33 protein-coding genes and 2 tRNA genes are annotated in these 50,097 nt (G+C 66.4%); 12 read left to right on the forward strand and 23 right to left on the reverse strand.

Going from position 1 to position 50,097, the window contains the following annotated elements:
* Positions 1-329: 329 nt before the first annotated feature.
* The 9 genes from FB461_RS10950 to serS all read right to left on the reverse strand — a co-directional run bounded on the left by FB461_RS10950 (position 330) and on the right by serS (position 10,290).
* Positions 330-421 (reverse strand) — tRNA-Ser (locus tag FB461_RS10950).
* A gap of 97 nt (positions 422-518) precedes the next feature.
* The gene (locus FB461_RS10955) at positions 519-1,820 is read right to left on the reverse strand and encodes a threonine/serine exporter family protein (RefSeq protein WP_142122027.1); all 1,302 of its coding nucleotides are present in this window, start codon (positions 1,818-1,820) and stop codon (positions 519-521) included.
* A 60-nt stretch (positions 1,821-1,880) separates the two neighbouring features.
* Entirely contained in the window at positions 1,881-2,498 is a 618-nt protein-coding gene (locus tag FB461_RS10960) for a GyrI-like domain-containing protein (RefSeq protein ID WP_142122029.1), read from the reverse strand.
* A 185-nt stretch (positions 2,499-2,683) separates the two neighbouring features.
* Positions 2,684-2,771, reverse strand: a tRNA-Ser gene (locus FB461_RS10965).
* Between the two features lie 43 nt (positions 2,772-2,814).
* Positions 2,815-3,426 carry a GTP-binding protein gene (locus FB461_RS10970; RefSeq protein WP_142122031.1) on the reverse strand — a complete coding sequence of 204 codons (612 nt, stop codon included), beginning with the start codon at positions 3,424-3,426 and terminating at the stop codon, positions 2,815-2,817.
* Positions 3,407-3,823 (reverse strand): DUF742 domain-containing protein, encoded by a 417-nt coding sequence (locus FB461_RS10975; RefSeq protein ID WP_142122033.1) that lies wholly within the window; start codon positions 3,821-3,823, stop codon positions 3,407-3,409. Before FB461_RS10975 ends, FB461_RS10970 begins: the two co-directional genes overlap by 20 nt.
* An 8-nt stretch (positions 3,824-3,831) precedes the next feature.
* Positions 3,832-4,284: a roadblock/LC7 domain-containing protein gene (locus FB461_RS10980; RefSeq protein ID WP_142122035.1), complete on the reverse strand. Its 453-nt coding sequence runs from the start codon at positions 4,282-4,284 to the stop codon at positions 3,832-3,834.
* 45 nt (positions 4,285-4,329) lie between these two features.
* On the reverse strand, positions 4,330-8,712 hold the full coding sequence (locus FB461_RS10985; RefSeq protein WP_142122037.1) for an ATP-binding protein: 4,383 nt from the start codon (positions 8,710-8,712) through the stop codon (positions 4,330-4,332).
* 306 nt (positions 8,713-9,018) lie between these two features.
* A complete protein-coding gene (gene serS, locus FB461_RS10990) occupies positions 9,019-10,290 on the reverse strand; it encodes a serine--tRNA ligase (RefSeq protein WP_142122039.1) in 1,272 nt (423 codons plus the stop codon).
* Positions 10,291-10,327: 37 nt separating this feature from the next.
* Between serS and FB461_RS10995 the strand changes: the two genes are divergently transcribed.
* Positions 10,328-11,416: a diacylglycerol/lipid kinase family protein gene (locus FB461_RS10995; RefSeq protein ID WP_142122041.1), complete on the forward strand. Its 1,089-nt coding sequence runs from the start codon at positions 10,328-10,330 to the stop codon at positions 11,414-11,416.
* Positions 11,413-13,491, forward strand: coding sequence for a hypothetical protein (locus FB461_RS11000; RefSeq protein WP_142122042.1), 2,079 nt, complete (start codon positions 11,413-11,415; stop codon positions 13,489-13,491). The genes FB461_RS10995 and FB461_RS11000 overlap by 4 nt, the downstream gene beginning before the upstream one ends.
* 167 nt (positions 13,492-13,658) lie before the next feature.
* On the opposite strand, the gene FB461_RS11005 is transcribed toward FB461_RS11000, so the two are convergent.
* From FB461_RS11005 to FB461_RS11030, 6 genes are all read right to left on the reverse strand, one after another.
* Positions 13,659-14,414: a glycosyltransferase family 2 protein gene (locus tag FB461_RS11005; RefSeq protein ID WP_246046220.1), complete on the reverse strand. Its 756-nt coding sequence runs from the start codon at positions 14,412-14,414 to the stop codon at positions 13,659-13,661.
* Between the two features lie 86 nt (positions 14,415-14,500).
* Positions 14,501-15,328 carry a DUF5926 family protein gene (locus FB461_RS11010; protein ID WP_142122044.1) on the reverse strand — a complete coding sequence of 276 codons (828 nt, stop codon included), beginning with the start codon at positions 15,326-15,328 and terminating at the stop codon, positions 14,501-14,503.
* Between the two features lie 208 nt (positions 15,329-15,536).
* Positions 15,537-17,237, reverse strand: a complete 1,701-nt coding sequence (locus FB461_RS11015; protein ID WP_142122046.1) for a hypothetical protein — start codon at positions 17,235-17,237, stop codon at positions 15,537-15,539.
* Positions 17,238-17,492: 255 nt separating this feature from the next.
* A complete protein-coding gene (locus FB461_RS11020) occupies positions 17,493-18,602 on the reverse strand; it encodes a fibronectin type III domain-containing protein (RefSeq protein WP_142122048.1) in 1,110 nt (369 codons plus the stop codon).
* Positions 18,603-18,616: 14 nt separating this feature from the next.
* Positions 18,617-20,788, reverse strand: a complete 2,172-nt coding sequence (locus FB461_RS11025) for a fibronectin type III domain-containing protein (protein WP_142122050.1) — start codon at positions 20,786-20,788, stop codon at positions 18,617-18,619.
* Between the two features lie 24 nt (positions 20,789-20,812).
* Positions 20,813-24,502 carry an LPXTG cell wall anchor domain-containing protein gene (locus FB461_RS11030; protein ID WP_142122052.1) on the reverse strand — a complete coding sequence of 1,230 codons (3,690 nt, stop codon included), beginning with the start codon at positions 24,500-24,502 and terminating at the stop codon, positions 20,813-20,815.
* A gap of 156 nt (positions 24,503-24,658) precedes the next feature.
* On the opposite strand from FB461_RS11030, the gene pgm reads away from it, so the two are divergent.
* Complete coding sequence (pgm, locus tag FB461_RS11035; protein ID WP_142122054.1) at positions 24,659-26,329, forward strand: phosphoglucomutase (alpha-D-glucose-1,6-bisphosphate-dependent); 1,671 nt, start codon at positions 24,659-24,661, stop codon at positions 26,327-26,329.
* A 377-nt stretch (positions 26,330-26,706) separates the two neighbouring features.
* On the opposite strand, the gene FB461_RS11040 is transcribed toward pgm, so the two are convergent.
* Together FB461_RS11040 and FB461_RS11045 are read right to left on the reverse strand one after the other, a co-directional pair.
* Entirely contained in the window at positions 26,707-28,059 is a 1,353-nt protein-coding gene (locus FB461_RS11040; protein WP_142122056.1) for an FAD-binding oxidoreductase, read from the reverse strand.
* A 429-nt stretch (positions 28,060-28,488) separates the two neighbouring features.
* Entirely contained in the window at positions 28,489-28,791 is a 303-nt protein-coding gene (locus tag FB461_RS11045; RefSeq protein ID WP_170222733.1) for a GNAT family N-acetyltransferase, read from the reverse strand.
* A 53-nt stretch (positions 28,792-28,844) separates the two neighbouring features.
* Between FB461_RS11045 and FB461_RS11050 the strand changes: the two genes are divergently transcribed.
* The 3 genes from FB461_RS11050 to FB461_RS11060 all read left to right on the forward strand — a co-directional run bounded on the left by FB461_RS11050 (position 28,845) and on the right by FB461_RS11060 (position 33,450).
* Entirely contained in the window at positions 28,845-30,152 is a 1,308-nt protein-coding gene (locus FB461_RS11050; RefSeq protein WP_246046221.1) for an MFS transporter, read from the forward strand.
* A gap of 257 nt (positions 30,153-30,409) precedes the next feature.
* On the forward strand, positions 30,410-32,185 hold the full coding sequence (locus tag FB461_RS11055; protein WP_211349909.1) for a pyruvate dehydrogenase: 1,776 nt from the start codon (positions 30,410-30,412) through the stop codon (positions 32,183-32,185).
* Positions 32,182-33,450, forward strand: a complete 1,269-nt coding sequence (locus tag FB461_RS11060; protein WP_246046222.1) for an MFS transporter — start codon at positions 32,182-32,184, stop codon at positions 33,448-33,450. Before FB461_RS11055 ends, FB461_RS11060 begins: the two co-directional genes overlap by 4 nt.
* A gap of 153 nt (positions 33,451-33,603) precedes the next feature.
* On the opposite strand, the gene FB461_RS11065 is transcribed toward FB461_RS11060, so the two are convergent.
* From FB461_RS11065 to FB461_RS11080, 4 genes are all read right to left on the reverse strand, one after another.
* Positions 33,604-34,776 (reverse strand): VIT1/CCC1 transporter family protein, encoded by a 1,173-nt coding sequence (locus FB461_RS11065; RefSeq protein WP_246046223.1) that lies wholly within the window; start codon positions 34,774-34,776, stop codon positions 33,604-33,606.
* A 12-nt stretch (positions 34,777-34,788) separates the two neighbouring features.
* Positions 34,789-35,163: an A1S_2505 family phage non-structural protein gene (locus FB461_RS11070; protein WP_142122061.1), complete on the reverse strand. Its 375-nt coding sequence runs from the start codon at positions 35,161-35,163 to the stop codon at positions 34,789-34,791.
* Between the two features lie 220 nt (positions 35,164-35,383).
* The gene (cydC, locus tag FB461_RS11075) at positions 35,384-37,150 is read right to left on the reverse strand and encodes a thiol reductant ABC exporter subunit CydC (protein ID WP_170222734.1); all 1,767 of its coding nucleotides are present in this window, start codon (positions 37,148-37,150) and stop codon (positions 35,384-35,386) included.
* Positions 37,147-38,853, reverse strand: coding sequence for an ABC transporter ATP-binding protein/permease (locus FB461_RS11080; protein WP_142122065.1), 1,707 nt, complete (start codon positions 38,851-38,853; stop codon positions 37,147-37,149). The genes cydC and FB461_RS11080 overlap by 4 nt, the downstream gene beginning before the upstream one ends.
* Positions 38,854-39,029: 176 nt before the next feature.
* On the opposite strand from FB461_RS11080, the gene FB461_RS11085 reads away from it, so the two are divergent.
* Both FB461_RS11085 and FB461_RS11090 read left to right on the forward strand, forming a co-directional pair.
* Positions 39,030-40,241 carry an isochorismate synthase gene (locus FB461_RS11085; protein ID WP_211349910.1) on the forward strand — a complete coding sequence of 404 codons (1,212 nt, stop codon included), beginning with the start codon at positions 39,030-39,032 and terminating at the stop codon, positions 40,239-40,241.
* Positions 40,242-40,343: 102 nt separating this feature from the next.
* Positions 40,344-40,541 carry a hypothetical protein gene (locus FB461_RS11090; protein WP_142122069.1) on the forward strand — a complete coding sequence of 66 codons (198 nt, stop codon included), beginning with the start codon at positions 40,344-40,346 and terminating at the stop codon, positions 40,539-40,541.
* A 90-nt stretch (positions 40,542-40,631) separates the two neighbouring features.
* On the opposite strand, the gene FB461_RS11095 is transcribed toward FB461_RS11090, so the two are convergent.
* On the reverse strand, positions 40,632-43,214 hold the full coding sequence (locus tag FB461_RS11095) for an immunoglobulin-like domain-containing protein (RefSeq protein ID WP_170222735.1): 2,583 nt from the start codon (positions 43,212-43,214) through the stop codon (positions 40,632-40,634).
* 189 nt (positions 43,215-43,403) lie between these two features.
* Complete coding sequence (locus FB461_RS11100; protein WP_142122073.1) at positions 43,404-43,799, reverse strand: NUDIX hydrolase; 396 nt, start codon at positions 43,797-43,799, stop codon at positions 43,404-43,406.
* A 106-nt stretch (positions 43,800-43,905) separates the two neighbouring features.
* On the opposite strand from FB461_RS11100, the gene FB461_RS11105 reads away from it, so the two are divergent.
* From FB461_RS11105 to FB461_RS11120, 4 genes are all read left to right on the forward strand, one after another.
* Positions 43,906-44,445 (forward strand): low molecular weight protein-tyrosine-phosphatase, encoded by a 540-nt coding sequence (locus tag FB461_RS11105; RefSeq protein WP_246046224.1) that lies wholly within the window; start codon positions 43,906-43,908, stop codon positions 44,443-44,445.
* The gene (locus FB461_RS11110; RefSeq protein WP_142122111.1) at positions 44,442-45,620 is read left to right on the forward strand and encodes a pyridoxal phosphate-dependent aminotransferase; all 1,179 of its coding nucleotides are present in this window, start codon (positions 44,442-44,444) and stop codon (positions 45,618-45,620) included. The genes FB461_RS11105 and FB461_RS11110 overlap by 4 nt, the downstream gene beginning before the upstream one ends.
* Before the next feature lie 71 nt (positions 45,621-45,691).
* Positions 45,692-46,747, forward strand: coding sequence for a LacI family DNA-binding transcriptional regulator (locus tag FB461_RS11115; RefSeq protein ID WP_142122075.1), 1,056 nt, complete (start codon positions 45,692-45,694; stop codon positions 46,745-46,747).
* A gap of 204 nt (positions 46,748-46,951) precedes the next feature.
* The coding region (locus FB461_RS11120; protein WP_211349911.1) for a hypothetical protein at positions 46,952-50,097 on the forward strand (3,146 nt) is incomplete at its 3' end.

Consider the following 50,097-nt stretch of genomic DNA (forward strand, 5'->3'; position numbering starts at 1 on the left):
TGGGGCGGGAGGACGAGCCCTCCCACGGGGCAACTCCCGAGCCGTAGCCCGAATCTGCAGGTTGTCGATTGCGGCGGAGGACTCGTCCACGAAACCGGCTGCAAGAGCGCGGCCGAATGCAGAGGCCCGCGCGAGCTGGGGAGCCGCGGTTCGCGGGACTCGCTCCTCCCGAATCCCCCTCCACACACAAAAATCCTGCCAACACGCTTCGCGCGTCGACAGGATTTTGGCGGAGACGGAGGGAACCGTCACTCGCTACGCTCGCTCCTCCCGAATCCCCCTCCACACACAAAAATCCTGCCAACACGCTTCGCGCGTCGACAGGATTTTGGCGGAGACGGAGGGATTCGAACCCTCGAACGGGTTGCCCCGTTACCACCTTAGCAGGGTGGCGCACTAGACCGGACTATGCGACGTCTCCTTTGGTTCGCCAGCGAACCGCCCCTAGCGTATAGGGAAAACGGCCAAGCGACCAAACCGGAAGGCGGGTCGATTCCGCGGCTAACGCGAAGGTTCCACTAGTGGCGCGGCGCAACCACGCGCCGCCACTCCCTATCTGTGACGATGCGCGCAAGCATGAGCCCGATGGCGAGCGCGAGCACGATGAATCCGGCCTGCACTCCCCACGCCATCGCCTCAAGCGTCTGGCCGTCATTGAGGTAGTAGATCGCGCGATAGACCGCCGCTCCCGGAACCATGATCACCACAGCGGGGACACACAGCGTCAGGCGCGGCACGCGGATGCGAGGGGCGATGATGTTGGCCAGTATGCCCACCATCAGGCCACCGATCCCGGCCGCCGCCTGAGCGATCATGCCGGAATCGAAGAACTCCAGCCGAGCGGTGTTCGCGATGGCACCGATCAGTCCCGCCCACAGAGCCAGGTTGATCGGCGAGTTGAAGAGGATGGCGAATCCGAAGGCCGCGAGCGCCGAGGCGAGGATGCGCAGAGCGAACAGCAGCGACCACGGCATCTGCGGGAGAACGCTCTCTGAGGGCGCCAACCCGAACAGCGCCGAGACCACCCATACGCTGATCGCGGCGCACGTCAGCAGCATCACCGCATAGGCAAGCCGCGATATGCCTGCGGTGAAATCCAGTCGTGAAAGATCGAGGGCAGCCGTGATCAGCGGAAATCCTGGGACGAGGAAGAGCACAGCCGAGACGTAGCCGCTCGCATGCACGGAATCAAGGACGCCGGCCGCGAAGAGTCCCCGCGCGACAAGCAGGTAACTCGTCGCGGCCACGAGGCCCGCCCCGAGCGTGACCGCGAACTGATTGAAGTCGCGGTGCAACGCCGAGCGGCGGAAGATCTGACCGAGCATCGCGGCCAGGAACACGATCGCGCACTCGATCGGCCCGCCCTTGTTGAGAAAAGCGAAAGCCGCGCAGGCAAGTCCCGAGAACAGGCCGCCGACCAGTGTGGAATAGAGCACCGGTCTGCTCTCCACCTCGTCGAGGAACTCCTCGACCTGCTCGACGCTCGTACCGGGTTCGAGATCGTGTGTGTAGTTCTCGAGCGTGACGATGCGGTCCGAGTTCACGCCTATCGCCCGTCCCTGAACCACCTCAGTGCGGAATATGGGCCCCTTCCACGCGGTCGCGGTGATGTCGGTGACCGAGACCTGAGCCTCGATCGAATCAAGGCCCAACGAGGCAGCAACGCGCTGCATCGATGACCGGACCCGATAGCTTCCGCAACCCGACGCGAGGAGCAGTCGGCCCGTGCGCATCACGGTGTTCGCCTGGCGGATGAGCTGGACGGGCTCCAGCAGGTGCTCGCTCGTTGGGTCCGCTGGCGAGGGCTCGGGATTGGTCATGACTCGATTGTCGCCCATGCGCGGGACACTGGGCCCGGCCGACAGTCCCGAAGGTCAGACCTACGCTATTTTCTCGACCGGCTGACGCAGGATCGTCCGCAGTTTCTGTGGAGCAACTCGGCGGGGGTCGCTCAAATAAATCTCGTGATGCTTGCCCGTCATGCGCATGCCTGCCGCCGGAATGAACTCGTCGTGCATCCTCGCCAGGATCTGCGATTCATCGTCGTACGATCCGATGTGCAACGTCTGCACGCAGTTGCCCTCGTCGAGTACTTCGAGCCTAATCAGGTCGAGTTTGGCGGGCCTGTCCTTGGTCGCGAATCTGGCGACGGTGGCATCGAACATGCCCGCCGTTATCCAATCAGGAACCATGATCATAGCGGTCCAGGACCACGTGGACTTGTCACGATTGGCGGTGAACGAAGCCATGTCCTCGGCCCACCACAGCGCCTCCAGTGGCATCACCACGTAGTCGCGATCAAGTTCCTGCTTGCTGGCGAATTTCAGTTTGTAGGCGACCGGATAGAGCGCCGCAAGGGCATCCGCGTACTCGGTCGAAGTGTTCGGGTCACCGCGGCCGTCGATCGCCAGGTACTGCAAGGCCGGCACCTCGATGATCCTGAACCCGTTCGATGGCGCCTGGTAGCAGTCGAGAGTCTTCTTGAAGTCGGTCTTCATCGCTCGCTCCTCCCAAATCCCGCTCCGTCAGATAAATGTGACGAGCCCGCCCCTGACGGGACGGGCTCATCACATTTGCGGTGGGTGTGGGAGCCGTCACTCGCTGACGCTCGCTCCTCCCAAATCCCGCTCCGTCAGATAAATGTGACGAGCCCGCCCCTGACGGGACGGGCTCATCACATTTGCGGTGGGTGTGGGATTTGAACCCACGGTACGGGGTCGCCGTACACCAGTTTTCAAGACTGGCTCATTCGGCCGCTCTGACAACCCACCTCGGGGAGATCACCCCGCAAAGCATCCTAACGCAAGAGCCCGCTCAGCCCTGACGCAGGCGGGCCATCGCGTGCTGAACGAGCGCGATGAGCGTCTGCTTCGTGGCCGCGCGGGAGCGCGCATCGGTGTACATCATCGGAACATCTGCGGGGACCTGCAGGGCCTCGCGAACATCCTCGATGCGGTGCTTCGCGATGCCGTCAAAACAGTTGACTCCGACGACGAATGGGATGCGACGGCTCTCGAAGTAGTCGACTGCGGGGAAGCACTGGTCGAGTCGGTCGGTGTCGACAAGCACGACGCCGCCGATCGCACCCCGGACGAGGTCGTCCCACATGAACAGGAAGCGGTCCTGGCCGGGTGTGCCGAAGAGGTACAGCCATAGCGAACCGGGCAGCTCAATGCGGCCGAAGTCCATGGCGACCGTGGTCGTCGTCTTTCGGTCCGAGACTCCACCGGCGTCATCGACGCCGACCGAGTGCTCGGTCATCGCGGCTTCCGTGTTCAGCGGTTCGATATCAGATATCGATCCGATGAAAGTCGTCTTACCTACTGCGAAACCACCGGCAACCACGATCTTGACGACTGTGGGCGCGGCTGCCTGCTGGGCAGGTGCGGTCGTTGCGGGCGCGTTGTTAGAGGGCGGAAATGCCATTGAGAACACTCTCCAGTACGCTCAGGGACAAGGCTGGGCTGTTCGCGCCACCGTGACCAGTGTGAACATCAACAGGTGTTGTGGAGTGGATGGTTAGTAGGCTCGCATCGCTTAGATCCGATACCAGGATCCGCACCACACCGAGCGGCAACTTCAGAAGTGCCGAGAACTCTGCAATAGAGACATAGTTCTCGGCGGCACTGGCCAGAATCGTCCGCTTTTCAGGAGGCAGACCCCGGGTCTGCGCTGCCTCCGGGCGCGCCGATACCAGGGTCTCAAGCGGCAAATCTGACGATGCAGAACGCACTCGTCCGCCCGTCACGGCATATGGACGCACTGTCCGCGTGACGGCATCGCTCCCCACTCCCGGGGGCCCTTGGTTCGGATTCTCAGTCATGACTTACCTCATCCAGCGGTGGGGTTGCGCGTCTCACCATCAACGGGAAGGTGCCCGCGCATCTCCGTGATCAATTGCGGTGTCAGGGTTTGCTCCGTGCGCGTGACGAGGAGCGCCATCTCGTAACCGATCAGACCGACGTCTGCGGTCTCCTCGGCCACGACGGCAAGGACCGATCCGTTCGAAACGCTCATTAGGAACAAGAATCCCTTGTCCATCTCGACGATCGATTGCCGGACCGCCCCAGCGCCGAGTTGGCGGGCGGCTCCTCTCGTCAGGCTCGACATGCCCGAGACGATTGCGGCGAGCTGGTCGCCACTGGTCCGGTCAAGGTTCTCCGACATCGCCATGAGTAGGCCATCGGCTGAGACGACGAGCGTGTGTCGAGTACCCGGCACAGTCCGTACGAAGTTGTCGAGCAACCATCCGAAGTTGGTTGCTTCGCTGCTTAGTGCACTCATGGTGCCTCCTTGATGGGAGTTCTGCGCGTGGTGCGCAGGAAGGGACTAACTAGCATCATGTGAATCACCTTCCGAAGAAGGATCGCTATCGCTGACCTTCACGCCGACCTCTCTGCCTCGTGAAGTGCCGCTTTGGAACGCCGCCAACCTTGTCCTCAGCACGGACGCATCTCGCGTGATCCGCTGCTTGGTCGGGTCGTCGGCAACCGGTTCGGTGACCGGCTCCGTCTTTTGTCGTTTGACGAGGCCCCCTGCGGCGTCCGGCGTAACCTGCTGCGGCCGGTACGTCGATAGCTGACTCAGTTCGGCGAGGGCCTGATCCTGCAGGTCCGCGCGCGATGCCAGCATTGCTGCCAGTTCGGGCGACATCGAACGAGGAGTATCGGACGCGCTGAAGTCGACCGCATTCGGCGACCACCCCTGCGGTTCGTTACCCGGGGCAGGCGTGAAGGACGCCTGCCCGTATCCAGCGCTGTCGTCAGGTGCCGCAGCCGCCCCGTGGGCGACACCCGACTCCACCGCCTCACTGGACGCCTCTTCTGGCGTCGGAGCGAAGGTCTCAGGGAATGCTGGCGCTGTCTGCGTGGTGGCGGGCGCTACCCAACTCGTCGGACCGGTCGGCGCGGCCAGCGATTCGGCAACGGGCGCCGCTGCGGGCACGAATGGCTCGTGCTGCGAAACCTCCGGCGTCTTCTTCTTGCCGCCGAACACCCGGGAGAAGAGGCCCTTCTTCTTCTTCGCTGGCGCGGGCGTCGTGTCCTCCGAAACCGTGAAGCTCTCCGCCGGCGCATACGCAGACTCCGCAGGCGCGCTTGCCTCAACCGGCGCATACGCGGACTCCGCGGGCGCGCTCGCGTCAACCGACGCATATGCGGACTCCGCGGGCGCGGATTCCGTCGCTACCCACGGCTCCGCCTCGTCGGCCGCCACATCGTCGGCGGGGGCGGCGAACACCGGTTCGGTTGCGCCGAAACCAATCTCGGAATCGGCCGCGTAGTCACTCGCTAGAGATGCCTGCGGTTCATGCGTGCTGTCAGTAGTGCCGAATTCGGGCAGTCCTGGCCGAGCGACCATGATCGTGTCATCGGAGAGGAAATCGTCGTCCTCCTCGAGTTGCAGTTGCGGGATGTCCTGGAAGGAATCCTGCGCCGCCCCTGGCTGCCAGACCTCGTCGGATTCGGCCTCTTGCACCGTCGCGGCCTCATCGAGCGTCGGCTCCTCTGGGGCCAGCTCCTCTGGTGCCTGCTCAGCGACTTCATCTCCGCTGGCGAGACCGTCAAGATACGTCGGGTCCTCGATGAGCGACTCGTCCACGACCGGAAGCGGGCCCGTGAGCGCGGCGGAGACCCCCTCCGGGCCGCCGTACTCGCGCATCATGCGCTCAAGGTCGTCGGGCGCCGCGTGACGCGGTAGCACAAGCCGCGTATCGCCGTCGACCGCCTCGTCACCCGTCTGGGCAAGTGGAGCGGCCTCTGCGCCAGCATTCACCCACGAATCCGTCGTTGCGGCATCCGTGTAGCCCGGCGCGGTCCACTCGCTCTGATCGGCCACCGACTCACCAAGCGGCTCCTGCGTCGCCTCCCCTACCGTGCCATCCGCGTCGTCGCCGAACACCGGCGGCGTCCACGCGTCGTCAACCGCAGGCGTGGCCGGCAACTCGTCCTGCCCACCAAAGCTCGGCGGCGTCCAGGATTCGGTCTCGCCCACTGCGTCCGGAGTGGCGTCCACGTCGCCGAACACCGGCGGCGTCCACGCGTCGTCAACCGCGGGCGTTGCCGGCAACTCGTCCTGCGCCCCAAAACTCGGCGGCGTCCACGTGTCCTCGCCGGACTCTGGTAGCTCGACTTGCGGCGGCGTCCACGGCTCGGGCTCGGCAGCAGTCTCCGGCTCGCCGGAAGGACGGAAACTCGCGAACATGGACGAACGTTGCACCACGTCGTCCGCGGCGTCGGCAGCTGAATCCAGACCGGCCTCATCGCCCGAGCCCAGGTCAGCGACGGAGGGCTCGTCCAAGGCGGACGACTCGCTGCGCTCAGTCGAATCGTCGGTCGTGGCCGCGGCCAGATCCTCGGTGGTCCGGAATCGCGAGAAGATCGCCGACCGGCGCTCGGTGTCGACCGGCACCGCTTCGGCCTCGGGCTCGACGGCCTCCGGCGCCACCGCACTCGAGGCGGATCGGACGGGCAGTCCGCCACCGCCGCGCGACGGCAGGCCGCCACCAGTCTCGGGCGTGACCGCCTGCAGCGGCTGCCAGGCCTCGTCGTCAGCGGATCCGGCCTGCGGAAGGCCTTCGACATTGGGCTGCGCGAGTTCAGGCAGGACGATGAGATCCTCATCGAGCTCCGAGGCGCTGGCGGAATCGGCGCCGTCCGTGCGGCGGCGCGGCATCCCCGTTGCCGTGGTGCCATCTGTCAGCGCGGCGAGATCGACCTCTTCCACAGGGCTCGGCGGAACCCCCTCGTCCGATGTCGCGATCTCGTCCGCCGTGCGGCGAACCGGCGCAACCGGCGCAACTGCCTGGTCGTCAAGCTCGCTATCTGTGAGCTCGGCGAACAGACTGCGCGGGAACGCGATGACGACGAGCGTGCCGCCACCGGGTGCGTTCTGGAAGTCCACCGACGCATCCAGCTTCTCGGCCAGGCGCCCGACCACGAACAGGCCGAGACGCTGCGCACCGACCGCATCGGACGCAGACCGCGACTGCACCTTCAGGCGCGCCTCACCGATCTCGTCCTCGGTCATGCCGAGACCGAAGTCGCGAATCGCCACCGACACGTAGTGCCGGTCGGCGTTCGTCGTGACCTCGACCTGCTGCGAGGGATCGGAGAACATCGTCGCGTTCTCGAGCAGCTCGGCCATGAGGTGAGCCGCGTACAGGGCGTAGTGACCGAGCATGTCCGGATCGTCGAGCAACGTCAGGGAGATTCGGTCATAGGCCTCGATCTCGGACGATGCCGTGCGCACCACGTCGGACAGCGCCATCGACTGGCGGACGCGACGACCGGAGTCGATACCCGCCAGCACGAGCAGCGACTCGGAGTTGCGTCGCATTCGGGTTGCGAGGTGGTCGAGCCGGAAGAGGTTCGACAGCACGGTCGGGTCCTCTTCGGTTCGTTCCAACTCATCGAGGAACGACAACTGACGGTTCAGCAGGGCGTGGTCGCGGCGGGCCACGTTGACGAACATCTCGGCAATGGATCCGCGAAGGGCGGCCTGCTCCTGCGCCACTTCCACGGTCGTCTCGTTCACGTCGTTGAACGCGGTTGCAAGCTGACCGATCTCGTCCCCGGACTCGACCGGGATCGGCTCGATCACCAGGTCGGGCGTGGTACCGGGCACAGCCACCTGCTCCACCAGGGTGGGGAGCTTGTCACGAACGTCCTTGGCCGCCTCGGTCAAGCGCGAGAGCGGGTTCACGATCCGGCGGGCGATCAGGAGCGCGATAGCCAGCGAGATGATGACAGCGGCGATAGCGATGGCAACGGTCAGGATTGCCTGTGTCCGCGCCGTGTTCGCCATGTTGCCGACCTCGGCGATCAGCTTGTCACGGACCTGCACCTGGAACTGAGCGAGTTTCGTGTCGAAATCGGCAGTCGCGCTGCCCCACACGTTCGCCTGCTGGCTCGTCAGCGCCTCGGGGTTACCGGCACGGATACGGTCGCGGGCCGCAACCTGGTCGCTTGCCATCTCGGGCAGGGCGAAATCGGTGATACCGAGGTTCGTCAGCGAGGACTGCGTCCGCGACTCAACCACCTGGTAGTCCTGAATGGAGAGGGTCGCGTTGCGCACGGCCGGGTCGTCCGCCGTGATGGACTCGCGCTGCTGGATGACGGGCGTCGTCTGGCGCAGTTCGGTCAGGTATGCGGAACGCAGGTCGAATGCGTTGGCGTACAGGGCGAGGTAGCCCGCGACGTTGCGGTCGGAGATGGAGTCCGTGACGGTCTGGTAGAACTCTTCCTGGCTCTCGATGGCCCTGCTGTAGGTGGCAACGACGGTTGGCGTGGGGTTGCTCTCCTCGGCGGCGGCGAGGAACTCGTCCACGAGCGCGCGGTCGAGCCCTTCGAGCCCCGTCTTGGAGCGCTGCCAAGCGGCGCGGACGGCCACGGGGAATCGGTCGAAGTTAACGGCCGAGGTCTCGGAAAGGTATTGAGTGCGCAGTCCGTCCGTCGTCGCGCGAGCTCCATTGAAGTCCGCGTCGGACACCTTGACGCCCGAAGCGCGCTGCAACGTGACCGTGTACTCGTTCTGCAGAGCAGCCATCAACTCGTCGTGTGCCGGCGTCGTCCGAGCCAGCAACTCGTACTGTCGCCCATCGAGCGCCGCAGTCACCGACTGCACTGCGATGAGCGCAGCAGCCGCGATCAGAACAATGATGGGGACTGCCAGGGTTGCAAGGATCTTTCCTCGCACACTCAGTCGGCGAAGCATCGCACCCTCCAGTCACATAGCCGTCAATGCCGTGAAAGGTTCCGCGCCACGCCCGAAACCTCCTGTTGGTACTTTCGGCGCGGGAGACCCGCATCATAAATACCAAGAGCGACTTTAGCTGGTTCCCATTCGCCCTCGAGGCATGTTCGCCTGCGAGCCTGACAGGCACCGTTGCCATCGACGCTCCACGACTGTCGTCGCAGGCAAGCCTACCTGTGAACGTTCAAGTCGTGAAACCCCCGATTTCGAACCGTATTTCTTACCGCTCGCGAACGCATTTACCACGCCCGCGCGATACCAGGACATTCACGCCTTTGGAATGAGTACCTCGAGGCCCCCGAGATAGGGGCGCAACCCCTCGGGTACGGTGACCGAGCCATCGGCCTGCTGGTGGTTCTCGAGAATCGCAACGATCCAACGGGTCGTCGCGAGGGTTCCGTTGAGCGTCGCGACTGCGCGGGTCGCGCCCGACTCGGTGCGCTCGCGCACCGACAGTCGACGCGCCTGATACGTCGTGCAGTTAGAGGTCGAGGTGAGTTCCAGATATCGCTGCTGCGACGGCAACCACGCCTCGCAATCGAATTTCCGGGCGGCGGAGGAACCCAGGTCACCGGCCGCGGTGTCGATCACGCGGTACGGCAGATCGACGAGCGCCAGCATCTCCTCCTCCAGCGCGAGCAGGCGCTGGTGCTCCGCGGCGGCATCCTCCACCGTCGTGTAGCTGAACATCTCGACCTTGTGGAACTGGTGGACGCGGATGATGCCGCGCACGTCCTTGCCGTGGGATCCGGCCTCGCGTCGATAGCAGGCCGACCAACCGGCATAGCGCAGCGGCCCGTCGGACAGGTCGATGATCTCGTCCGAGTGGTAGCCCGCGAGGGCGACTTCGCTCGTCCCCACCAGGTAAAGGTCATCGGTGCCGAGATGGTAGATCTCGTCCGAGTGACGGCCCAGGAAGCCCGTGCCAGCCATGACCTCCGGCTTGACCAGCGTCGGCGTGATCACCGGGGTGAATCCGGCGCGCAACGCGCAGTCGACCGCAGCGTTGAGCAGCGCCAGTTCGAGGCGGGCGCCGATACCGGTCAGGTAGTAGAAGCGGGACCCGGACACCTTGGCGCCGCGGGCGGTGTCGATCGCGCGGAGGCCCTCGCCGATGGCCAGGTGATCGGCCGGCTGGAAGCCCTCGGCGGTGAAGTCGCGTGCCTGGCCGACTTCGCGCACGACGATGTAATCGTCCTCGCCCCCGGGGGGCGCACCCTCAACCACGTTCTGGATCTGCCGCAGCAACTCGTCGAATTCGTTGCCCGCCTGGGTCGCGTCCGCCTGGAAAGCCTTGACGCGCTCCGCGAGTTCCTTGGTCTTAGCCAGGAGGGCGGGACGCTCGTCCGCGCTGGCGGTGGCGACCTGCTTGCCCATCGACTTCTGTTCGGCCCGCGCGCCCTCGAATGCGGCGAGCGACGAACGGCGACGCGCATCGGCATCGATGATGCGATCGACGAGTTCGGGGTCCTCCCCTCGCAGACGCTGCGATTCGCGGACAAGTTCGGGTTCATCACGGAGCAGGTTGAGGTCAATCACGCTGCCAGACTATCTGGTTACGGACTACCGTGGAGGCATGCAAGCATCGGAATGGGTGGCTCTCTGCGCACTTGTCGTCGCCGTCGCAGCCGTCGCGGCGGCCGTTTACGCGTGCACGCTGGCACGCCGCCTGAGCGCCGAGCGCCGCATCGTAGCCAAAGACGGTGAGCGTCAGGATTCCTACGCGATCATCATCAATCCGTCCAAGCCCGGCACGGTGGGGTTGCGCCAGCAGGTCCTGGAATACTTTCAGCGCCACGGCCTTCCCGAGCCCGTCTTCTACGAGACCACGCCCGATGATCCGGGGAAGGGGCAGGCCGCGCAGGCGATAGCCGACGGGGCGAACATCATCGTGGCGGCGGGAGGCGACGGTACGGTACGAGCCGTCGCGGCGATCGTCGCCGGCAAGGACATCACCATGGGGCTCATACCCATGGGAACAGGCAACCTGCTGGCGCGAAACATCGATATCGATGTGAACAACCTTCCCGCCGTGCTGGCGACCCTCACCTCGCAGGCGACCCGGGAGATCGACCTGGGCTACCTCCAGATCACCAAGGCTCCGCCTGGCGAGCCCGGAACCTCCGAGCCCGAGGCGTTCCTGGTCATCGGCGGAATCGGCTTCGACGCCGCCATGGTCGCGGACACGAGCCCCGTCCTGAAGAAGCGCGTCGGCTGGATAGCCTACTTCCTGGGCGGCATGAGGCACCTGCACGCAGGGCGCACGCGCGTGCGCATCTCGCTCGACGATTCCCCGCAGCGGACGATCACGCTACGCACGCTGCTCATCGGCAACTGCGGTCGACTTCCAGGAGGCCTTTCGCTGCTGCCCGATGCCGTGATCGATGACGGAAGGCTCGATATCGCGGCCGTCGACACGCGCGCCGGGATCGCGGGCTGGGTGCAACTCTTCGGCGAGGTGGTGCTTCAGGGCCTCGGCGTCCGCAACGACTCGGCGAAGAAGATCGGCCGGATCGATCACACGACCGCAAAGCGGTTGCACGTCGAGGTCGTGGAGGGTGCCCAGCCGGTCCAGGTGGATGGCGATACGCTCGGCCGGGCGAGCACGCTGGAAGCTTGGGTGGTGCGCCGGGCGCTGACGATCCGCGCCCCCTTGGCGTCGTGACAGTCCGCATCCGCGCGCTTGCTTCCGGGTTGGCCGCCCTCGTCATGGCCGCGGCCGCCGTTCTTGCTCCCGCTTGCGCCGAGGCGGTTTCGCCGACGAGGTCTGCGTCGCCAACCGTCGAGGTCATCGTCGCCGTGACGGGACTCTCGTGGGAAGAGGTCGCCGCGCACCCGGATGCGTATCCCACCATCGCCGGGTTCGCCCCGACAGCACTCGTCGCGCAGGCGGTCGCCACGAACGGCACCAGCACCAGTTGTCCCGCCGACGGGTTCCTCACACTCGCCACGGGTACACGGGTCGCCGATCGCCTCCAGGGCTCGTGCCGCCGCGTGGACGAGTCGATCGTCGCCCCCGACGGCCGCATCGCCGGCTGGGATGAGCTGGTGGCGGAGTTCGCCGATCAGCCCTACGCGCCGCGCGCGGGACTGCTCGCGGCCACACTGCGCGGCGCAGGCCTGAGTGTTGCCGCGGTCGGGGGCGGCGGAGCCCTCGTCCTCGCCGACGAAGCGGGGCGCCCGCCACCGCAGACCACCATGCCCAAGGACGACGCGGAACTGCGCGCGGCCGTCGCGGCGGGCGTGCGGGATGCCAGCCTCACCGTCGTCGATGTCGCGCGCGGCGGCGCGGCAGCGGGCGGGCGGGAACTCGATGCGCGCTTCGCCGCGGTCCTGGCGGGCGTGGCAGCGGGCGGCCCAGCGCGGGTGACGCTCGTGTCCGTGGGCGGCGCGGACGATTCGCCCGCCTCGATGCAGTTCTTTGCGCGCGCGGCCGGGGCTGGAGTTGGGGGCGATCTCGCCACATCGACGTCGACGCGGCAGCCCGGACTGATCCTGACCACTGATGTGCAGCCAACGGTCCTGGCGGGATTCGACCTCGTTGCCGATGGCGCGTTGGGAGCCCCGGTACGGCCCGCCGTTTCCGCGCAAGACCCCGCTGGGCGGGTCGAGGCGCTGCTCGCGCTGGCGCAGCGGTCCCAGGCCGGGGACGCTGCCGCCGTGCCCTACGTGTACCTGGTGGCGGGACTGGGCGTGGCGATGCTGGGGCTCGCCGCGGCTCGATGGCGCCGTTCCGGCGCACGGCTGGCACTGCGCACGGGCGGGCTGGCGATCGCGCTGGTACCCATGGCCACATACCTCGCCTCAGCCAGCGCATGGTGGCGGACGAGTTCCCCGCTCGCCGCCATCGCCGCCCTTGCTAGTTTGATCGTCGTCGCCGTCGCCACGCTCCTGATGTGGCTGACCCGGCGTACTGCGGAGCCGTGGGCAGGGCGAGTCATCGCCGTGGCGGCGCTCACCTGGCTCGTGATCGTCGTCGACGTGCTACGCGGGACACCGTGGATGACGGCGTCGCCGCTCGGGACGCAACCGTTGCAGGCGGGACGGTTCTACGGGGTCAACAACACTGCTTTCTCGTTCTTCGCCGTCGCCACTTTGACGCTGATCGTGATGCTCGGCCCGCGGCTGGTTCGACGGAACCGGGTTGTCGGCATCGCCTGCGCCGCGGCCTTCGGGCTCGCGAGTTGCGCCATCGACGCCCTGCCGGGTGTGGGGGCCGATTTCGGGGGTGCGCTGGCCCTCATTCCTGGCGTCGCGCTCACAGTGACCTACGTCGCGGGCCTGCGCATGACGATCCGCCGGGTGCTGGTTGTCATCGGGCTCGGTGTCGCTGCCGCACTCGGCATCGGGTGGCTTGACTCGCTTCGCGGAGCCGGCGAGCGGACGCATCTGGGTGACTTCGTGGCGCATCTGGGTACCGCAGACACGCTGACCGTGATCGGGCGCAAACTGGGCGGCGCTACGCGGCCGCTACTGGATAATCCGCTGCTCGGACTGGTTGCGGTTGTGCTGATCGCCGTGGCCATCTGGGTTATGCGGCGGTGGCGCGCGCACGCCGCAGTCGGGGAGGCCGGAATCGCCGTGGTTATCACGTGCGTGATCGCGACGCTGCTGAACGATTCGGGATTGTCCATCGCGGGGTGGATGGGGCTCTTCGGCGGAGCGCTCGTCCTCATGCGGCACGGCGCCCTGCCCAGCGCCGTGCCCGGCGCCCGCGATGTAGCGATGCGAGCGGGCTAATTGCGGTGGCGCGGCGGGTAAGCGTGGCGCGGGCGAGCGCGGCGCGGGCGAGCGCGGCGCGGCGGGGACTAACTACGGCGGGAACCAACGCCGGGGGTGCGGGCAAGTGCACTGGGACTAACTCCGACGAGAAGCAACGCCGGGGGGTGCGGTCAAGCGCACTGGGGCTAACTGCGGCGTAGCTTGCCGAGACCCGCGCGGACGCGGCGAGCGTTGATCGCCAGCACGACGTCACGGTACTGCGCGGCGCGATGCGCCTGCCCCGCGAAGGAGTTGTCCGATGCGCGATGGCGCAGATCACACGGCACTTCCAGAATGCGGTAGCCCTGTCGCCCCAAGTCGATGGAGAGGCCGACCTCGACGCCCCAGCCGTGCGCGAGAGGGGCGGCCGACTCGTAGGCTTCACGCGTCAGGCAACGGATTCCCGACAGGGGTTGAACAGGGGTCCAACCCGTGAGGCTCGCGATAGCGCGGCGCGCGGTACGAACGACGATGCCTCGACCCCCGGCGCCTGGCTGGGGTGGCAGGAGTGCGATGGACATGTCGGCCTCGCCCTCCAGAATCGGCGGGACGAGCGGGGCCGCGTTCACGGCGGTCTCAGCCAGATCGCCGTCGAGGAACAGCAGTAGCCGAGCCGGATATCCGTCGGGATCGCGCATGGCGACCACAGCCGCCCCCGTTTCCAGCGCCGCAGACTTGCCGCGATTACGCGAGTGCCGCACGACCACGGCGCCCGCTGCACGCGCCACATCCTGGGTGTTGTCCTCCGAGCCGTCATCGACGACGAGAACCAGGTCTACGTAGGGAATCGCGCGCGCGGAACGGACTGTCGCGGCGATGCGTCGTGCCTCGTCCTTGGCGGGTATCACGACGGCCACGCGCTGGCGCTTAGCCAGTCGCGAAGGGCGCCCTGTCTCACTCACGGTATCTATAGTAGTCGTAACGACTCGGTCTTGTATTCGTCACGGTCCGTCTAAGGGCCGCCGAGTGACCGAGGTTCGCCGATCGACTATCGCAGGGTCTTCTGACGTGCGACGATACCTGCCCGTGCGCGGCGCTCGTTCGCATCCAGCGGTTCGGTGAGCGCCATCGCCGCCTCGAACTTAGGCAGGAAGGCCGCGGCCTCGTCCTCGATTTCCTCCGCCTCCGTACCGCGCGGAAGTTCCCATACGGGGATCGAGATACCCTCGGCACGGAACGCGCCGATGAACTTTCCGTCCGCGATCTGGGCATCGCGCTTGGCGTGCAGGCGGGCGATGCCGTTCAGCATCGTGTCCTCGTCCTCCGCGAAGGACCAACGCAGGAACTCGCGCGCTCCCATGCGGCACCAGAACGCGTGCGGCACCTTGTTCAGTTTCACGGTATCCACGATGGCCTCGGCGGCCTCCTTGAGGGACGCATCGAGTTCGCTGGAACGGTCCGCGGACGGATCGAGCCAGAATTCGAAGTCGGCGTGAACCTCCGCCTCAATGTCCTTGGTGAGATCGAGGATGTCCTGCAATCGCGGCCCAGGTTCGGGAATGACCTGTCGGATAACAGGGGTGCCGGGCTCAAGATCGATCGCGGTGAGGATCGTGTCGGCGAGGTCGCGGCTCGGGTCCCCCGACCCAGCGTGCGTCTGCAGCGCCACGAGGATGGTGCCGTCCGTTCGGTGCAGCGCCGGCCAGGACTCCGGCAGGGAGGTCACGAACGTGATCTCGCGGGCGCCGTATTCCTTGGTCAGCGACGCTTTCGCTGTCGCCGCCGGGACGATCTCGCGCATAGCCACGAGGTCGGCCTCACCGGGAATGCCCTCGAATGGGCGCAGGACGAAGGAACCGGAATTGTCAGCAGGCATGCGAGTAATCATATAGGGGCGGCGGGAAGGGCGTGGCGGCTGTGTAGACAGGCGCCTGCGTAGACGGGCACCTGCGATTCGACCCGCGGTCGCCAGCCGCGCTAAGAACCGGCTGCCGGCGGCATGACCCCAGGCCGCGCCGAAACGTGACGAACGGCGGGATCGTATTGGCCGAGGGCGTGACCGCAACGGTCAGAACGATTCACGTCTAGTGCCAGGGGTCGCCGGGGAGGGTGGCTGGGGAATAGATGGTGTAGCCATCCAGAGGCGAGGTTTCGGTCTGCGTGGGATTGTAAATTCGACAGAAGTTGACCCATTCCCAGGCGGCGCCTCCAGCCCATCGGTAGGCGCCATGGGTGACGTAGGCTGCACCTCGATATCCGAGAGCACGGTAACCCTCGACTTGCGCGCGAAGGTCGGTTTCGTGGGCGCTGTCGAGGCGGCGGAGGATGTCGTGGACGGACGCGGTCACGGTCCAGCCTTGTTCGCTGCACGACCACTTGTAGGGGCTGACGGGGTATGCGGCGTCCATCTGGTCGCTGATCGTGCCAGGGATGGAGTGGAAGCCGGGCGTGGTCTGATTCGAGTAGCGCGGCAGCGTGTCGACGCCGTATTTGGTTAGTCCGATGGCACGGGATGCGGCGTGGGCCAGAGTGGGTCCGCCGTGGCCGAGCACGGTCCCGTAGCCGGGCGCACTCGAGTGAGGGAACTGGTTCCACGTGGGTGTTTTGATCTCGCGCCAAGGCGGGCCGTGAGCGTCGATCTCGGCCGGGGTGATCCAGCCCTTCTCGACCGCGAACTGGTTGAGCGCTTCGACGGTTTCGGGCATGTAGGCGATCTCGGGGTTCGCGTCGTTGTAGGTATCGACCGTGGGCGGCGGACTCCATTCGACGGGGATGTTCGGGTCGTAGCCGCGAGAGAGTTCGTTGGGTGTGGGTTTGCGCCAGCAGGTGATGGTAACCCCACACCGGTCATCGAGCCAGTAGTGGTCGGCGACCGTTGAGATTGCCTCAACGGTCACTGCACCGTAATCGGTGCACCCGGGGATGGGTTTGCCGTTGACCTCGTAGTAGATCCCACCCGAGGTGTAGCCGTACCCGGTGGTATCTAGGCAGTTGCGTTGTCCTGGCTGCCAGTCGATCGGCTGGGCGGGCGTGCCCGAGCCGCTTCCGCCACCTCCGATGTCGCCTGGGTTTGAGCCGCCGGTACTGACGCCCGGTTTGATCGTGGCGGTGGCCACGGTCGCGGCGGCCAGTCGCACGGTGACCGGCACATAGAGGCGCCAGGTCGTGGCCGTCGACGAGGCCGGCACCGTAGCCGTGAGCGTGACGCGAGCAGCTGCACGAGTCGTGAGTGTGGTTTGCGTGCGCCAGGTGGATCCGGCCTTGCGTTGCACCAGGACCTTGCGGCCGCGAGCGGGCGTAAGCTGCGCGGAGATCTTGACCTTGGACCCGGGCTTCGCGGTCACGGTCAGCCTCTTAGTCGGCTTGGCTTTGCGACCGTCGATGTAAACGTTCTTCACGGTGGTCTTGACCTTCTTGGCCTTGACGCGCTTGATCACCCCGAGGGCGTTGACCACGGTCTTGGCGGGATTCGCGGTGACGATGCGTGTCACTCCGCGGTAGGCGCCGGCGGACCAGCGGGCCTTGACGAACTTGGTCTTCGCGCCGGTCTTGACCTTCACGTTGATCGCGTGGCCACGGCGCGCAGTCTTGACCGTGACCTTGACGGTGGTGCGCACCGTCGCCGCTGAACGAGACGTGATGGACGTCGCAACCTTCAGGTCAGGGCTCGCGGCCGCGCTGCTCGTCGTGGCGGTAGCGGTCGCGGTAGCCACGACAGTTGTGAGTGCCAATATCGCCATGGCAGCCGTCCAGCGAGATTGCCCGAATCGGCTCAGTTGGGTCATGCCTCGACCTGCAGCACAATACGTTCCACGGTTCCGATCTGTACGGCGCAACCCAGCACTTCAGTCATCTCCCGCACGCGCATCCGATGGCACGTCAACTCGAACTTGTAAGGCTCCACGGACTCAGCATCCCAAGTAGTTCGCGGTAGCGCCACATTTGCGTTTCGAGAATCGGCCGCGACGCTTCGACGTGACGATGCGATTCCTGCCAGGGCAAGGTCCCCGCGACAATCGGTTTATTGCCATTGTTGCGCCTCACTTGCTTCGCACGACCCTGATCGTTCTGGCGGTTTCGTTGATAGTCACGCGGATCCTGGTGGCGGTGCGGATCGTAACTGTGGCTTTGCCGGACTTACTGGCCCTGATCAAACGGATGAGACGCCATTTCGCGCCGCGCGGGACTTGGATGCGGATCTTGGTGCCCGCCGCAACCTTTGTGACGGTGATCTTCTTGGTTTTCTTGGTCTTCTTGATCGTCACCTTGGGCTTGGTCTTGGCGGTGTCCCCGCTGACGGCGGCGATGCCAGGCGGGAAGCCTGCCGAGTTGGCTGAGACGGATACTCGATACCGGGTGCCGGGTTTGAGGCCGGCGATGATGATTGCCGTGCCGGTCGTAGAGTAGGAGACGCGGTGGCCCGCGAGAGACACGTGATAGGACGTCGCAGCCGGGGTGGGCGCCCAGTTGACTGTGAGAGTGGTGGCCGTGCGTCTGGTGACTCGCAAGGCTGCGGGCGGTGTGGTGGCGGTTTTGATTGTCGCCGCGACGGTTCCACCCGAGTGGGGGTTCTGCGCGGTTACGGTGAGGTCGTAGGAGCTGCGCGCGGTGAGTTGGGTGAATGCCGCCGAGGGCGACGTCACGATCTGCGACTGGTTCCCGGCGGTCACGAGATAGCGCGTTGCGCCCTTGGCGGGCGACCAGGTGGCGGTGATCGAGGTTGCGGTCGCGGAGGCGCGGAGGTTCACGGGCGCCGCTGGAGCGGTGGTGATTCGGGTGATGGGGGTGGCCGTCCCGTGCAGGGCAAGGTTGGCAACGATTTGGATGAGGTAAGGGCTCGCCGGAGCGAGGCTGCGCGGCGATGTCCAGGTGTTGCCGATCACTGGTGCGCTGGTGATTGTCTGGGTTTCATCGCCGGTCGTGACCCGCACGGTGTAGCCGTAGTTTCCCATCACTGGCCATGACACCGTGAACGAAGCATCGTCTGCGGTCACTACCGTGACGGGATAGGCCGGGTCCCCTGTCACCCACCCATCGTTGCCGATTGATATGGCCGTGACCGCAGGTGCGGCTATGCCTGTCGATGGGCCGACTACTGGTGCGAGGATCGCCGCCATGAGGATGGCCAGGATCGTCCATGTGCGTCGCATGGCGGTTCTCCGATCTATTTGCTGCGCACGACCTTGCGCGTGCTGGGGCTAGCGGGAACGATCACGCGCACCTTGTTGCGCGTTGTGACCGTCAAGTTGGCGGTTCCCTTATTGGTAGCTGTTACCGTCTTTGCGCGACGCCACTTCTTGCCCTTGAGCACCTCCACGCAGATCTTGGTTCCCGGCGCGGCGTTCGTGATCGAGATTTTCCTGGCCTTTTTGGTCTTCTTGATCCCGACCGTGGGCGTGGCCTTCGCGGTGGTCGACGTCGTGACCGGCGTCTGCCACGGCGAAGACGACGACCCGACCAGCGTGCGGACACTGACGGTGTATGCGGAGGCAGCTGTCAGGCCGGTGATGGTGGTCGACGTCGACGGCGTCGTCACGGTCTTGCCGCTTTTGCCTGTCACGCGGATCTCGTAGCGTGATCCTGCCGGACCGCGCGTCCAGGACAGGGTGAGGGTCGTGGGTGTGCGCTTGGTGATCTTGACCGCTGGCGGCGTGTTCGGTGTCGTGGCGAATGTAGCCGTCGCCTGCGATATCGCTTCACCGGGCGCGGTAGCGGCGATGGTGGCTGTATAGGTGCGGCCCGGTGTCAGGCCGGTCAAGGTGGCCGTGGTCGAGGTGGAGGTCCACGTTGAGGTCATGCCGTCAACGCGGATGAGGTAGGTGACGGCGCCGGGTACTGCGCCCCAGGTCAGGGTTGCTGTGGTGGCGGTGGTGTTCGTTGCCCGCGTAGCAGTGGGAGGTGCGAGCGGGGTTCGGATGGCGGATGTGGCGATCGCGCCGGGGTTGTCGCCGATCGATTGAACGGAAACCGGGTACGAGGTCTTTGGCGTCAGTCCTGTGATTTGCGTTGAGGTGGCGGTCACGGTGCGTTCGAGGGTGCCGACGGTTACCCGATAGGACGTCGCACCGGGCGTTGGGTTCCAGGACACGGCTGCGCTCGTGGACGTCGAGGTCACGCGTAGCCCTGTGGGTGCAACCGGTCCGGTGGTGAACGTGGTGGTCGCTGGCGATGCGAAACCGTCCGCGCGAGTAAGGCGCGCGTTGTATGTCGTCGACGGGGTGAGCCCGGTGAAGGTTTGGGTCGAGGCTTGGGCCAGAGTCATGATACGGCTCGATGGCCCGTCCGGTGAGGTGAGGGCCACGGTGGCGGTGTCCTGCCCATCGATCCATGGGAGCAATGGTGACGATGCGATGGTGGCCGTGGTCGCGGTGATGTTGGACGCATTCAGGGTTCCGATGTCTTTCGGCGCGACCAGGCCAGTTGTTGTGGTGGCCGGCACGGACCTGGTGGCGATGATTTGGCGGGCCATGTGGCTGCCCTCGAGGACTCGCAGGTCGAGGGAAGGCATCCGGTTGTAGGTCAGCGTGAGTTCCACATCACCTGGCTGCGTGGCGTAGACCTTGACCGCCTCGATGACACCGGCATTGATCGAGATCTCCCGAGTGGTGTATCCCGGTTGGGGTCGGAACGAAGCTCCAGTGATTGTGGCGTCGATGGTCAGGGCTTCGTGCGAATCCATCTCGGCGTAGTCGATCCCACTGCCTTTGTCTCGCACGGCAATATCGGTCAGCGTGAACGACCGCGTGGCCGGGTCGAAGTCACCGATAGTTGGGGTGATGGTGACTTTGCCCGTCTCACTGCCGATGAGGGTGCTGACCTGGTTGATCATATTGGTGGCCAGTTGGTCATAGTTCGACGTCGTGCACGCTCCGGTGGTCGCGCCTGTGATCTTGTCGATCGCGCGCCGCACGGCATAGAACTGGCTGGATGAGTCCGCGAAGATGCCCCACCGGTTCACGATGAACGCGATCTGCTTCTTTTGCGCAGCGGTCAGGCTCTGACCGTTCATGACCAGGTCATCATCAGACTCGATGACGCGGTCATCCCAGCGGACCTGCCATGCGGCAAGGAATGTCGGATTCCATGCTGAAGGCGCGAGTCCTTGACCCGATCCTGCGTCGTAGAGCCACTCGTTCGTCTCAGGGTAGGTAGGAGGTATCGCGTAGGCTTTCGCGCGCGAGATCTTCCCCGTCGTACCCGAGCACGAGAAATCGGCGTAAGCGTTATAGCTGAGCGTGTCGGCTTGCGCGGCGGGCGCCATCGCAATCGTCACGGCTAGCGCTGAGACGACGGCAGTGGACAGCGTCGTGATGGAGGCGCGTCGATGGAGTCCCATTGTGAAATCCTTTCGAGTGGCTATTTATGCAGTTGCGCGAGTTTCGCGGCGCAGAATCACGATGACCCCGCCGACGATGATCAGGGCCATGCCGAGCAGGCCGAGGAGTGTGACGGTTGCGCCGGTTTCTGGTAGGTCGGGTTCGGTTTCGTCGACGATGTCCGGAGTGTCGGTGATGCGGGTTGTCTCTGCCCTGACCCGATGCCCGCCTACGGCGATGGGCGCCGTGCGGCCGGGAACATAGAGGGCCTCGACCCAATACACCGTGGTCTCAGAAGCGACCGAGATCTTCGGTGAGACAACATCGCCCGACGCGCTGGCATCAATCCCGTCGACCTGGCGCAGCAGGGTGTCGCCCTGGTAGCCGTGCTCGACCCGGACGGCGTCTTTCTCACCGGTTTGGTCCCACACCTCCCAGGCGATGGTCGAGCCGCCCGGCAGGTCAGCGGGGACGTCGAGGTGGACGGTGTCCGTGAATTTCTCTCCGAGTTTCGCGGTCTTGGTCGCGGTCGAGCTGACGTCGACGATCGTCGTGGTCTCGTCGGGCAGGCGCGGCTGGCCGGTGATGAACGGCGGAGCGTCGGTATCGATGATCCCTTCCGGGGTCGGGATGTAGAGCCGTTCCCGGAAATACTCGTGGCCCGTGGTGTCCCCGACGGTGATGGTGGGCGAGGTGTAGTCCCCCGGGCCGGTCACGGCCACCGGTCCAAGAGAGCCGAGTAGCTCATCGTTGGCTGGGTCGTCCGAGTCCGATTGCCGGTAGTAGTCGAAATAGAGCACCGATCCGGCCGGAACCGGACCGGTCACGGTGGCCACGTCGTAGGTCGTGGTTCCGATCTGGGCGTAGGGGTTAGCCGTCGTGGTCACCGAGACGATCCCGGTGACCTCGGTGGAGATTCCGTAGTCCGACTGCCAGGACTCGTGGAACGCTCCGCCAGGGATCGATTCGGTCCAGGTGAAGTACTCGCAATCACCAGGAGCGATGATGTGCGGCGACACGCGGGTGCCCACGTTACCGGCCGCATCCGACGTCACCGTCGAAGTCACCGTTCCCGCAGCGCGTGCCCACGACGGAATCGAGGACGACAGTGCGGGCTCAACACTCGAGCAATAGCCCGTGTGTGTCACCGTGACCGTGGTGTTCGCCGGCAGACCCGTGACGGTGAACTGATCGGTCAGTAGCGCACCTTCGGTCGCGACCTGGTGGGAGGCCATGGTCGTCACAGCGGGTTGGAACTTGATCAACGCCAATTCCGAGACGATCCCGTAGTCCGACTCGAGCCCAATCCCCGCGGTACCAGCATCCGCGTCGATGAGGATTTCCGTCCACGGGTAGTATCCCGGCGAGGTGGCCTCGAAACCGTCAGCCGCGGCGCCACCGCGCCCCGCGGCGTTGAGTTGCACCTGGACTTGCTCGGAATGAACAACCTCGGGACGACCCGCATTCGTGAGGGTGCGGATCGCGGGCTGGGCACCCACGGGCTCGTAGGCTCGCAGCAGGACCATCACGGTCGAGTGCGGCTTGCCGCCCTCGACCTCGACCCGATCCGCGACCGTGTCGCCCACACTGCCTGCGGCCGCGATCGCCGGGGACGCGGTCGTTGTCACGACCGGGTTCCACTGGATCGCTACCGTCTCGACCTCATAGACCGTGGTGTCGCAGTACCCGTCGTAGCCAAGAATCCGGTCGTTTGGCGGCGTTCCGTCAGCCCAGTGGCCAGTGGCGGCGTAGCAGTAGGTGTAGACCCACCACCCGCCAGCCAGTGCCGGGTCTGCCGGTAGCGTGTGCGGGTGCTGATCGGCCACGTCGAATGGCAACGGGTTCATGCTTGCAATGGGCGCGAGCTGCACCGACGAGACCTGGTCGACAGTGCCGGGCTGGGCGGTGATGTCACCGTTCCAGACCGGTTCCTCACTCAGGTGCCACAGCGTCGAGGTGATCGCCAACGGGTAGTCGGCGAAGTCCGCGTTCTGGCGGGTGATGGTGAACGTGTCCGAGACCGTCGCTCCCGGCTCCAGAGCCGTGGCAGACGCGACCGTACGCACCAAAGGTGAGCCAGGTGAGACGGCGCGGACCAGGACGGTTTCTTTCCAGATGCCGTAATTCGATCTGAACCCGCCCGGGAGTTGGCCAGAGATCGCATCCGCGCTGACGACCCAGGTGTACGAGGTGTCGACTGCGCGTTGAGTCACGGTCCGGTTGACTGTGGCTGTCACATTGCCGGCCGCGTTCGCGACCGGTGTCGAGACGATCTCGGCACCCACTTGGGTGGCGCCCGCTGGGATCGTGGGCTGCCCGTTTTCCCCCGGCAGCGCCGCCCCGTCGGGGTGCTGGTAGAGCCGGGCGCGCAGCGTCACCGTGGTGCCGGGCGCGAAGCCGGAGCCGGTGATCTGGTCGGTCACAACGACCTGATTCGCGGCGTTCGGTGTCGATGTCGAGGCCCCCGTCACGATCAGCGGGTTCGCCCAGGACCGTGTCTCGGCCGGGATTCCGTAGTCGGTGATCGAGGCACCCAGCAGTCCACCGAGCGCGGCGTCGTTGGCGACAACCCAGGTGTAGGCGCCGGGTATACGCGAACTGGTGACTGATGGATACCAGGTCGCGTTGCCGCTCGAATTGAGCGTCACGGTGGTGGTTTGCGCGGGTGCGGCAGCGGTCCCCGGAATCGAGGACGCCGACGACACCGACACCGGCGAGGGCCATGTGGTGCCGTGATAGCGCAGGAAGGCCGTGAGCTTCACCTTCTGCCCAGCAAACCGCGAAGCAGCGTCAATCGTCACCGCATCGGTGTGCGTGAGCACCGATCCGTTGTCAACGATTGCGGAGGCCGTGGTGGTGATCGATGGAACCGCGGGCGAGACGGCGAGCGATGCCGTTGTCGATACATCGACCCGGTTCACGGTCGCCATGTCCTGCACCGAACCCGCTGCCCCGAACGTGTTGTCGTCACCCGACCACTGGGTCAGATAGGCAGATGGCAACCCGGTGACAGAGATCTCAGCTTTGACCGTGCCCGGCCCGCTCAGCGTGATACCAGGGAAGGAGCTGGCAGACGCAGTGGAGGTGAAGGACTTAGTCTTCGAGCCGTTCCCGAACGTCGCAGGCCCCGACAGTGTGACCGTCACCCGAAAATCGGGCACGAACGTGCCCTTGGCACCCTTGACCCCTACGCCCGAGAGTGTGACGGTGTTCCCATCCGCGTTGCGCGACAGCGTGCCAGTGGCCGTATACGGACCGTAGTAGGCATCGGCCTTGACCCACATGCCCGCGGCGATGGCCTTGATCGCTGGGCGAGTGTTCGCCTCGTACTTCGACGCGTTCGATCCTGAGACATCCTGCTTGGAGTGCACCAGATATGACAACGCCGCATGCGTAGCGTCCTTGGAATAACTGCCATAGTTCATTCCCGACCAGCGCTCCAACGCGAACGAGATCCGCGGTGAATGCAGCACCTGCGACTTGCCCGCCGACGTCGGCACCGTAGCCCCGCCCTGGACGCACCAGGCATACGTCGTGCCCATCGCCGCGCTGGCGCGGTATGAACCAAGCCACGACATCCATGACTTGCCCTCCCAGATCTCCTCGCCGTATTGGCGAGAAAAGGCCTTGTCGCTCACCGCGACAGCCGATTGCGCGGCGCATGAGAACAGAAGGGCCAGGGCCAGAATCGTGCTCACCAGGCCGCTCGCTAGACGCCGGTTGGATCGGTACATGAAGGAACTCCTTGATCACTCGTCGGGTTTCACACGATCCCGTAGCCGACCAGGACGTGTCGCGCCGAATGGCGGGATGTGGATAACTCAAAGAACTTGTCCACAAAACCGGGAATCGAAGTTTCATCAGTAGGCAAGGCGTGGCAGGATCGATTCATGGACCCACGTGCTGGCACCCTTGCCCAACCAAGCGACCTCATCAATGTCGATGAACTGATCAGCGCCTACTTTGACCTGCGGCCGAATCCAGATGACCCTGCACAGAAGGTGACCTTCGGGACGTCCGGGCACCGCGGCTCATCACTCGATTCAGCATTCAACGAGGCTCACATTCTGGCCATCACCGCGGCGATCATCGAGTACCGCAAGGGCCAGCGATTCGATGGCCCGCTGTTCATCGGGCGCGACACCCACGCCCTATCGTTACCCGCGACCAACACCGCCCTCGAGGTGCTAGCAGCGGCAGGGGTGGAGGTTCGCGTCGATGCCCGCGACTCGTACACGCCCACGCCGGCCGTGTCCCACGCGATCCTGCGCGCGAACGGCGTCGGCAGCGCGAGCGGGCTACGCACGCAGGGTGCCGGGCTGGCCGATGGGATCGTAGTCACGCCATCGCACAACCCGCCGCGTGACGGCGGCTTCAAGTACAACCCGCCCCATGGCGGCCCGGCAGACAGCGACGCCACGAGCTGGATCGCGGATCGCGCCAACCGATGGCTCCGCGAGGGAGTCGAGGGCATCCCGCGATTGGGTCTTGAGGCCGCGAAGAACGCTGAAACGACGCGACCCTATGACTACTTGGCGGCGTACGTCGACGACCTTCCATCGGTCCTGAACCTCGACGCGATCAGGTCGGCGGGCGTTCGTATCGGCGCGGACCCGCTCGGTGGGGCCTCCGTCGAGTACTGGGGAGCAATCGCGGAACGCCACAAACTCGATCTGACCGTCGTGAATCCGGAAGTCGACCCGCGTTGGTCATTCATGACCCTCGACTGGGATGGCAAGATCCGCATGGACTGTTCCTCCCCGCACGCCATGGCCTCGCTCGTCGCCCGCATGTCGGCACCCAACGCAGCATTCGATATCGCCACCGGGAACGATGCCGATTCCGACCGACACGGGATCGTCACGGCCGACGGGCTATTGAACCCTAACCACTTCCTCGCCACCGCGATCTCTTACCTGTACGGCACGGCACGACCCGGCTGGCCGGCCGGTGCCGCGATTGGCAAGACGCTCGTGTCGTCCTCCCTCATCGATCGCGTGGCGGCAGGCCTGGATCGCCGCCTGATCGAGGTACCAGTCGGCTTCAAGTGGTTCGTGCCTGGGCTCCTGGATGGATCGATCGGCTTCGGCGGTGAAGAGTCCGCGGGGGCATCCTTCCTCCGCCTCAACGGCGACGTGTGGACCACAGACAAGGACGGCATCATCCTCGCGCTGCTCGCCTCTGAGATTCTCGCTACCACCGGTGAAACGCCGAGTGCACGCCACCGTGACCTGGTCGAGCAATACGGCCAATCCTGGTACGCCCGAGTTGATGCGCCGGCCACACTGGAAGAGAAGGCGAGACTCGCCGCGCTCACCCCCAGCCAGGTCACCTCGACCCAACTCGCAGGTGAACCGATCACGGCAGCCCTCACCGAGGCTCCGGGCAACGGCGCGAAAATCGGCGGACTCAAGGTGACCACAAAGAACGCGTGGTTCGCGGCGCGGCCCTCCGGTACGGAGAACGTCTACAAGATCTACGCCGAGTCCTTCGTGTCCGAAGATCACCTGAAGCAGGTTCAGGACGAGGCGCGCGTCGTGGTCTCCGCGGCCCTCGCGTAGGCGAATTCTCGTGGCGAGTCAGCTCGCGAATCCGCCACGGCCCTAGATCAGTTCAGGACGAGGCCGCCCGGTCGCGCGTAGCGTGATCGGGCGGCCTCTCCGTATCACCAGCAAGACGCTCGTCTCTGGGAAGAATTCGCCGTCAGAACACCGGTTGGGGTTGCCGAACACCCGTTCTTCCCGGTGTCGAACAGCCATAACGGGTGTCGGGCCGAACGGTTGCGGGCTAGGAACGGCGGGCCAGGGCCGGTTGCGGGCTAGGTAGCGACAGGGGCCGAACGGTTGCGGGCTAGGAACGGCGGGCCAGGGGCGGTTGCGGGCTAGGTAGCGACAGGGCGCCGCAGCGACAGCGCCGCCACGGCCGAACGCCAACAGAGTCAGCGCTGCGGGTCGCGGTTGGATCGGATCAAGGCGTCGGGGTTGAACTCATCACGTACGGCGAACCACTTCGAGATTGCCTCATCGTCATACGCGTCGCGATAGTCCTGGCCACGCGTCAAGAAGGACGCCACAGTCCTCGGCTTGCCCTCGACTTCAACGATCTCGCCGAGTCGGGCATACGCCCGGTCCACACGCTCGTCGCCCGGCACGGCGGGTCCGACGCCGAGCACCAGGTGCGGATCGGTCAGGGGACCCGCGATCGCGGAAACGCCCGGCTCCTCGGCCAATCGCCCGCCGAGCAACCGCACTTGCACGTTGCGAAGCACCTGGCCGTCGGCCGATTCGAACAATTCCACCAGTTGATCGATCATCGCCCGGTCTACGGTTGCGAGCCGGGAGAAGTCACCGGATGCCGACGGCTTGGTGGGCTCGTTCACCACCTGGTGCACACCGGATACGGCAAGGTGTCCAAGGGCGTCGTCCACAATCGGGTGGATGTCGCCACGAATCGCGTCGAGCGTCCGCATGTGCTCACTCTCGCTGTCGAAGCCGAACACATCGATCGACACAAGGCGGACGCCCTGCAGCATAGGGGCGATGTCATCGCGCTTGGGAACCTGTGTCAGATTCACCGACATGTTCAGCGCCGAGTCGGCATCCGCGCCGTTCGACAGCACGGCATCGAGTACGTCTCCGGCCTCGTCCAAACCGAAGAGCAGCTTGCCGCCATAGACGTCCGCTGCTGGGAAAAGGTCGATCTCGACGGCGGTGACGATTCCGAACGAGCCGCCAGCACCTCGCAGCGCCCACATGAGCTCGCCATCGGTGATGCGATGCGCAACTCCATCGGCGGATATCAGCTCGACAGCGCGCAACGCCCACGCCCCCAAACCCGTGGCGCGACTGAACAACGAGACACCGCCCGCGAGCAGGTATCCGACGACACCCACGGAGGGGTTCGAGCCGAATGCGGCGACCAGTCCCGTGCCATCAAGTGCCGCGGCGACCTCTCCCCAGCGCACCCCCGCCCCGATCCGCGCAGTGCGAGCCTCGACGTCGATCGTGAGTTCGTCGAAGCCGCTGGGTCGCAGCACGATCATGCCGTCGAGTCGATGGTTGGCGCCGTGGCCGGTGAGTTGGGTCGTTACCGACACGCCGTGGTGGCGGGCGATTGCCAGGACGGCGCGGACCTCGTCCGCCGTGCCCGCTGTCACCACGGCCAACGGCGACTGGTGAACCGCAATGTTCCAGGGCTGAGAAGCTCGGAGCCAGTTCACGGAGTCCGGGGTTATCGCCTGGTAGCCCAGGGACTGGACGAGTTCGGCTACCACCGGTTGCGGCTGATTCATCGCTTCACCTTCATCGCACTAGACAGCGCGTTCAGCCTACCGCCGAACGGCCTCCGGCCGAATTCCACGCCGCTAAATGGCTGGCAAAGTGCGCGAATCGGACTTTTCGGCGCGTGGCGCACCACCCGAGATGGCCCCGCCTGCCCGAGGGGTGGGCCGAGCGGGCAGCCAGTCCGCTGACCGCAGCGCACATTGCGAGCGCGCCAAGCGGGGTCATCGCACCCGCGCAGTAACGCGCGAATCGAGGCGTGGTCCGAGCGGGCAGCCAGCCCGCCGACGTCAACCCGCCAGGCGAGGGCGTCGAGCGCGCCCGGGCGAGGGCGCTGAGCCCGCCGCGAGCGCGTCCGGGCGAGGGCGCTGAGCCCGCCGCGAGCGCGCCGGGCGAGCGCCCCGAGCGAGGCGCCCGCACCCGCGCGGCAACGCGCGAATCTAGTCGACGATCAGTTCGGCGTACTGCGGGTTTCGGTCGACGAAGGTATCGATATAGGAGCAGCGAGGTACGACCTGCTGCCCCTGTTCTATGGCGTAGTCGAGGGCAGCACGCGCGAGGCGTGCGGCGAATCCGCGTCCTGCGAAGGCAGGCGAGACGACGGTGCTCAGGATGGTCATCGTGATCGCGTCCGCGTCGTAGTCGAGGTGGCCCACCTCGCCTTCACCATCCAACGTGGCGGTGAACCGTTGACGGTCTTTGTCGTGGGTCACGCTCAATTCGGCAGGGGCTGCAGTGCTCATCCTCACATTCAACACGGGATCGCCGGAATTGTCTCGCATGGGACAATGGCGTGGTGTCGAATCCCATGGACGGGGGGCACGAAACGCCCGCGCCGGCCGATGAGAATTCGGGTCGGCGCCGCCGCTCGAACCCGTATCTGAGTATCCTCAGCCGCCCTGGCGCAGCCAGCTTCAGCGCTGCTGCGGCGATCGCGCGTCTGCCGATGTCGATGATCGGCCTCGCCATCGTGCTCATCATCGAGCGCTCCTACGGCTCGTACGCGGCTGGCGGTCGCGTCTCGGCCGCGTATCTGATCGCGGCGGCGGCCGCGGTGCCGCAGATCGCGCGGCTCATCGATCGGCGCGGCCAATCCCGCGTCATGCGGCCGCTGGTCGTTGCGAACGGCATCTTCGTGATCGGTCTGGGATTTGCCATCATCGCGGGCCTGCCCGAGCCAGTCCTGTGGCTGCTCGCGGCAGGCGTGGGTGCCACGGTCGGCGCGTTCGGCGCTCTCGTACGTGCGCGCTGGACTTTCACTCTCGGCGATTCGCGCGCGCTCCACACCGCATTTTCGCTCGAGTCGGCGCTGGACGAGTTCATCTTCGTCATCGGGCCGACGCTCGCCACAGTGCTCGTGGTCCAGGTGTGGCCACTGGCGGGCCTGCTGGTCCCTGCCGTGGCCGCCGTCGGCGGTGGCCTGTGGTTCTGCTCGCAACGCGCCACGGAGCCGCCGGTGGCCTCGTCCCGAGCAAGCGGCGGCGGTCGCGCGGGCTCGGTCCTGCGCAACCCTGCACTGATCGCCCTGTCGGCCATCTTCTTGTTCATCGGCGTCGTGTTCGGCAGCGTCGAGGTCACAACCGTGGCGTTCGCCAAGGAAGTCGGCAGCGAGTCGATGGCGGGGGTCGTCCTGGGGATCTTCGCGCTGGGTTCCATGCTCGCTGGCCTCGCGTACGGCGCGCGACACTGGCGCTCGGCGCTGACGACCAGGTTGCTGGCCACGCTGGTCATCCTGACCGCCGGCATGTCGGCGCTCCTGCTCGCAACCTCGCTGTGGCACGTCGCACTGATCCTCCTGCTCGCGGGCGTCTCCATCGCCCCGACCTTGATCACGGGCACGTCGATCGTGCACACCGTAGTCGGCCAGGGCCAGCTCACCGAGGGCCTGGCGTGGACCTCCACCGCGATGACTATCGGGGTCTCCGGTGGGACGGCCGTGGCGGGCATCCTGATCGACGGGCATGGCGCCCGGGCCGGCTATCTCCTCACGTCGGCGGGCTCGTGCGTGGCGCTCGTCCTCGCCGCGCTGGCCGCCGCGGCGTTTGCGCGCCAGGAGCGCAGGCGCAAGGACGAGTCCTCCGTCGCCAACGCCAATGGTGATTAGTCAAGCGATTGTCCACATCCCCTCATGTCGTGACATATTGGGGAAAAAATTAACCCGATTGAGTCAATAAGAGGGCAATTCAACAGGCGAAGACGCTCAATAGATGGCAATGTGGCGAATGAAACACCGTGCGCGCATGAAAGATCCCATGAATTCCGCCATACTTGAAACGTAAGGCACCGACGCTTCGTGCAAGGTAGCCATCCGCGCCGCCCCCGCGAAGCCCAGGTGACCAACCCGATCAACCTGGAGACCCAGTGGCCAAGAATCAAGTGCGCGGCGACACCGTCGCCGATCTGCTCGTCAACCAGCTCCTCGCGGCCGGCGTCCGGCGCATCTACGGGATCGTGGGCGACAGCCTCAACCCCATCGTGGACGCGGTGCGACGTTCCAACAAGAACGGTGAGGGCATCCAGTGGATTCACGTCCGCCACGAGGAGGCCGCCGCATTCGCCGCGGCTGCCGAGGCGGAGGTCACGGGCGAACTCGCCGTCTGCGCGGGCTCCTGCGGCCCCGGCAACCTGCACCTCATCAACGGGCTGTACGACGCCAACCGATCACGTGTCCCCGTGCTCGCCATCGCTAGCCACATCCCCAGTGAGCAGATCGGCACGAGCTACTTCCAGGAGACGCACCCGGACCGCATCTTCAACGAGTGCTCGGTCTACAACGAACTCATCTCCAACCCCGTCGCCGCCCCGCGCGTCATCGCCTCGGCTATCCACCACGCCTATGCGGCACCGGGGGTCGCCGTCCTGACGATCCCAGGAGACACAGCCGCCGCAGACGCCCCTGCGGGCTATCCCATCGACCTCTCGGAGCGCACCCCCAAGCCACGCATCCTCCCCTCCCCGGATTCCCTGCGGGCTCTGGCGGATGCCATCAACGAGGCCAAGAAGGTCACCATCTTCGCCGGGGCCGGCGTCAAGGGCGCGCACGACGAGGTCGTGGCGCTCGCTGACCGTATCGCGGCCCCCATCGGCCACTCGCTGCGCGGCAAGGAGTTCATCCAGTACGACAACCCATTCGACGTCGGCATGTCGGGCCTGCTCGGCTACGGTTCTGCCACCGCCGCGATGCACGAGGCCGATCTGCTGATCCTGCTCGGCACCGACTTCCCCTATGACCAGTTCCTCCCCTCGGATGTGCGGACCGCCCAGGTGGACATCCGCGAGGAGGCACTGGGGCGGCGCACCCGCCTCGACCTCGCCGTCGTAGGCGACGTCAAGGAGACCGTCACCGCCCTGCTCCCGCTCGTCAACAAAGCCCGCTCGCGCCGCTTCCTGGATGGCCAGGTCAAGAAGTACGAGAAGGCGATGTCCGGCGTGGTCGGAGCCTATAAGGGCAAGAAGGCGGAATCGCTCAAGCCGATCCACCCGGAGTACGTGGCGGACATCCTGTCCGATGTAGCGGCCGAAGACGCCGTCTTCACCGTGGACACCGGCATGTGCAACGTCTGGGCAGCCCGCTACCTGCGGGTCAACGGCAAGCGCCGCGTCATCGGCTCGTTCCTGCACGGGTCCATGGCGAACGCGATGCCGATGGCCATCGGGGTCGCCGCCGCCAACCCCGGCCGGCAGGTCATCTCGATGTCCGGCGACGGCGGCTTGTCGATGCTCCTCGGCGACCTGATCACGCTGCGCAACTACAAACTGCCCGTCAAGGTCGTCGTGTTCAACAACGCCTCCCTCGGCATGGTGAAGCTCGAGATGCTGGTCAACGGCCTACCGAGCTTCGGCACCGATGACGAGGGCGTCAACTACGCCGACATCGCCAAGGCCATCGGCATCCCAGCCGTGCGCGTCGAGGACCCCAAGGACGTGAAATCGGCCCTAGAAGGCCTCCTCAAGCAGGACGGCCCCGCCCTCATCGACGTGCGCACCGACCCGAACGCCCTGTCCCTTCCGCCCAGCATCACCGCCGATCAGGTGACCGGCTTCGCGGTCGCGATGAGCAAGGAAGTGCTCGGCGGCGGGCTCGGCGAGGTCATTTCGATGGCCAAGTCGAACCTCCGGAACATCCCGCGTCCGTGAGCGCACTCTTCCCCGTCCCGCGCCCCGCGGCGTGGCGACGGGTCGCTCTTGCCATGTTCGCCGTGGCCTGGGGCGGGAACGAGTTCACACCGCTCCTGGTCATGTACAAGGTGGACCACGGGCTGTCGACCGCGACCGTAGACGTGCTGCTCGGCGCCTACGTGCTGGGAATCATCCCGGCGCTCCTGCTGGGCGGCCCGCTCTCGGACCGGTTCGGGCGGTCCCGACTCATGCTGCCCGCACCGCTGTTCGCCGTCGTCGGTTCCCTGGTGCTCGCGGGCGGCGGTTCGCAGTCGGCGGTGTTGTTCGCCGGCCGCGTCTTCTCGGGTATCGCACTGGGCCTGGTGATGGCGGTCGGTACCGCCTGGATCAAGGAGCTCTCTCAGGCTCCGGCCAGTCCGAACACCTCCCCCGGGGTGGGCGCCCGCCGCGCCGCGCTGAGCCTGACCATGGGGTTCGGGCTCGGTGCCGTCGTCGCCGCTGCCCTTGCCCAGTTCGCTCCGCGCGGCGACGTGTATCCCTACCTGATCAACGCCGCACTGTCCCTCGCCAGCTTCTGGTTCCTGCTACGCGCACCGGAGACGCGTGAGGAGCAGGTTGGCGGGTCGCTCATCGCCGACCTGAAGGTACCCTCGTCGCGCCACCGGCGGTTCCTGCTCGTCGTCCTCCCTGCGGCGCCCTGGGTGTTCGGCACGTCGGCCTGCGCCTATGCCATCATCCCGACGCTCTTCGCCGACCAGGTGGGTGACCTGCGCGTCGGCTTCTCCGGCCTGCTCTGCCTGATCGCGCTCGGCTGCGGCTTCGGCATCCAATTGATCGCGTCCCGCTTCGACTCGGACCGCTCCGCGCGGGGAACGGGCGTTGGCCTGGGCGCGACGACCCTGTCGATGGCGGTCGCAGCGATCGCGGCGGGGAACTCGTCCATCCTCCTGGCCATCGTCGCGGCCGCCATGCTCGGCGTGTCCTACGGGCTGCTGCTCGTCGCAGGGCTGTCCGAGATCCAGCGCATCGCCGGCCCGGACGATCTCGCCGGGCTCACTGCGGTCTACTACTCGCTGACCTACTTGGGCTTCTTCATCCCGGCGATCCTGGCCGGGCTCGACATCTGGTTCTCGTACCGGCAGATGTTCGCCGCCGGTGCCGGTATCGCCGCGGTTTCCCTCGGCTTCGTAGGCCTGTGGTGGGCAAAGCATCTGCCCGGCCCGGTGATTGAGGACGAGTTCTCCGTCGCACACGATGCAGCGCCCGTACGGGTCGACGCCTAGGTGCGGGGGTGCGGGACACGCGCGCCCGGAACGGTGGCCTGGTTCGATAGCCATCGCGTTGCGCGTGAGTGGCAATACGATCTTCGCCGTACTGCTCGGAGCGGTCCTGCGGCCCACACGGCTCAATCGGGATGGGTCGCCCCCACCCGGCAATTATCCGGTCGCCACGCCGAACAAGGCGCCGAGCGCGTAGGTGACACCAGCCGCGCCGAAGCCGATCAGTACCTGTCGGACGGCACGGCGTAGCGGCGGACTACCTGACAGCAGTCCCACGGCGGCGCCGGTCAGCGACAGCGCCAGGCCGACCAGGACGGTTGCGACGACTACCGCCGCCAGCCCGGTCATGCCGAACAGGTAGGGCAGGATGGGAATCAGCGCCCCCGAGGCGAAGAAGCAGAAGCTCGAGATGGCAGCGCCCCAGGCGGTGCCGTGCGCCTCGAAGTCAGCCGGGTCGGGAGCGGGTCCGAGTCGGGTCGAGGACGAGTAGTTGGCAATCACGTCCTCGGCCTGCGCCTGCGCATCCGCCTCACTCATGCCGTGCGCGCGGTAGATGAGGGCGAGTTCATTGGCGTCGACGTCCAGATCGGGCACGCGCTGAGCAGCCGTGACGGACGGTGTGGAGGCCTCCAGGAGTTCGCGCTGAGAGCGCACCGACACGTATTCACCCGCTCCCATCGACATAGCTCCTGCCAGTAGCCCAGCGACGCCGGAGAGCAGCACCGTCTGATTGCTGACGCCGGCCGCGCCGACACCGAGGATGAGCGCCAGGTTGGACACCAGCCCGTCGTTGGCGCCGAAGACCGCGGCGCGGAACGTGCCGGAGAGCTTGGTGCGGCCGCGCTCGGCAAGCGCCCGCACCACTTCCTCGTGAATGTGCTCGTCGGCCGCCATCTGCGCGGTGGCGTCCAGATCGTCATCGTACTTCGCACGCGCCTCGGCCTTCTGCGCGAGCGCGAGCACGAAGATGCCTCCGAAGTGCCGGGCCAGGAATCCCAGCAGGTGCGAGCGAATGAAACCTCGCCGCGCGTTTGTGGCGTGATCCCCCAGCAGTTCGAGCCAGTGCGCCTCGTGGCGGCGTTCGGCTTCGGCGAGCGCGAGCAGGATCTCTCGCTCCTCACCGCCGACCTTCGCCGCCAGATCTACGTATACCCCCGCCTCGATTCGCTCGTCGACGAGATTCCGCTGCCAGCGCCGGACCTGTCGTCGGGATGGGGAATCGGCGCGCCCTGCCCGCGCGGGCGACGCCTCGCTCGGTGACGCGGCAGGCTCGCTCCGCGACGCGCCGGGTTCGATGAGCGAACGGGTTGGCTCAGTGGGGTCGGTCACGCGGCGGACGTCCTAGTGGGTCTGGAAGGAGGCGGGTAGCACCACGTTGTCGCCGTGATGCGTGAACAAGGATGCCACCTCGGTCACGGGATAGCCCGCTATGCCGGTACCCAGCCGGGAGACCCAGAAGGTCAGATCCGGATGCTCGGCCGCATACGCGAGGAATCGCTCGACCGCGGCTCGCATCTCCTCCCAGCCGGACATGGTGTCGATCGCGTAGCAGCGGCCGGTTGCGCCATCACCAACGCCCCACTCGGCACCAAAGTGCTGGTGGGCGTAGCGGGCCGCACCGCCGCCGTGGAATCCCGCCTTATTGGATCCGAAGACGAAGATCGTGTTGTCAGGGAGCTCGGTCACCGGCTCCGGTGTGACCGTTACGTCGACCATGATGACCATTCCTTACCAGTTGCTCTCGGGCCGGCATGCCCGAAAAGTCCTTAATTGACTCAATCACGCTCATTTCGAGAATCCCAGGGACCACGGTCCCGGTGCAACTACCGGCGCCGTGACTTACCTCGCATTTGCACGCGGAGAGCAAACCGTGCGGGCTCTGCTAAGGCGCGATTCGCCAACTCTATCCAGGCCAGCGTGCCCGGCACCAGCGCAATCAGTCGCGATTCGCCAGCGCCCGGAACTGCTCGTTCCCAGCGAGGTCAAGCAACGAGCCCTGGGCCACGACGTGCCCGGCGTCGAGGACAACGACATTGTCGGCCCCCTGGACGGTCTCGAGCCGGTGCGCGATGATCAGCGTCGTGCGTCCTCGCTGCAATTCCGCGAGCGCGGCGCTCAGCTCAGCCTCCGTCTCCCGATCGAGCTGGCTGGTGACCTCGTCGAGGATGAGGATGGGGGCGTCGCGCAGCAGGGCACGGGCGATGGCGATCCGCTGCCGCTGGCCGCCGGAGACTGCGGTCCCGAGCTCGCCCACCTGGGTGTCCAGGCCATCGGCGAAGTCGGCGGGGTCGAGCGCGGCGCGCTGGCACGCGAGCAGCAGGTGCTCATCGCTGGCCTCGGGCGTCGCCACGCGCAGGTTCTCGGCGATGGATGCGTTGAACAGGTAGGGGCGCTGTCCCACGATTCCCACTGCGGCACGCAGGTCCTCATCGGCGAGTTCGCGCACGTCGACGCCGCCGATGCTGATCCTTCCCTCATCCGGGTCGTAGAAGCGCGCGAGAAGATGGGCGAGAGTCGACTTTCCCGAGCCGGACGCGCCGACGATCGCGGTAGTCGACCCCGCGGGCAGGTCCAGGGTGATGCCGCGGACGGCAGGTTCCAGCCCGCCGGCATAACTGAAGGTGACGTCCTCGATGCGGACGGCGGGACACTCGTCCTCTCCCCAGCGCGCCGCATCGGGCAGCGGGACCGGGCGCACGGGCGCCGGGGTCGCGGGACGAGCCTCGGTGATCTGCGCAACTCGGGCGGCCGATGCGAATGCCTGATCGAGGTCGGCGCTGAACTCTTCCACTGCGGTGACCGCGGGCAGGGTGCCGAGGACGACACCCACGGCGAGTGCCAGGTCGTACCAGCCGTAGGCACCGGCTGCTACCTCGCGGGCACCGACCAGGATGATCGCACTGACCGTCGCGGCACAGTCGGCGGCGATCAGACCGCGGCGCAGGGCCACGATGCTGCCCAGGGTTGTCTGATCGGCGCGCAACCTCTCTCCCCACGCATCCTGCTCGGCGCGGCGACGGTGCTCGTAGCCGAAGGCAACGATCTCGCATGCTCCCTGCACCGAGTCCGTTACGTGCTGCGCGAGTTCGCCACGCTCGTGCCGCAGACGCCGGGCAGCCCCGAGGGCCCGCTTGGACTCGATGAGCGGGAAGATCAGCCCCACGATGAGCCAGCAGCTCACCGCCGCCGATGCCACGCCGACGGACACGGCAGCCGCGAGCCAGACGCCCATCCCGAGCGGCACGATCACCGCGGTTGTGGCCGGGCCGAGCGTGTGCGCGAAGAACACTTCGATCCGGTCAATGTCGCGGGTCGCACGCGAGAGCAGGTCGCCGGTCCGCCGGCCTTCGGTGGCCGTCGGTGCCTGCGGTTCGAGCCGGCGGAAGAAGTATGTGCGCAGCGTCGCGAGGGCTTTGAACGCCACGTAGTGCCCGAAGAACTGCTCGAGGTAGCGAGCGAATGCCTTGATCAGCGAGAGGACGACGAGGAGGGTGGCGACATGCCCCAGCGACAAGGTGCCGCCCAGCGCGCTCGCCGCGGCGTACGTGCCGAGGCCGATGATCGCCGCCCCCGATACCAGCCCGACGATGCGGAACAGGATCGAGGCGCCGAGCGGGGGCAGCACGGTCCTCGTGCGGGTGAGCAGCCATCTCGCGAGTGAGCGCCGGTCCCAGGCGATGGGTGCGGACGATTCCTCCGTCACTTTGCCGCCTCCGTTCCGCACTGTCCATACGTCGAGGCGCTGATTGGCAGCAACCGCCCGTCCCGCAATTCCAGAAGACGATCGGCCGCTCTAGCTGTGCGGGCACGGTGCGTGACCGAGATGACGGTACGGCCCGCGCCGAGGCGGGCGAGGGCGTCGAGGATGGACCGCTCGCTAGCCAGATCGACGTGACTGGTCGGCTCGTCGAGAAGCAGAATGGGTGCGTCCTTGAGGATCGCTCGCGCAATCGCGACGCGTTGCGCCTGGCCACCCGAGAGGGACAGCCCTCGCTCACCGACCTGCGTTTCCAGGCCCTCCGGCAGGCCGGTCAGTTCTCCGAGGTTGGCCGCCTCGAGCGCAGCGCGCAAGTCATCATCGCTCGCTGCGGGGGCAGCGATGCGCAGATTGTGCGCCAGGCTGCCGGTGAACAGGTAGGTGGTTTGAGCCACGACCGCGCACTGCTGAGCGGGCCAGCCCTCGTAGGCCTCATCGAGTGCCGTACCCGCCACCAAGACGCTGCCTGCGGTGGGAGTGACGATGCCTTGAATGACGGCCAGCAGCGTTGATTTGCCGCCGCCCGAGGGCCCCACGATGGCAACGTGCTCGCCCTGGCCGATGCGCAGATCTATGCCCCGCAGCACCTCGGTGTATCGTCGCCCATCGCTCGAATCGGAGTCGCTCTCATACCCGGCCCGAACGCCCTTCAACTCGATAACGGGACCATCGCGCGGCCCGGCGGGCGGCGCCGGATCCGCAGCCACGTGATGACCTGGTCGTCCCGCGTTGACAGGCCCCGCAGGGCTGTCGTCGACGAACGCCTTGATTTCGCGCTTGGCGGCCATGCCGCCCATGCCGATGTAGAAGAACTGACCGATCCGGTCGAGGGGTTCCAGCAGGAGCGTGGAGAGCAGCACGAGTGCGACCGCCGCTCCGGGCGTGATGTGACCGTGTGCTCCGCGGCTGATGGCGAGGCAGACGGCGACGGTGATCATGCCGAGCGAGAAGGCGGCGTCGGACACGAAGAGCACCAGCTGGTTCCCGGCGAGCAGGCGCATGACGTGACGGCGGACGTTCTCCGCCTCGTGCGCGAGTTGGTCACCCGCGCGCCGCCCTGCCGAGAGTGACCGTAGCGTCATCAGACCTTGTATCGAGTCGAGGTACTTGCCGGCAAGCCTGCGCGCGGCAGCCCGGTACTTCGTGGACACGCGACGAAACGCTCCCTGGAAGCCGCCGATGACGAGGGGGATGACGGGGACTGCGGCGAGAAGCCACAGCGCACTCGTCCAGTCGATGACGAAACCGATGATCGCGATCACCAGGACCGGGCTAGTCATGGCTGCAATCATCGGACCGACGAAGGTGACCTGATAGTTGGCGAACCGCTCCACACCGTCAGTGGCGGTCGAAACCGTCTTCCCCGTCCACTGAGCACTGCGGCGCGCGCCCGTCGTGGCGAGCACGGCACGCAGGATCTGGTCGCGCTTGCCCATCTCGAGGGTCGCGAGCTGGCCCGGCCAGCGAACCATCAGCAACCAGGATGCTAGGCCCGCAAGCACCGGCCCGGCGAGCAGTCCGATGAGCGGCCAGCCATCGATCGGGTTCCCAAAGCGTATGCGATCGAACGAGGCACCGGCGGCAAGATACGTCAACGCCAGCCCGACCGTGCTGGCGAACGACAGCAGCACAGAACGGATGGTGGTCACGAAGGTAAGCCTAATCTCGACATCGGCAGGCACGAGGGACGCTAGGCCTATGAGTACCGCGCAGCTGGTTGCGCACCGGGGCCGCGAGCCCACTGCGTCGATCGTGGCTGACTTGCGCTACCGTACCCGCGTAGCGAATTGTGGAGATGGACGAGGCATCGACGGGAGGAACGCGAGTGAGTTTTTCGGTTTCCCGCGGCGGCACCTGGTGGTCCGCGGCGGATGCTGGCGGAGTCTCGCTCCCTTCCATCGACCCGGAACTCCCGGACATCCTGGTAGGCGCGCTAGCCCGCCTGGCCGTTCCCGCTGGCACTGTCGCTGACGGCGCGTTGGCCGTTCCCGATGCCCCGGGGGGCACGATGACCAACGGGCTGCTGGCGGCCCACGAGGCAGCGCCAGCGGACGGTGGCGAGCCCCTCGATGGCACCGGTCCGGTGGCCGCGGGCTACTTCGGCTTCGAGTCGGACGCCCCCGCGGTGTTCGAGGTCGCCTCGTCCCTGAGCCGCGGGCCCGTGCCACGACCCAATCCCCAGCACGTCACCGCGGTCACCGCCGTACCGGCTCGCGAGGACTACGAACGCGCCGTTGCCGACGTTCTCGGCGATCTGACCGGTCCCGGACCGCTGGCGAAGATCGTGCTCGGCCGCTGGGCCGACGTGGAGGCCGATCGCAAGATCGATACCGTCTCGCTCGCGGCGGCGCTCGCGCTCGGCAATCCCGAGGCGACGGTAATGCGACTCGCGGCCAGCACACCCGATGGCCCGCAGACTTTGGTGACGGCCACTCCCGAACTGCTCATAGCCAGGCGCGGGCGCCGCGTCACGAGCAGGCCCCTTGCCGGATCGGCGGTGCGGCACCCGGACCCGGTGCGCGATGCCAGGCAGGCGGAGGCGCTCCTGGCCGACGCGAAGAACCTGCGTGAACACCGCTTCGTCGTGGAGGCGATTGCCGACACGCTGCTCCCCCTTTGCATCGATCTGCGGGTTCCGGGCACGCCAGGGCTCGTCAGCACGCCAGCCATGTGGCACCTGGCAACCGAGATCACCGGCACGCTGCGCGATGATGTGAACGTCGCCGCGCTGGCTCAGCTGCTGCACCCCACCCCCGCTGTGGCGGGCACGCCGACTGACCTCGCCCGTGACCTGATCGCGCGCCTGGAGACCCGCCCCCGCGGACCTCTTACCGGCGCGGCAGGCTGGATGACCGCGACCGGAGATGGTGAATTCCACGTTGTGATCCGCGCGGCTCTCGTCGCGGGGAACCGGGCACGACTCTTCGCCGGAGCGGGAATCGTAGCCGGCTCGGTCCCCCGGGACGAGGCGCTCGAGACGGCGGCGAAGATGCGGACCGTGCTCACGGCCCTGGGGCTATCGCAGTCCATCGAATGACATCGCGCTACCCTCTGCGGTTTTCGCAATGCGGGCGTAAAATTAAAGTCACCGCCACGATATCGCGGACACCTCGTCCGTGATAGAGGGAAGGAGCCGAAGATGTCTGAACCAAGTGTCACACCGGCAAACACACCGCTGTCTCTTGCACCGTCGATGGATTCGTCGGGCGCACCGCGCGTGAAGCGCAGTCCAGGAATTGAGGGGCCTGACTCCTCCCGATCGGCGGGCGTCTGGCTCGGGGTTCTCGGCATCATCGCCGCAGCAATCGTGATCGGCCTAGTGATCTCTCAGTTCTGAGAATTTACGCCGCGTAAGTGCGCGGCGCTGACCGGAGGCGCGGACAATCTGGCATGCAGGGGGTGTCAGATCGTTCGCGCCTCTGCCACGTCACCGCACGCGCGTCGTCTTGACCGCCGACTTGGATGACTTGAAGTTCTTGGTCGCCACGAACGCTATTCGAACCTTCGCCTTCTTCCCCGCCAGGGTCGTCGGTAGCGCCTTCTTGGGTAGCGTGATGGCCTGCTTCGCCTTCTTGAGCGTTGCGGTCTTGACCAGTTTCTTGCCCACGTAGACGCGCACCTTTCCGCGCGCGGAGACGCTCGCACCCGGGACCTTGACGGTCACAGTGACCTTCGCGCTCTTTCCCGCTTTGACCTTCTTGGGCACCTTGACGCTGACGGTGGTCGGTGCGGGCAGTACCTTCAGCGTGATCGATTTGTCGACGGCCACGGCGCCGTCGATGTTCAGCCGAATGGTCACGCTGTGCGTTCCAGCCGCCAGGGTGGCTGGGATCGCCGCCGTGCCCCGGCCACTGTGAACCGGAGATGTGCCCGTCTTCTTCCCGTCGATCAGGATGTCAATGCTCCCGGAGACGTGCTGCGTCTCGGCGCCCACTCGGACGGGGATCAGGACCGCCCGGCCATAGGTCGAGGTGTACGAGTTGGCACCCGTCTGAGTCAGTGCCAACGAGCCCGGCTTAGTAGCCCCGCTCCCGCCGGTCGATCCGGTTCCGCCCGTTGTCCCCGTACCGCCTCCGGAACCGGTGGGCGGATCGATCACGATGGGGGCGAGCACGCGGATCACCCGCTGCACGGTCGCAGTATTCCCCGCGGAATCCGCCACCGAGTACGTGAGCGTGTAGTCCCCGGGGGTTGCCGTGTCGACGCTACCCGCGATGGCCACCGCGCCGGTCAGGTCGCCGTCGACCAGGTCGCTGGCCCGAACACCCGAGCGCGGATCGAACGAGGCTCCCTGCGGCAGGTCCGCCCCGCCTGGAACGGTGAGCGTCGGCTTTGTGGTGTCCACGACGGTGATGATGCGGCTCGCCTGCACGGAATTTCCGGCGGTGTCGGACACCGAGTAGCTCAGGGCATTGCGGCCCGGCCAGTTCATGTTCACGGAACCGTAGACCCGGATCCTGTCGGTGATGTCGCCATCGCCGTCGTCCATGGCGGTAACCCCTGCCCTGGCGTCGAACGCGAAGGCTGACTTGGCCTCGACCGTGCGGTTGGTCGCGCCGGAGATGACAGGTCCGGCCGCGTCCGGCAACGTGACCCGGATGACGGCGCTGGCGTTGTTGGCGGCGATCGAGACCACCTTGATGCGCACCTTGCCGTTGCGCGTGACGAACTCCTCGCCCGCTTTCCACGAACTCCGGCTAAGCGAACCGGTCTCCATCGTGATCGGATTCTGGCCCAGCCGGTTGCCGCCCAACCGGTGCCCTCCCTGGCTCGTATCGGTGCCGATGCGCAGGATCCGCACACCGTAGTCGGAAGTGATCGCACGCGGCCAGGTGTCGTCCGTCACCCGCGTGTTCGGGAACGAGAAACTGGGTGCGTTCAGGCCATTCCAGTAGGTGGCGGATCGCCAGTCGGTCGGCTCGGAGCGGAGTTCGACGTAGTACGGCCGGCCATTCTCGGGATCGATGATCTTGATCGACTCGAGCGCCTCGTCGCCGGCGTTCTTGTTCGGCTTCATGTCCAGGGGCTCGATCGTGAACTCGCGCGTGCCGCCGGTGACCGTCACCGTCGTCACGGTCCGTCCGAGCACGCCGAGTTTGTCCTTCGCGGAAGTGGAGATCTGCGGCACGCCGCCATCGTCGTTCCGGCCCATCGTGTCAAAGAAGTCGCCGTATTCCTTCGCTGTGCAGCCGGCGTTGTCGACCAGTTCGCCGTTACCGTCAGTGCAGTACACGCCGTGGCTGTGCCGCAGACCGAGGTTGTGGCCGAACTCGTGGGAGAAGCCGTTCTTGGAAAGCAGGTGCTCCTGACCGGACCCGTCGAAGAGCGCGAACACGTTTCCGCCGTGATTCAGGCTGGCGACGCTGGGGGCACCGGCCAGGCCAAACGTGCACGTCGTGCCGGAGATCTGCGGCCAGATCGCCATGATGTGCTCGCGATCGTTCAGGTTTCGCCCACCCAGCACGTCCGTCTTCGCGCGCGCCCACAGGCGCCCGATGCTGTTGTCCACGTCGCTATCGCTGTTGTTCGTGCAACTGTAGGTCGACGGCATCTCGATCCGGTTGATCGATTCCACCTCGAGCTTGATGGCGCCGTTCGTCATGTCCTGCCAGTAGCTGGAGATGCTGTTCGTAGAACCCTCGAAGAACGCGCGCAACTGGGCATCCGTGGCAGGGTTCGGCGGCGGGCTGCCGGCCTTGGTGAAGTACACGACGCGCAACTTGTGGATCAGCGTCGTCTCGCCATCGGCCAACTGCTTCTTCTGCTTGGAGCTCAGTCGCTTGTCCGCCGTCGACTCCGTCTCCACGTAGTCCTTGTTGGCCCAATACGCGTCCGAATCCTGCCCCAGCGCGTTCCCGTCGGGATCCGTCACGTCGGGGTCGGCGATATCGATATCGGCGTCTTCGGAGTCGGTGGCGGTCGCATGATCGTGTCCGTCGTGCGCGTCGGTGTCGACCACCGGGGCGGCCATGGTGACGGGCGCGACGGAGGGCTCGTCAGTAACTGCCAAAGCGGGCGATGCGAGCCCTAGCGTCGCGAGCAGAAGTGCGCAAGAAGAAATTGCCGCGACGTTGCGGCGAACCTGAGGTCCCATAACCCGAGAGCGTACCACCATAATTCAGGGCTGTCGCGGCATCCTGCCAACGTTGTCAGGCCGGCCCACACTAGCCCCGCTTCGCAGCGTCCCGGCGGCGCGGGACTACGCGACGGACGGCAGTACGAAGTCGCGCAGCAGGGGCGCGACCGGCAGCCCCTCGTGCCCGGCGGGATCGACCCACTGGACCTCGTCGATCTCCGCCGACGCCCGTGGTGTGCCCGGCAGCAGCGCGGAGAACACGGTCGCGATGACGTGGTGATCGGGCTCGTTCGCCGCCAGCGCCGTCCACGTCCCCAGCCAGGCCAGATCGACGAGGGCAAGCTCGAGTCCGAGTTCCTCGCGCACCTCTCGCACGGCAGCGCTCGCGAGCCCCTCGGTCGGCCGCAGTTTGCCGCCCGGAAGGATGAAGCGCGCGGTCCCCCGCTTGCGCACGGTCAGCACGCGACCGCTGTCATCCTGAAAGCACACCGCAGCCACAATGATGCGTTTGTCAGCCATCGAAACCCCTTCCGCAAACCTGCTGTCCCCACAACAGTGCCGCACGAACATGGCTAGTTGATTCCCGCTACGTAACAAGCGTGTGATGCCCTGGGACAATGGAGGGATGGACCGTATCCGAATCATGACCGTCTGCACAGGGAATATCTGCCGCTCGCCCATGGCCGAGTCGGTTCTGCGCTCGGCCATGGGCGAAGCCGGACTCGGCGAGCTCGTGGACGTCGACTCGACCGCCATCACGCGCGAGGAGGTCGGCAGCGGCATCGACCGGCGGGCCGCCCGCGTGCTGACCGCGGCCGGGTTCGATCCCCTCGCAGGTCACCGGGCGCGCCTCGTCACCGCTCAGCAACTGGGCGAGCGTGACCTGGTCCTACCCATGACCGCCCAGCATGCGCACTACCTGCGGCGTGTGCGGCCGATCGGCACGCGCACGCCCGTCATCCGCATGTACCGCACGTTCGACCCGGCCGTGACCGCGACCGATGTCGCGGCCGATCTGCGCGCGTGGGACATCGCCGACCCCTGGTACGGCGGCCCCGACGACTTCGACATCACGCTGGACGAGTTGCGCGCCGGCGCGGCGGGGATAGTCGCGTGGGCGCGCAACGCGGCGGAGCGCACTGGACTGTCGAGGGCGACGCGATGAAGGTATCGGCTCGCTCCGAGGTTCCGGCGTTCGCCGTCATGGACATCCTCGCCGCCGCCAAAGCACGGAAGGCGGCCGGGCAGGACGTCATCTCCCTGTGCGTCGGCGAGCCCGTCAGCGGGGCGAGCGAGGTCGTGCGGCGCCGGGCGATCGAGTTGCTCGAAGCCGGCGATCTGGGATACACCGAGCCGTTCGGCGCGCCCGTGCTGCGCAACGAGATCGCGCGGCACTACGAACGCTGGTACGGATCGAGCGTCGACCCGGCGCGCATCGCGGTCACGACCGGCTCATCGGGCGCGTTCATGATCGCGTTCCTCGCAGCGTTCGATCCCGGCGACGTGGTGGCGCTCGCGCGTCCCGGCTACCCCGCCTACAGCAACATCCTCACGGCCCTGGATTGCGAAGTGCTGGGCATCGAGTGCGGTCCCGAGCAGGACTATCGCATCGGCCCCGGCGAACTCGATGCGGCACTGGCCCGGCGCGGTCGCCTCGACGGCCTGGTCCTCGCCTCACCCGCGAATCCGACGGGCACCATGATGACGGCGGAGGAACTGGACGCGGTGGCCGCCTGGTGCGCCGCGCACGACGTCCGCCTGATCAGCGACGAGATCTATCACGGCATCGTCTACGACACCGCGCGCTGGCCCGGTGCCAGCGCCATCGACCACGTCGGCTCCGGCGCGGTGGTGGTCAACTCGTTCTCCAAGTACTGGGCGATGACGGGGTGGCGACTCGGCTGGATGGTGCTGCCCGCCGACCTGCTCGGCGGCGCCGAGGTGCTGACCGGAAATGTCGCACTGTGCCCGCCGTCGCTCGCGCAGTTCGCGGCCGTGGCCGCGTTCTCGGACGAGGGCTACGCCGCCGCGCAGCGCGACGTCGAACAGTACGCCCGAACCCGCGAAGTCCTGCTCGCGGCGCTGCCCGAACTCGGCTGGCGCGAGGTGGCCCCGCCCGATGGCGCGTTCTACGTGTACGCCGACATCGGGGACTTCGGTCTGCCCGCAGCGGAGTACTGCGCGCGGCTGCTCGCCGAGGCCGGGGTCGCGCTCGCCCCGGGCACGGATTTCGACGTCGTGGCCGGTGACAGGTGGGTGCGACTATCGCTCGCGGCCGGTGAGCGTAACATTGTGGCAGCGATCCCGCGGATTGCGACGTGGCAGGCCACGCTGGGCTAGATGGACCACTACCGTGACCCGGCACAGTATCGCCTCGGTCATAAACGACCGTTGAGCATGGAGGAGTTCGGATGAGCGACGAGTCGATCGCAGAGGCACCTCTGCGCCGCCCGACCATCGCCGACGTTGCCCGGCGCGCCAAGACCTCCCGAGGCACGGTCTCGTTCGTCATCAACGATCGCCCGGGCGTGGCCCCGGCAACGCGCCAGCGCGTGCTCGACGCGATGAAGGAGCTCGGCTGGCGACCGAACCAGTTGGCGCGCTCCTTGTCGACCCAGCGGGCATACGCGATCGGCTTCATCCTGGCGCGCGACCCTCGCGCCCTCAGCTCCGATCCCTTCTTCGCCCCCTTCATCGCGGGCATGGAGTCGCGGCTGGACGAGGTGGGGCAGTTCCTGATGCTCCGATTCGTCGCGGACACCGACTCGGAGCGCGCGGCCTACGCCGACCTCGCGACCCAGCGGCGCGTCGACGGATTCGTCCTGTCGGACCTGCGGGAGGATGATCCGCGCATCGAGTTGCTCAGTTCGTTGCAGACGAACGCCGTCACGCTGAACGTCACCGACAAGACGACGACCTTCCCGGCCGTTTCGCGCTCGGACGAACCCGGCGTCGCCGATGCCGTGAACCATCTCGTCACACTCGGGCACACCAAGATCGCCTACGTGAGCGGCCCCGGGCGTTACCTACACGCGATCCGCCGCCGGGCAACGTGGCAGTCGGCGTTGGCCGCGCACGGGATCAGCGCTGGGCACTCCATCCAGTCAGACTTCACTGCGGCGGGTGGCTCGTCGGCGACCGCGGCCCTCTTGGACCTTCCCGCCGACGAGCGGCCAACCGCGATCGTCTACGCCAACGACCTCATGGCGGCGGCCGGCATGTCGTATGCGATCAGCAAGGGCGTGCGCGTGCCGGATGAATTGTCGATCGTCGGCTACGACGACTTCGAGTTGTCCGCGTACCTGTCGCCCTCGCTTACGACGGTACGCACCGACCCGATGGCGTGGGGCGTGGCCGCCGTGGACCAGTTGCTACGCATCATCGACGGTCGCGAGACCACGAACATCGCCCTGCCTCCGCCCGTGCTGGTGGAGCGCGGATCGACTGGCCCGGCGCCTAGGCCGTAGTCCGCTCACCTAGCGCAGGGCGAACCGCCGTGCGCGGCTGGGCGAGCGTCCTGCGACGCAGGGAGTTGATGCCGCCGAGGAATGCCGCCGAGGGCGGGAATTCGCCAGCCGAAGCGTTTCGTTGACACGTCCACCCTTAACCGGTTTACAATGACCTATCCGGCCGCACGCCGCCGTGCGCTGATTTGTAGGAGAAACTCACCGATGAGACGACTAATCAAGCTTCCCGCGATGCTCGGCGCTGCCGCGCTGCTCACCACTGGGCTCGCGCCAGCAGCGTTCGTACCAGCAGCGTTCTCGGCCCCCAGCGCGGCCGACACGGCCCAGGCGATGACCACTGCGACCCTTGCAGACTCGAGTGCCGCCCAGCAGCGCTGGCTATCCGTCGCCGAGTCGCGCACGGTGCTCAACCCCTACTATTTCTCCGACGCGGCGGACGGCACGTCCGAACTGTCGTACACGGGCGGCAACAACCTGCCGCTCGCTACCGCGTTCTACGCGCACGACAAGGCACTGCACGTCAAGGAGACGCTCACCACCTACGCGAGCGGCGAGGCTCCACCGCAGGACCTCATCAACGAGGGGTTCGACGCCCAGCCCTCGGGCTGGATACTCGGCAATGCCGCGGCGAACTATGCGGGCGGCAAGGTCACTGTGTCGAACTCCGGCGCCCAGTGGGGCTATCTGGCGACTCCGGAACTCGCGCTGAACCCCGCCGTCCACTCCAAGCTCCGCATCAAGATCGATGCCACGAGCCCGGCCACGGTCGGCAAGTGGGGCATCAAGATCAACCCGGTGGGCAGCGGCGACGACCTGTCCCCCGCCCTGCAGCCGGACACGACCAGCACCGGGGAGTTCACCTACGACCTCGGAAAGTACTTCGCCGAACAAGGCAAGACCGGCATCCAGAACGTGCGGATCCGCATCTGGGCCACGACCTACGAGACCGGCCAATCGACCGTGAGCTACACGCTGGACTCCTTCCGGCTGTACCGCGGGGCGACCCCCGAGGACGGTCAGCTGGTGGTCGGTGCCAACGAGTTCGACAGCAGCAGCGGCTGGACCACGTCTGACCAGAATCCGCCGCTTGCCCTATCGACGAGCGGCAGCAAAGGCACCTTCTCGCTGCCCGCCAACAGCCCGCGCGACTACGACTTCCTGCTGTCGGGCGGCACGTCCCTGAACCTGGACCGCACCCCGATGCTCACGGTCAAGGTCGACAGCAGAACAGGCGGTCAGTGGGCACTCAAGGTGTCCGATCAGTCCTCCGGCGCCAGCGACAAGACCATCCAGGCCGACACAGAGGCGACGGGCACGTTCTCGTACAACCTCAAGGACCTCACCGGCTGGACCGGGACCAAGACCGTTTACTTGAAGATCTTCCAGGTCGGCAAGGGCACGTCCACGACGTTCGACCGCTACGCGTATCACTCCGGCGGGACGAGCGCGGCAGTCGCGACCGCCACCAGCGTCGACTACACCTGGGACCCGGCCGCCGACTATTCCACCGGCCACTACGGCTCGGGCGACATCAAGGTGAGCGACTACTTCTCCGCTGGCCACCTGGACGGAACGGTTCGCAAGATCGAGACGTCCGTGGCCGGCAACGCCATCGTGGCGGGCGTCATCGAGAGAACAGGATCGTCCTACGACGCCACGACCAACGTCATCACGATTCCGGGCACTTGGGCCACGCGGGCAATCGCGCTCCCTGCCGGTGCGACCGTTCAGTTCTACGCCTCGAAGCAGGCCTTCGTTGCGGGCTCGAACCCGTCCGCGAGCGCCCCGACCGGCACCGGCTTCTGGGCGGCGACCCTGCCCGCCGGCACCAGCCCGACCTATGTCGGAATCGGCTGGGCGGTCAACACCGGAAAGAGCGACGATCACGAGCTCGCCGACCTGCCCGTCTGGACCAACCCCTACCCCGGTGGCGCAGCGGCCGAGGCCGCCAAGTTCGCCACCGATTCCAGGGACGAGGGCTCCGCGGGCATCGACCACTGGGCGGCGCACTGGGACGACTACATGGGCCGGGTTCCCGAGGTTCAGGACTACTCGATCCAGCGCGTCGCAACGGGCGGCATCACCGCCGCTCAGATGGAGGCGTTCTACTACCGGGCGTTCCTCAACCTGGAGATGAACGTGCTTCCGGCGACGCCGGAGACCGGCAACGACTACCTGCAGGTCGGCACGGGTAAGCCGTCGCTGTGGATGAGCGGCACCCCCGGCACCCGGAACGTCGCCTCGTGGGACTCACTGCTCGGCATGCAGCAGCTCGCCTACACCAACCCCAATGCCTCCTGGGATTCATTCATCGGCATGATGAACGCCGTCCAGATGTCCGGTCCCGCACCAACGGACGCCAATGGCGTAGCTGCCAAGGGCGCGCTGAAGGGCGAGTCGCTGCCGAGCCGCAAGGCGCAGACTGCCTGGATCCTGTACTCGGTCACTGGCGATCTGACGAAGCTGGAGTCCGTATACGACCAGTTGCAGGCCAATCTGATCTGGTCATCACACAACATGCGCTGGATCTACGGCTCCAACAACTACACGGACGAGCGCGACTCCGAGTTCGTCGCCTCGCTCATCTACGACCTGAAGTTCGGCGCGCGCATCGCCGAGCTGCTTGGCCACAGCGGCGACGTCACCACCTTCAACAATCTGATCTCCACACTCACGGACGACTACGAGGATTGGTTCTTCCCGACCCCCGGCGGCACTGCCCCAACGTTCCAGACCGTGCAGAAGGTGTTCTTGGATTCGAGCCGCACTTCGAGTCCGTGGTCAGATCCCACCGAGGGCAGCGACTACCGCGACCACAAGAACCGCTGGGTGAAAAACGGCTGGTCCTTCTACACGACCACAGCGCTCGTCGCCCACGATCTGGAACCGGAGTTCAAGGCGAAAGTCATGAACCGGTTCATGAAGGACTACAAGGCGAACAGCCAGCTCGCGGGGCTCGGTGACTTCGCCGTCAAGGCGCCTGACATCCAGCTCATCACCTATGGCCTGCTCGATGCGGCGGCTTGGGGTTCCGGATCGAACGCGGGGTACTCGTGGCCCGCGGTGACGCGCGCGGATCTGATCGACGCGGCGACCGTGCTGGTGAACGCGTTCAACCGCGACATGGTGAAGTCCGGGTTCTTCGCCGAGGTTTACGAGCAGACCGATCCGGGCACCGACGTGTCCGCACCGATCAAGTCGCGCGGCGTTCGGCCCTCCCTGTTCGGCGTCTCGCACTACATCGACAACGTGTGGATCGCGAACGGATACCGCGTGGACGAGGGCGACCCCACGTTCGTTCGGCTCAGCGGCGCCACCGGCGGGCTGAAGGGCCTGACCTACATGGGCAA

The organism is Rarobacter faecitabidus, assembly GCF_006716265.1.
Classification (GTDB): domain Bacteria; phylum Actinomycetota; class Actinomycetes; order Actinomycetales; family Cellulomonadaceae; genus Rarobacter; species Rarobacter faecitabidus.

What these genes read in the sequence shown, in the direction of transcription:
- FB461_RS10980 (WP_142122035.1), bottom strand. Translation starts at nt 4,284, where the DNA reads ATGAGTGCACTAAGCAGCGAAGCAACCAACTTCGGATGGTTGCTCGAC.
- FB461_RS11110 (WP_142122111.1), top strand. Translation starts at nt 44,442, where the DNA reads ATGAAGGTATCGGCTCGCTCCGAGGTTCCGGCGTTCGCCGTCATGGAC.
- FB461_RS11045 (WP_170222733.1), bottom strand. Translation starts at nt 28,791, where the DNA reads ATGAGCACTGCAGCCCCTGCCGAATTGAGCGTGACCCACGACAAAGAC.
- FB461_RS10955 (WP_142122027.1), bottom strand. Translation starts at nt 1,820, where the DNA reads ATGACCAATCCCGAGCCCTCGCCAGCGGACCCAACGAGCGAGCACCTG.
- FB461_RS11105 (WP_246046224.1), top strand. Translation starts at nt 43,906, where the DNA reads ATGGACCGTATCCGAATCATGACCGTCTGCACAGGGAATATCTGCCGC.
- FB461_RS11025 (WP_142122050.1), bottom strand. Translation starts at nt 20,788, where the DNA reads ATGGGACTCCATCGACGCGCCTCCATCACGACGCTGTCCACTGCCGTC.
- FB461_RS10995 (WP_142122041.1), top strand. Translation starts at nt 10,328, where the DNA reads ATGCAAGCATCGGAATGGGTGGCTCTCTGCGCACTTGTCGTCGCCGTC.
- FB461_RS11030 (WP_142122052.1), bottom strand. Translation starts at nt 24,502, where the DNA reads ATGTACCGATCCAACCGGCGTCTAGCGAGCGGCCTGGTGAGCACGATT.
- FB461_RS10960 (WP_142122029.1), bottom strand. Translation starts at nt 2,498, where the DNA reads ATGAAGACCGACTTCAAGAAGACTCTCGACTGCTACCAGGCGCCATCG.
- FB461_RS11115 (WP_142122075.1), top strand. Translation starts at nt 45,692, where the DNA reads ATGAGCGACGAGTCGATCGCAGAGGCACCTCTGCGCCGCCCGACCATC.
- FB461_RS11040 (WP_142122056.1), bottom strand. Translation starts at nt 28,059, where the DNA reads ATGAATCAGCCGCAACCGGTGGTAGCCGAACTCGTCCAGTCCCTGGGC.
- FB461_RS10970 (WP_142122031.1), bottom strand. Translation starts at nt 3,426, where the DNA reads ATGGCATTTCCGCCCTCTAACAACGCGCCCGCAACGACCGCACCTGCC.
- FB461_RS11010 (WP_142122044.1), bottom strand. Translation starts at nt 15,328, where the DNA reads ATGCCTGCTGACAATTCCGGTTCCTTCGTCCTGCGCCCATTCGAGGGC.
- FB461_RS10985 (WP_142122037.1), bottom strand. Translation starts at nt 8,712, where the DNA reads ATGCTTCGCCGACTGAGTGTGCGAGGAAAGATCCTTGCAACCCTGGCA.
- FB461_RS11015 (WP_142122046.1), bottom strand. Translation starts at nt 17,237, where the DNA reads ATGACCCAACTGAGCCGATTCGGGCAATCTCGCTGGACGGCTGCCATG.
- FB461_RS10975 (WP_142122033.1), bottom strand. Translation starts at nt 3,823, where the DNA reads ATGACTGAGAATCCGAACCAAGGGCCCCCGGGAGTGGGGAGCGATGCC.
- FB461_RS11020 (WP_142122048.1), bottom strand. Translation starts at nt 18,602, where the DNA reads ATGCGACGCACATGGACGATCCTGGCCATCCTCATGGCGGCGATCCTC.
- FB461_RS11100 (WP_142122073.1), bottom strand. Translation starts at nt 43,799, where the DNA reads ATGGCTGACAAACGCATCATTGTGGCTGCGGTGTGCTTTCAGGATGAC.
- pgm (WP_142122054.1), top strand. Translation starts at nt 24,659, where the DNA reads ATGGACCCACGTGCTGGCACCCTTGCCCAACCAAGCGACCTCATCAAT.
- FB461_RS11070 (WP_142122061.1), bottom strand. Translation starts at nt 35,163, where the DNA reads ATGGTCGACGTAACGGTCACACCGGAGCCGGTGACCGAGCTCCCTGAC.
- FB461_RS11090 (WP_142122069.1), top strand. Translation starts at nt 40,344, where the DNA reads ATGTCTGAACCAAGTGTCACACCGGCAAACACACCGCTGTCTCTTGCA.